This window comes from Candidatus Margulisiibacteriota bacterium (assembly GCA_018822365.1).
In the GTDB taxonomy this organism is placed as follows: Bacteria; Margulisbacteria; WOR-1; order O2-12-FULL-45-9; family XYB2-FULL-48-7; genus XYB2-FULL-45-9.
Genome location: JAHJKL010000073.1, coordinates 1 through 47820 on the forward strand (window position 1 = coordinate 1; position 47820 = coordinate 47820).

The following is a 47820-nucleotide window of genomic DNA, read 5'->3' on the forward strand; positions in this document are numbered from 1 at the left end:
GCTCATCGCAACTTTTCCAGATCGAACTATAGAGTTGTGATTTTTTTATTGCCATGGTTGAATATTGTTATACATTTATTTCTTATTAATGGCAGTAATATATGCCTTTAAATCAATTGCTGATACTGTACCCAATTTCTGAAGCTCTTCAAGTAAATTAAGAAAGAAGAAGATTAACGCCTCTTCTTTTGCGCTCTTCTCAAACACATCTATTCCCTTTTCGTTTTTCTTAAACCAAAAGGCCGCATGATCCAATGAGCAACCGAAATGGATAAATCTTTTAGCGGATAGTTTTGAAAGCTTATTTTTTAATGAGTCACTGCATTTCCCATCAATAGTCAATATCCCCGATAGGATGCCAAATGGCTCTTTAGGCTTATCGATTTTACCACCCGCATGGACAATTGGTGCAGTTGTACGCTTCAAATCACGAACGGACGCTGCTTTTATTGCGGCGTAACTGATATTAGCCATATTTAAGGTTGGCTTAACTTCCACGACCGCATAAACACTTTCAGCGGGGATATAAGTTGAGCCATTCCGCTTAAGAATAAAAGGCGAATAGTGGCGGTCGTAAATTACTATATCAATCTGCTGGCTAACATGACCATCACAATCAATAATAAAAGCTCGATCTGCGCGATAACGACTGGGCAAGTAAGCTGAGAGCATATCAATCCATTCAAGTTCACTTGCGCTCCCCTTTGCAACTGGGTGAGTCAATATTTTTCTGTTTAAAGTTAATTTTGATCGCATTTGCTCTTGCAACCCTAAGAATATATCTCTGATATTAATTCGTCGTTTAGATTTCACCATATTATTCCCCCCCAATTCTGCCCTCTTCTGCTTTGTAAGGCTTGATTAGCAATAGTTTGTTTTTCTGTAGCATTTAACTCGTCCGAAATAATATTATTTGTATTTGCAGGATCAACAAATCGAGCCAAAACAAAAGAATTTGAAAGATAATCTAAAACTTTCAATAGATTATCCCCGAGGCCGGAACGAGAATATTTTAATGATTCGATTACAATAAGCTCAAGATAGATGGAAGGGATATCAATATTATGATTTTTTCTCCATATTTTTGCGAGAACAATTTCGCCTATTCTGCCTGAATTTCTAACCATGCTAATATGGGCATCAACATTCGTTTTCGTCCTTTCTCTATTTGCCCTATTAACATATAGCCAGTGATCTTCCGTATTGCCACCAAGGTGAACTGCTGGGACCAAATCAACCTCAAAACCAGCATGATTAACATGGATTGAAACATTTTGCTTACGTATACCGAGATATCCAGCATTGTTCATTTTGTCATAAAGCATGTTATATATTTGCTGCAATGTCTGTTGCGTATCCGACTTCAATGATATAAATAGATCAATATCCGTTCCGCCATGTATTGCCGTCCCCTTAGCGTAAGACCCCGAATATTTAATTTCCCTTAATTGGCTACCTGCCCAGGCCTTGATAATTGGGGATATGGAATCATAAACAATTGAGGCTGGGTTAATTTGTCCAGCGGTTACATGGTATCTACTAATCAAAGATTGTAGATATTCATCTGGGGTCATATAAACATCCTTTTTTGTTAATTAACATAATTATTTACTCAACGTCGCATATATTCCAACCGCGACAGCCGCGCCGGTAAGAACCTTGTACCAATTATCTTCCCAGAAATCAGGCTTACTCCCCATCGTAATTTTATAAATGTCCGAAGTCGGAAGTCCGACGTCCGAGGTCGAAAAGCCAAGATAAGCTTTAGCCTCATCAATTGAACCGGCCTTCTTAACTTCCCAAGTATCCTTCTTCAAGTCATATTGTACAACATAAATCGGCTTTGGAGTCAGACCAACCACAATCTGCGGCTTATCAAGATAAGCGGAATAATTATTGGTTAGGAACCGCTGAAAGCCTTTTAGCGACTGTCCCTCGACCGAAACAACGCCTAGCAACGGCAACGAGACCTGCCCATCCGGGGCGACAGTCTGCCTGGTCTTTAGCTCCGGGTGATTGACCACCTCGAGCTCCAAAGTATCGTAGGGGCCAAGATGGTATTCGGAAGCAAATGACAGATTTCCAAGAACAATCAAATTAAGAACTATTAACGACACTGATACGATCTTTTTCATATATTCCCTCCTATTATTCAATAACCAATTACCAAGAGACAATAACCAAACAAAATTCAATTACCAAGAAACAAAAACCAAACACTCGCTGCTATTCTGAACGGTTGATAATTGCCGAAAGAATTTTGATCAACTCTTTCGATTCCTTTAACAACGGCGCTATTTCCAGCCGTTTATAATCATTCGCTTCTTCAATCAAACATAGCCAATGATTAATTTCTTTGGCTTCACGCCTTGAGATTTTCATTCGCTGAAGAAAATCTTTTTTGCCGAGAGCATCATTAGCTTCCCGATAATTGGCCCCGACCGATCCAGCCGAGCCTACGGCCTGCCCGGTTAAGCGGTCGTTCATTGGATTTCTGGGCAGACTTTTGCATAGTCTTATTACGGATCGAGCAAAGTTTGTTGTTCTTTCTTCAAGGTCAAAAACCATGTTTCACCCCCTTTTTTAATCCGGCTTGGATGTTTTAACTTTCTGAGCGCTTTTCTTTCAATTTGCCTGATCCTTTCCCGACACACACCAAAAACATCGCCGATCGCCTGCAATGTCATTTTGCGTCCATCTAATAATCCATAGCGCATTTCAATGACTTGTCTTTCCCTTTGGGATAAATAAACAAGAAGCTCCTTTTTAATCAATAAACTGTCAATCATGACTATCTCCTAATATAAACTTCGCCGGAAAAGAGAGGTCGGCCGGAAGCAAGTTTAAGTTTTAGCTCATCGATCCTGACGTTTAGTTCCTCAAGCTGGCTGGTTAATTCAGCTAGCCGCGTCCCCTGCTTCTCTGCCTCGGCCCTATCAACCAAAACTTCTTTTCCAAGAGCGGTCAAGCCACCATCGTCAAGAGCCGCTATCTCGCCCCGAATCCTTCTGGCCTGGGCATTTAACCGGGAAAGTTCCGCCAGATTCCGCCTGTTCTTCATTTCATATTCCTGCGTCAGCGCCAGCTTCTCGATCTGCCTCCGGGAAGCGTAGGTAAGAACTAAGTCGCGGCCTTTTTGTTCTATAGTTTTATAAACGTCCGATGTCCGAAGTCCTAGGTCCGAAGTCGTGGAAAAGTCGATCGTCATATCTTCTGGAAGGTGGATTGTTCCAGAAACCAGGGCATTTTTGGGAATCTGGGCCAAAAGATAATCCCGACTTTTATCCCTAAACTCCCGCCGTTCAATTTTGATCGGTTGGTCTGTCTTTTTAACCCGGACATGCGAAGCGAAGATATCGGCGGCAAGTTCATCGCTTAAGGTATAAATATTCCCTTCAAACAGAATAACCAGCCGCTGGTTGTTGACGTCAAGCACCTCTCCCCGACCAGCGATCGGCTCTTTGGTTTCATTTAAGACCCCTTTGAAATCGAGATAAGCGTGCGTCTTAAGGGTTTTAAACTCCTGGATCGCCGATCCGGGGGTCGCCAGAAGCCACCGCAAAGAGCTGGCTAAACCGAATTTGGATAAAGGGAACGCCAGGACCATCAAAATAACCAGGATGAAAAACACCAAAACTTCCGCTTTCGCCCCTGATTCCAACCTGAATTTTGGGTTTTTAGGGATAACATCCCGTCCGGGATCGGGCCAAAACATCTGGGAACCGCGGGGATTGAACATATCAAGGATCAGATGAGACAAGTAACTAATACTGAACGAAGCAATCCATCTTGGAACTAAATCCCAAGCTCCAAAGCCCAAATCACAAACAAAGCTCAATAACCAAACTATAAATAGAGACAAGAAACTAAATACTACTGAAAAAATAATCCAGCCGATGAGTGAATGCGTGACGGTCCGATGGCCGTATCGCCGCTCAAGCGGGCCGGAAATAAAAGAGAAGATCCGACCGATGGTGGAATTGGGATGGTCGATATCCGGCATGATCGATCCAATGACGGCAAACAAGATAATCGTCCAGTGCAGGCTCCACTGAACGCCAAAAATCGCCAAAACGATCAGCGTCAGGAAGATACCAAAGATTCCATGGGTCGGCGCGAGCATAAAATGTCCGACGTCCGAAGTCCTAAGTCCGAAGCCCTAGGCTAGACGTCTTTCCTCCTTTATTCGTTTTTTGTAAATATCTAATAAAACCATAAATAAGATTCTTGATTTTAACGATGTCATCGGAAAGCTTTCGAAAATATTCCTCCGATAAATACGCCTGATCTAAAGCGACATAGAGATGCGATTGGACTTCGGACGCGGATCGTCTTGAGTAAATTAAAAACTTGATAAATTCTAAGTCCGACTGCGCATCAAATCCTTCGGCAATGTTAGCCATTATGGAAGCGGCCGCGCTTCTAATTTGATCTTTTAAGCGGAAATCTTTGTCAAAATTTCCCTTTGAGGTCAGAGCATAAATGCTTTTTGTTAATTCTCTGGCCTCATGCCAGGCTTTAATATCTTCAAATTTATCGATTTTCATAATTCCCATCCTTTGACTTCGGACATCGGACTTCCCCAACGTCGGACAGTTGCTACTTCATTTTGAACATAAAAACCCGCACCGTCGCGAGCAAAGCAGTGCCGAAACCAGCCAGAATGTACCCCTCAAAGCTGTGCATACCAAGAGCCACAAACCGGAACGCTATCACTATTCCCCAAAGAATGATGATCACGGGGGTCCAGTCGCGGAAATAAACCCCCGCTTCATGGTAAACCTCACGAATAACCTCCTTATTGACCACCGGCCGGTGACTGACCTGATGGATCATGTCGACAATCGCGACCGGCAGATGGTTGGACAAAGAAAGTATCCTGGTCTCGAGCATCTCGTAATCGGTAATGGAGAGATTCTGGGTCAAGTAACGGATCAACTCTTTGGCCGCCTCTTCGCTCAACGGTTTCAGGTCGATCCGTTTGAATTTCCACCAAACCGATTTGAGCTTCGGTTTCGGCTCTTCGACCGCCGCCAGGATAGTAAACTTCTCGAGAAGTGTAAGAAAGTTCTCGATATCCGACGCTTTCAGGCTATCCAGGTTGTCGATAATCAGAATGGTTTTTTGAGCTTCAAGCGCACCGGTAATCTGGCCAACGATCTCCTTTGAAGAGGAACGGCCGAGCTTCTCTCCTGGACAATTTAGCTTTTTATGTAATTGTTTGAGCAAGTCGCGCATCGGTGAAGGAGACGAGAAGTACAAGGCGCTGGGACCAAGCGCGTCGGTAATGTTTTTGAGAAGATGTGTTTTCCCGATCCCCACTTGGCCGGTTAAAAGAACCGACTGGCCTTTCTTAAGATGTCCCTTGATATCTTCAATTACCCCCTCTCGCCCAAAAGCAACTTCCGTTGGGCTGGGCAGGATCACCCCTTTGATGCCGGTTAGTGGTTTAGCGATCTTCGGTTTGGTTGGAAAGAGTTTGGCCAGAAGCTTCACCAGAACCGGGCGAGTATCGACCTCTTCCGGAACGAGGTTAACTTTCGGCGGCTCTTTTGCCGCTTTAATATAGCGGCTGATCGATTCGGAGTCGGTAATCCCAAGAATGGCGGCCGCCCGGTCGATCGAGACCTCTTCCCGGCAGAGCCTGGCCGCGAAAGTGTGTCGGAGCATCTTGGCGTTAACCTTTTTGCCGATCCCGGCTTGGGCGGCATATTTGCGGATAAGGTGATCGACAGTTCGGGCAGAAAGTGCGTTGACCTCTCCTTTGGTGGTCGTAAACAACGCAGTGATTTGAGTATTCACTCTAACCTTGGACCATTTGGCCAAAGCCTCAAAGAGCTGGTCATTTAATTGAATTTCCCTCCCCCTATTACCGGCAACCGCGAGTATCTTCTTTTCCCAATTAATTGAATCGGTTTTTAAGTTAACCAGCTCGTTGAGAAATATCCCGGTATTCAAAAAGAGGAGGATAATCGCCAGATCGCGAGTATCATCGATCGCGGACAATAGCGCGTTAATTTCGTTGGTCGTTAAGTATTCAACATTCCCTGGCATTGCTTATCACCCCTTGTTTAGTCCCGCTAAGGTAGAAAGCAAAATCCTTGCCAAAAGCTATTGGAACCAACTATTTCTTATAATATCAAGCTATTTTTACGGGATTATGCGAACTTTTCGGTCGATATGGCGAAATACCCCCAGGGATATTGCCGACTTTCCGTCACTCTCCCACTCTTCTTGTCTTGTTCCCGGGGCGGGGGGGTTTTCAAAGCGGCTGGGGAGGGAAAGAGCGGGAGGGGAAGGCGACTCACTTAAGCCCGCCAATCCCCGCCAAAGGCGGGATTTAGGAGCGTTAGCTCTGCCGCGATAGCGGTGGCGGGCGGGAGCGGGAACTATAGGGGTTGGTTTGGCTTGTTATTAAATACGAGATACCGACGGTAAAAGATAAGCTGAAGGAAAAGATCGTGGTGTAATTATTATTGGGAAATTTAACAACTAATTGAGCGGCAAGAGTTATTGAGTGAGTGAACAAGGCTTCTTATTAGAGGTGGAATAAATGAGCCAGGAGAGAGTTTTGTTTGGCAACTTGGTGTTTGGCCCTTGTTTGGTAATTGTCTCTTGTTTCTTGCAGGTAGCAGCGCGCAAGGTAAAAATATATAGGGATGTTGCGATGTTAGCCGGTAGCTTGGTAGTTAAAGAATGGTTTAAAGATGAGCTCCTGGGCTGTTTTTAGCATATGGTAGATCTTCAGTTTCAGGTCAGCCGTAGGTTTTAATGAAGTATCGTTTCACGTCTTAATTATAGCAGGTTTTAGGGATCAGGGCTGAAAACGCGCTTCAGGATCTCTTCAGCAAGCTCACTCCTGCCCACGCGCAGGAGACGATAAGAATGACATCAATTATTTCCCAATAGATGCCGTTTCTGACCACAAAGCCACTGATGACGAGAAAAGAGAGGGTGATGAGAAGCCAACCGAGGAATTTATTGTTCACGCTTTCCACCTCATTTTCATATATATTTTGCCGCCTTTGAGCTGACCGGCATGGGGCGTGATCAGGCCCGCTTCCAGTCCCTCTCCTGCTTCTCCGGGACCGGGTTTACCACCCAGGAATCAGAGCTGGTCACCGGCCATCCGCAAAGAAGGAAGATCGCCAGCTACCTGATGATCCTGGGGAACGCCGGCTTAGTCACCCTGATCGCCACTTTTGCCAACACCATCCGTCCGGTCGACGCACGAGGGATTCGGCGTGTCGCAATTTGACGTCCACGCGGACAGCACCCTGGTCGGAAAAAAGCTAAAGGATCTTAAGCTAAAGGAAGCAGAGGTTCAGATCCCGCTCATCGAGCGGACCAAGGGGTCGGTGGTCATCCCCAAAGGACCGGACACTCTGGCATCCGGGGATACCCTGATCTGTTTCGGGCGGCTGGAGACTATCCGCAAACATGCCTAGCCCCGCTTTTTTACCCGGCCGGTGAAACAAAGATCACCGCCAGCCGGACTTTTTCCGCCTGGTCCTTGAGCGGCTGCATCTTGAGACATACCCTGCGGCTGGCATTCTTGATCGGCAGATGGAGATCAACCGTACAGGTCTCGATCACCTTCCCGTTGTCGACCAGCTCCTTGAAGAGGGGGAGAAACTGCTCGTTGTGCTCCTGCTTCTCAATGGCGTCAAAAGTGATCTTGCCCTGCTCAACGCCAAATAATTTCTGCACCGCCGAATTGAGCATCAAGAGCTTTCGTTCAACGTCGATCAGGATGATCCCTTCGGCGACGTTCTCGGAGATCAGGTCGACCAGGCGGTTGAACTGGCCGATCCGGTCGACCCGCAGCTGGTCGTAGGTCCTAAGCTGGCCGATCATTTTATTGGCCAGCACGGCGAGCTCGGTCACCTCGTCCCCCAGCCAGAGCGATTCCTTGAGCCCGGTCTGGTAATCGTTGGCCAGAATCCGGCGCAAAAAGTTGTTCAGCTGCCGGCGAAAATAAACCGCTCTGGCCGTAAGAAAAACTAAAACCAGCAGGCCGGCGGCAAAAATGACGGTGAACAGGACCGCCAGGAACGCCCCGGCCGGCCGAACAAAGATAAAATAGGTCAGGCAATAAACGGAGAGCAAAAAGAACCAGCCGGCTTTTATCAGGTGGCTTTTTAATAAGTTCATTGTTTGGCGAATTTCTGCAGGTCTTCGTCTTTCCCTACCAGCAGAAGGACATCGGACTCTGCCAGCGGCTCTTCCGACGAAGGAACCTCTTCAATATATTCTTCAAAGGTCCTCTCCCCCAAACTGTTGATCTGCGGCCGGCTCTTTTTGATCGCCACGATATTGATCTTGAATTTGCGGCGCGGATGCAGTTCCTGGATGCTCTTGCCGACTATTGGAGCGGGGACCTTGATCTCCATAAAGCTATGTCCCGGCATCAGGGAAATGAACCGGGAAATGTTGGGGGCGATCAGGCTGTTGGCGGTGATCTTCCCCATTTCTTCTTCCAGGTTGATGATATTATCGACCGCCAAGGACTTGATTATTTCATGCTGGAGCGGGCTGATCGCCCTGGCCCAGATCTTTTTGACACCGATCTTTTTGAGCAGGATCGTGGTCAGGAGGTTGGCCTCGACATTCTCGCCGATGCAAACAACCGCGATATCGACGTTCTGCACGCCGATCGCCTTGAGCGCCTTTTCATCGGTCGTGTCGGCCGCCACCGCGGTACTGACGCATTCCTTGATCAGGTCAATGCGCTCTTTCTCCGAATCGATCGCCAGGACCTGGACCCCGCGATCGGTCAATTCCCTGGCCACCGTCGAACCAAAATTACCCAGGCCGATCACCGCGATCTGTCTCATTTTTTTCTCCTCCCCGAACTAGCCGATCATGACGTGTTCTTCGGCATAGACGACTCTTGCCGGTTTCCGTTTTCTGGTGAAAGCGTAACCGATGGTCAAGGGGCCCAGCCGGCCGATGAACATCAGCAATGTTACCACAAGCTTCCCCCCGTTTGAAAGCGTCGGCGTCAGCCCGGTCGAAAGCCCGACCGTCCCAAAAGCGCTGACCGTTTCGAACAACACATCCCTCAAAGGCTTCTCTTCAAAATACAGGAGAAGCAGGGCAAAAAAGACCACCAGCAAAATGGAGACAACAAACAGAATGACCACTTTGTGTACGATCTCGTCCGGCAGGCTTTTTTTAAAGACCTGAACATTTTCTCTCTGCTTCATGGCGCTGGTCAGGATCGACCAGAGGACCGCCACCGTCGTGGTCTTGACCCCGCCCCCCGTAGAACCGGGAGACGCCCCAATGAACATGAGGACGATCATCAGGAAAAGAGTGGCCGAGGATAACCCCCCGATATTGACGGTGTTAAAACCGGCGGTCCGGGCGGAGACCGACTGGAACAGGGAGATCAGCAGTTGATTGTCGTAGCTCAAGCCGGCCAGCAAGCGGCTTTTGTCGAACGCAAAGATCAGCAGGGCGCCAATCACAATAAGGAGCAGACTGACCAGCAAGACCAGCCTGGTCTGGACGCGCAGTTTCATCCCATGGTCTTTTTTCCGGGAAAAGATATTCAGCAGGTTGTGGTAAAAGTCGCGGATGACCGGAAAGCCGACCCCTCCCATAATGATCAGGAACATGATCACCAGGTTGGTGCTCAAGTCATTATTAAAATGGACCAGGCTGTCGCTGAAGGTCGAGAAGCCGGCATTGCAGAAAGCGGAGATGGAATGAAAAAACGCGTGATAGAACGCGGCCAGCGGATCGCTAAAACTGTCGCGCCAGAGGAAAAAGAGCAGAAGAGTGCCGGTCAACTCGAGGACCAAAGTCATTTTGAAAATGAACACGATCAGGCTCTTAACGTTCCCCATCAGGTCCTGGTCCAATACTTCGCGCATTTCCAGGTTTTCTTTGGGGCCAAAGCTCCGCTTCAAGAGCATGACCAGCGAAACGGAAAAGGTCATGATCCCCAGCCCCCCCAGCTGGATCAGGGCTAGGATCACCATTTGGCCGAACGGGCTGAAGTAAGTCGCAGTATCCTTGACGATAAGCCCGGTCACGCAGGTCGCCGAAGTCGCCGTGAACAGCGCGTCGATAAAACCGGTCTTGACCCCGGCCGCGGTCGCCGCCGGTAGAGAGAGGAGAATGGTCCCCACGGCAATGGCAAAAGAGAAGCTGATCAGCATCAGTTGGGCTGGCCGGAAACTGATCATGGCAATCAGGCGCCCCGCCCGCCGGCTCCTGGAGATCAGCATAAAAATAAGTATCGTTTGCCAGAGGATGACGTAGAACGGGAGGTTCTCAACAAAAGGGATGAACCTCAACAACGGGACAAAGACGATCAGGTCGAGCCAGTGGCTCAATAAATACTGTTGCTTGTCCGGCGCGGCCACGGCCCTGGCAACAACATCAATGATAAAAACCAGCAGAATAACAAAATTTATTTTGTGGATCAGCGCTTGATGCGCCTGAATAATTGAGAGGTTCTGGAAAAATAGCAATAGAAACGCGAACAGGGCGACGTAACCGATAAAATAATCGGCCAGGCCCGGTTTTGAAGATTTTTGCATTAATTCCATTAGATCAACAGCCCTTGATGAATGCGGTAATTTTAGAACAAAAACAGCATTAATGGTAGATGATTCTTGCTCATCACCATTCCCTCCCCCGTCATGCTGTATAATATGTGTATTAGTAACAAAAAGGCGGCTTAATAATGACGACTGATATAAACTACAACTTTGGTTTGATCGGCAACTGCGCCAGCGCGGCGCTGGTCTCGCCGGACAGCAGTATCGAATGGCTCTGTCTCCCCTTCTTTGACTCCCCTTCCGTCTTTGCCAGACTGCTGGACAAGGATAAAGGGGGGCACTTTAAGATCTCCGGCGTTGGGACGACCAAGATCGAGCAAAAATATGTCCCCGGCACCCCGATCCTCAAGACCATTGTCGCGACCAAAGACGGAAGCTTTGAGATCAATGATTACATGCCCCGTTATTTTGTCGGGGCCGATAAAGTTTATTCCCCTTCCGAAGTCCAGAGAAACATCATGGTCCTGTCCGGCAAGCCAAAGATCAGGGTCGAGCTCAAGGCGATGCCCAATTACGCCTCAACTGACGCTGAATACACGGTCAACCGCGACCACATCAAGATCGCTTCGGTCAAAGGGGATTACAACAGCTTTTTTCTTTACAGCAACCTCAACCTGAACAAGATCATTGCCGGGGAGCTGATCGAGCTGGAACATTTTTCCTACTTCCTTTTTTCCTACCACGAAAAACTGGAAGAGATCTGCAACGACAAGATCTACGTTGAATACGAAAAGACCAAGACCTACTGGCTTGACTGGTGCCAGAAGACCCGCGCCCCCAGGAACCATCGGCCGGAAGTGCTCCGGTCGGCGATCACCCTCAAACTGTTGACCTTTCAAAAGACCGGCGCCGTCGTCGCCGCCCCCACCACCTCTCTCCCCGAGATCATTGGCGAAGGGAGGAATTGGGATTACCGCTTTTGCTGGGTCAGGGACGCTTCCATGACCATCGAGCTTTACGCTCGACTGGGCCACACCGAATCGGCGACCCGCTTTATGAACTTTATCCTGAACCGCCTACCCCGCAAGGCCGAGAACATCCGGGTCATGTACAGCATCAGCGGCGAAAAAACGCTGGAAGAACAGATCCTCCCCCACTTGAGCGGCTATCAAGACTCCCGTCCCGTCCGGACCGGCAACCAGGCCTATACCCAGGACCAGAATGACCTATACGGAGAGCTGATCGAAGCGATCTACACCTACTTTGTGATCAACATTGACCGGGACATCCAGCTGATCGAAGAGGTCTGGACCGTGGTCCGCTCTCTTATCAACCAGGTGGAGCGCTGCTGGACCAAGCCGGACAGCGGGATCTGGGAGCGCCGCGGGCCGGCCCAGCATTACGTCCACTCCAAAATGATGAACTGGGTGGCGGTCGACCGGGCGGCCAAGATCGCCCGGCTCCTAGAGAAACCGGCTTATGTCGACAAATGGTCGGGCCTGGCCCACCAGATCAAAGAAGATATCCTGACCCATGGCTGGGACGAGCCCCTGGGCTCTTTTGTCATGCATTACGGCTCAAAGATTTATGACGCATCCAATCTCTTGATGCTCCACTATGGTTTTCTGGAGAGGACCGACCCGAAAATGATCAATACGGTCAGGCAAAGCTACGACAACCTGGTCAAGAACGACCTGGCCTTTCGCTATATCGCCGAAGACGACTTTGGCCTCCCCAGGAACGCTTTTATTGTCACGACGTTCTGGATGATCAACGCCCTATACCTGATCGGTGAAAAAGAGAAGGCAAAAAAAATGTTCGAGAAAATCAGCCGGCACCGGAACAAGCTGGGGCTTTATTCGGAAGCGATCGATATCACCAGCGGCCGCCTGACCGGCAACTTCCCGCAGGGGTACTCTCATTTGGCCCATATTCAGACGATCTTTCTGCTGGAAACCGATTATGACTGGAGCGACGTGACCAAGACCAGAAAGACAACCTTTCTTTAATAGTAAACAACCTTTATCCCAAGCTTCTCGGCCAGATCAACATCCTGCGCGCCGGAAACATTTTTGATGCCGTAATCCTCCATCGTTCTAAGCGACGGGAGAAGGAAATCAAAACCCTCGCCTGACGCGACGGAAACCCCTTTTCCCGGCTCCTGTGTCAGGTCAAAAAGTTTTTGGGAGACATTAATTTTGCCGTAAAACTCTTTTTCCAATCCGATCGTCTCTTCCTGCTCCCGCTTGAAAGTTGCAAAATATTCGTCGCTGATCTTGTATCGCGCTTGCATCTCTTTTTTCAGTTTGTCAAAGCCCCCCGCCTGGGCGACCATCGCCCGGGAGTTGCCGTGGAAACCGACAAACCCTTTGGCGATGATCTTTTCATTGCCTCCGAGAAACAGATAATTGGCGGCGCTGGAAGCGGCCGCCCCTTCGATAACAACGGTTAATTTTCGCCTCATGATATCCAGCCCCATCCTGACCCCGCTGTAAGTGTCACCGCCGGGAGAATTGACCACCAAGACCTTGACCCGGTCGTCAATATTTTTCAGGTATTCCGGATAGCTCTCCCGGACAATATACCCTTCAAACTTCAGGGTCTCCGGGCTGACCCGGACAAACTTGCCGGCTTGCTTTGCTTGGCGGATCTCCCCGATCTTTGCGATCAGCTCTTCTCCGGTCAACTTTGATTCGTATGGGACCGCGGCGCGGGCGGCAAACGAGAGGGCAATGGTCAAAACAAATAATAGAGCGGTCAGTTTTTTCATGAATATTCTCCCAAAGATGAAGTATCTAACAAAGGGGCTGTCCCCCTCGCAGGTCTATTAGAAATACTTACTCCCCGATATTCTGATGGTCGTGCCAGCCAGGTCGATGTCGGGAGCGGTGGAGTCTACCCCGCTAAAAATCTTACGCATATTGGCCAGCTTACCCGAAAAAGAGCTGACCCCAACACCAAAACCCCAATCCTGGTAAACCTTCCAGGTCGCGTCGAGCGCCAGGCTGGCGCAAAACCCGGAACCCCAACGATTGGTCCCGTAAGAAGCCCTGGTATTATCATCTGTCCTGGAATAGTTGAAGCCCCCCAGCATCACGCCAACACCCGGAGTTAAGCTAAGAACGAAATTCTCGGTCTTTAACAACCTAAAGTCCATCACGACCTGCGCGTTGCCATAAACAAGGAACAGATCTTCATAGACTTTTGGAGCGCTTTCGCCATAGGTATAATTTCCCGCGCCGCTGAAGGTGCCGCCAATCAAAACCTTGTCGGTGATCGGCGCGCGCAGGTCGTAAGCACAGCCATACAAATTGCCGATGTTGCGCACCCCGGGATAGGCGCTCATAAGCGCGGCCGGGTTGACCAATTGGACAAACCCGCTGATCCGGCTGTTCTCCGGTGTTGCCGCCTCAAATCTTTTTTGTTCAAGCTTTTTCTCCAGTTCGACCGCTTGCTGCGGGGTCAGGGAATCGACATCTTCGAGCAAACCGGCGGAAACCGGCACCGCCAGCAGACTAACGACGAAGAGTGCGGCACAAATACTTATTAAAACATTACCCGAAACTCTATTATTGTCCATGATCGTTACTTCCTCCCTTTGATTACAACAGAGTATTATACTTACTTAAACCGCCAATTCAATCCAGTATTTAAAACATTGCTTTTTCGCCGGATAAATATTAACATTACGCCATGGCAGGAGAGAAAAAAACACCTTTCGGCAAAAACGCCGAGGTTTTGATCGCCAACAAGCATCTGGGGAAGCCAGCCCTCCATGATCCTGTCGTTATTTCCCGTATGTTCAAGCGGATCACCAACAAAACCCTGAAAAATATCCAGCCGGACAAGCGGCTGGTCATTACCCGCCCTTTCCGCCCCGGCCGGGAAAGCCACACCATCAATATCATCAACCGGCTTCTGGCCCTCTCCGAAGCCGAAGCCAAAAACCTGCTCAAGCAAACCCTCAAAGAGTTTGCTCACCGCCATAAGGATATCAAAACCATCCTGCTGAATAATTTCCGCCATATTGAAAGATACGTCAAAGAGCCGGCCTCCCTGTCCGAAGAGCGAAAGCTCCTGCTCGGCTCATGTTTTACTATGGAATACTCGATCGAATCGGCCGCCCTCTTTAACCCCTCGATCGTCATCTATCCCAAGCAGAACCAGCTGAAGAAGGGACAGACCCGCGTTATTTTCAGTTTCCGCGCCACCGGCGAAGGGCATATTTCGTCGATCGTTTTCCGCAGCGCCATTATCGACCAGGACAATTCGATCTTTATGGAGCCGGTCAGCCAGTTTTTGGGCACCCCAGAAGTCGTCCTGAACGCCGCTTACGACCGGGAACTGTTCAAGGCCAAGCTGGAAGAGATGGGGCAGTTTAGCGAAGCGGTCAGCGCGATCTACCAGCAACTGCCGGCCAGTTTCACCCTGGATGGATTGGGCCAGGCGATCGCCAGGGTCGGTGACAGCCAGGTTTTTACCCCGGCCGACCTGGACGTCGCGATCAACAACGTCCGGTGGCTGGCCGAATCCAATTACGAGGTGTTTTTCCCTCCGGAGCATTTGATCTCGGAGCGGGTCATCTTCCCCATCTCCCAGAACGAGAGCAACGGGGTGGAAGACGCGCGGTTCGTCCGTTTTATCGACGACGACGGCACCGCGGTTTATTACGCGACCTATACCGCATACAACGGCCGGGAAATACTCCCCCAGCTGATCGAGACCAGGGACTTTCATCATTTTAAGATCTCGACACTTAACGGCCCGATGGCGCGCAACAAGGGGATGGCCCTCTTCCCCCGCAAGATCAACGGGCGGTACGCCATGATCACCCGCAACGACGGGGAAAACCTATTCTTATGCTATTCGGACAACATCCATTTCTGGTTCGAAGGGATCAAAATTGAAGCGCCGGAAAAAACCTGGGAACTTCTCCAGATCGGCAATTGCGGCTCACCGCTCGAGACAAAAAAAGGGTGGCTCCTGCTGACGCACGGCGTGGGCCCGATGCGCAAATACTGCATCGGCGTTTCGCTGTTGGACACCAAAGACCCATCCAAGATCATCGGGCGGCTGGACGAGCCTTTGCTGGCGCCAAAAGAAGAAGAGCGTGAAGGCTACGTGCCGAACGTGGTTTACAGCTGCGGCTCGATCATCCTCAACGGCGAACTGATCATCCCCTACGCCATCTCCGACTCGGAATCGCACGTGGCGAGCATCCCGGTCGACGAACTGCTGGAGAAACTGCTAAAAAAGTAGCTGGTTAGGTCGAACCTTCGAGTTCGTATTCTTCGATCATCGCCAAAAGCGCCATGAGAAAAGAGACGGTACTCTCGCCCCCCTGGTTCAAACTTACTCCTTCAGGGAGCAGGCCGTCGGCACACCCTTTGGTCTCGTGATCGTACAAAGACATCCCCATGTCGTTCTCTCCCAGGAACCAGCCAAAAGCCCAGCGCATCTTTTTGAGGTACGCCGTCTCCCGGGTCACCCGGTAAGCCGACTGGTAGGCCAGGACCATGGCGGTCGCGTCGATCGGCTGTTGGTCGTACTGCCCCCTCTCCCCCCCTTTTTTGTACCAGCCCCGGCTGCCGACCAGCGACAGGCGGCCGTTGTTGCTGGTCACTTTCTCCAAAAAGTCGAGCGTCTCCCTGGCGACCCGCAGATATTTTTCTTCGTGAAGAATGGAATAGGTTTGAAAAAGTGCCATCGGCATGATCCCATTGTCGTAGCAGATGATATCTTCGAACCAGCGCCAGTTATCGTCTGAAACATCCTGGTGCACCGCCAGAAGATGGTCGGCGCATTCGCGCAGGAGAGCGGTGACGCTCTCGTCCCCCTGGTAACAGCGCAAATATGAGGTCATCCCGAGCATTGCCAGCGCCTTCCCCCGCAGGTTCAGGCCGCGCACCTGGGGGAGAGCCTTGTGAAAACATTCGCAGGCAAGAGAGCGGTAGGCGTTGCGCGGCGGCCGCCAGATGATGAACCCGAGCGCCCAAAGGGCCCGCCCAAAGGCATCGTCCGAGCCGGTCTCGTCCAAAAAGCGGCGCTGGTAATCGATAAAATTATGGAAGTTTCCGTCGGGGTTTTGCAGGAAATGGGTAAAGCTGAAGTAAGTGGGAATAAGGGCGCGCGCGTCTTCGCTCTGTAAAAGAAAGAACGCCCAGGCGCACAACATCAGGGCGCGGGAATTATCGTCGAGACAGTAACCGGTATGCCGGTCGGGAACAATATATTTGGCATGCTGGATCAACCCGGTCCCGTCGGTCAGGCGCTTTAAATGGGCCAGGTCAAAGGCCGGTTCGCGCATCAGCAGGGCGGGTGTTTTCAGTACCAGGGACCTTTTTACCCCTCCTGACTTGGCCTGCCGGAATACCTCCAGGTACTTTTCCGAAACTTTTTCCCAGCGCATCTGCCGGCCGAATTTATAGGACTTGTCGCGCATTGATTTGAGCTTCTTTTTGTCCCCCAAAAGATCGCGGAGCGAGGAAGAGAGAGCCTCGGAATCGCCGAAGTTTATCAATTGGCCCCGGTTCTCGGAGAGCATCTCCTTGGCATACCAGTACGGGGTCGAAATAATGGCATTCCCCGCACCGATCGCGTAAGAAAGGGTCCCGCTGACGATCTGCGCCTCGTTCAGGTAAGGGGTGATGTAAATATCGGCCGCCATCAGCCAGGCGTAGAGCTCTTCCAGGCTGACAAAGCGGTCGTCAAAGATCACGTGCTCATTGAGGCCGAGTTCGTCGACCAGGGCGACCAGGCCGGCCCGGTATTTTTCGCCGTACTCTTTCAGGACATTGGGATGGGTCTTCCCCAGCACAATATAGATCAGCCGGGGAAAATCCTTCACCAGTTTGGGAAGAGCTTTGATGACCGTTTCGATCCCCTTGTTCGGGCTAAGCAGGCCAAAGGTCAGCAGGGTCTGGTTCCCTTCGACCCGAAAACGTTTCTTGTAATGGCTGTTATCGAGAGATGTAAAATCGGGGGTGCCGTGATAGACCATTTTTATCTTCTCGGCCGGGACCGCGTAGACCTCTTGGAGCAAGGTCACCGCCAGCTCGCTCATGACGACCAGCTTGTTGGCCCGCTGGGCCATCTCCTGAATGATCTTTTTCTGGTTGGGGGTCGGGTTCTTGAGGACCGTGTGCAAAACCACGACCACCGGCACGCTCAAGCTGGAGATCAGGGAGAGGATATAAACGCCGTCCCAGCCGCCGTAGATCCCGTATTCGTGCTGGACGCAGACCACATCGGCATTGCTGGAGTTGATAAAATTGGCCGCTTCGTAATAATCGCTCTGCTGGTTCCTTTGCAGGGTAAATTCAACCCGGCGCGGATAAGGGTACCCCTGGTCGGTGTCGTTGACGGCGACCGTAAAGACGTTGGACTTGCGTCCCAGCTGTTTGGCGGTCGCTTCGCAAAGGTCGGTGGTAAAAGTGGCGATCCCGCAAATGCGCGGTGAATAATTGCCGACAAAAGCGATGTTAAGGTTCGGTTTCAGCATATCTATTAACTTTAACCGATATCGCCAAGAGTTACAACCCGGTCCGCCCCGCAGAGGATAAAGGATCAGCGCGCCAGCGCCATGACATGGACGATGATCGTCCCCCAGACGGTCAAGATGACATTGCCGATCGCGTAAGGGACCGCGAAGCCAAGGGCCGGGACCGCGCTCTCGCTTTCGTCTTTGAGGGCATTGAGCGATGGAGTGGCGGTCCCCGCTCCGGTCAACGCCCCAAAAAGGACCAACTGGTCCATTTTCAACACCAAACGGCCAAAGATAATGCTGACGATATGCGGGACCAGGGTCAGAATCGCACCCGCGATAAAGACCGTCACTCCCATGGTCTTGATCGCCTGCAGAGCGAGCGGCCCGGCGCTAAGCCCGACGCAGGCGACAAAAAGATTAAGCCCCAGGTCGGTCAATATCCATTGTCCCCCTCCGGGGATCATGCCAAAAGTAGGATGGACAGACCGCAGCCAGCCGCTGACCAGCCCGGCGACCAGAATACCGCCGCCGATCCCGAGCGAGACCGGGATCCCCAATACAGTAATGGAAAGCAGTCCGGCCAGGGTCCCCAAAAAACAGCCGATCCCCACCATCACCAGGTCGGTCATAGCGGTAGGTCGTTCCACGTAACCCAGATAGGCGATATATTTTTCCAGGTCGTCGCGGGAACCGGCCAGGGTCAGAATATCGCAATTGTTGATCATCGTCCCCGGGATGAGCGGCAGGTCATGCTCTTCCCTCCTGATCCGCTTCAGGAAACAGCCATGCCCAATGCTTTTGCTCAATTCCTCAAGGCTCTTCCCCACCACCGCTTTATTCAGGACCACCACATCCAGGACCTCTCCTTCCAGGCCAAGTAAAAGTTGATCGTCAATTTCCGGCCCGATCAGCTCCGGAGCGGAACACAATCCCTTATAACCGCCGGTCAACACAAGCTCGTCCCCAAGCCGGACAACCGTCTCCGGATCATAAGAGATCAGTTCTCCCCCGCGTTTGATCTTTTCCAGCGCGACCTTGTCCGGAAAAACTGCTTCAAGCTCTTTGACCGTTTTTCCGGCCATTTGACGATCGGTTAATTTATATGCCCGCAGGTTGACCTGCTTGTACCAGGAAAATATTTCCGGCCGCTCTTCTTCCCCGGAGCCCCCCATTTTCGCTTCCAGCGTCCGGGCTTCTTTTTTTAGATCAAGTCCCATGATCTTTGGCACGAGCCGGTAAAAAATGATCAACCCTGCCACCCCGAATATATATGTAATCGCATAGGCGACGGCAACGTTGCTCTGCATCAAGGTTTTAGCCTGGTCGGTAATGGGAAGGGCCTTGATCGCCCCATCGGCCGTCCCTATAATGGTCGACTGGGTCATTGCCCCGGCCAGTAGACCGGCGGTAGTGCCGGGATCAAAAGCAAAGATCTTCCCCAGGGCCAGAGCGGTGATCAAACCGGAGACCGCCAGGACCAGAGAGACCCAAATGTAGCTCAAGCCGTCTTTTTTTAGCGCGCTGAAGAACGAAGGCCCGACCTTGTAGCCGATGGCAAAAATAAAAAGGGCAAAGGCGACTTCCCGCAGCAGCTCGTGGACCTCGATGTTCATCTGCCCCAGGACCAGCGCGGCCAGCAGGACCCCGACGGTCGAACCCGGAGTAAAGCCAAAGATCTTGATCCTGCCGACAAAATAACCGACCGCGATCGCCAGAAAAACCGTCAGCTGGGGATAGGCGCGGCATAAACCGGAAAATAATTCGAACATATTTTACTTCCCCCCCCACTCTTGATGGTACTGCGCCAGCAGATCACTGACCCCACGGCCGATCTTTTCGTACGCGTCAAGCTGCAGGTTGGCCAGGGAGACCCGGATCGACATGTTGGGGGCGTCAAACCCTCCCCCGTCCAGCAAAACTACCCCTTTTTCTTCCGCCAGCCGCCAGATAAAGTCGATCGGCTCATGCTGTTCCACCAGCCAGGCCGAGAACTCTTTCCCGTAACGCTGCTCCGCCAGGGCGGGGATATCGATGGTGGAATAGTAATGGGCGTCGGCTTCGTGCCGGGGGGCCGGGATCCCAAGGTTCTTATACAGCGCTTCAAACCGTTCGCGGACAATGGATTGCGCCTCCTGTTTATAAACCCCCTTGCCATCGCACAAACAATAAAGGGAGAAAAATACCATCATCACCTGCTGGGGGGTCGAAAGCCCGGCGGTGTGATGCAGCGCCACCGAGCGGCTGTCGGCCACCATCCGGTCGATCAGCCGCATATTGTCCGGATCAAACTCCACGTGGCAATAGCGCTGACGCAGTTCTTTTAATTCTTTGCCCGGGAGCTGTTTGATCAGGCCATCCAGTACATTGTCAGACCGGAGGCCGATCACCCCCAACCGCCAGCCGGTCGCCCCAAAGTATTTGGAGAACGAATAGACCAGGATAGTGTTCCGGGGAGCGGCCGCCGCCAGGGAGCGGAAGCCGTTGACAAAGGTCCCGTAGACGTCGTCGGTCAGGATAATAAGGTCTTTTCTTTTGGTGTCGACCAGCTTCGCGATCTTGTCCAGGGACTTTTGATGCACGGCGACCGAAGTGGGGTTGGAAGGATTGACCAGGAAAAAAGCTTTTATTTTGGGATCTTCAAGCTTTTTGAGCTCGGCGTCCGGATACTGCCAGTCGTTGTTCTCATCCTGCTCAATATTGACCTCGACAAACCGGTAGTCGTTCAGCCGCGGGATCTCGATATACGGGGTAAAGATCGGGGTCCCCAGGGCGATCCTGTCCCTGACCTTGAAAAGCTTGTTCGCCTTGAGGGAATAAAAAATATAATCCATCGCCGCAGTCCCCCCTTCGGTCGCGAAGAGGTCCCATTGGCCGCCAAGCCCCATTTCCCGCGTCAAATATTGGTGGACGATCCGTTCAGAGAGAGTAAGCATCCGGTCCGGCGTCGGATAGTGGTCCCCCAATATGGCGTCGCACATCTCCAGCGTAAATTCATCGGGGTCGATCTTCATTTCGTGTTCAACATAGTCCAGGGCGGCCCGCAAAAACTTTGTTCCGTCCAGGCCCGGCCGGCTTTGCAGGAATTCCCGCAGCCGCCCGGCAATGCCGTGCTTTTCCGGAACATTCCCGATCCTGGGGCGATGGGGCCGCCGCTCCGATTCCGCCACCGCAAAAAGCAGGAACTCCGCGAACCCCTTGCGCGGGACCATTGCGACCCAGTTGGGATTCCCCCGGCCGGCGTTAAGCATGGTCTTTTCTCCCCGCTCTTTGGCCATGGCGATCAGTTTGTTCTTCAGTTCAAAGGGGCTCAACGACTCATATTTTTTTTCTTCTTTTCCGCTCATTACAACACTTCCTTTTGTTATATCCTAGAAATACAGGTCCCTTGCTCCCTGTTCCAATTGGCTTAACTTCTCTTTTGTTTTTCCGAGGGCTGGCTCATTCTTCATTTCCGCCAAATGTTCCGTTAAAACCCGCTCGCCGATCTCCCTGGTGGCAGACGATGCGTGATCCAAAAGATATTCTTTAAAGGTCAACAGGGCGTTGGGGGTGCAAAATTCGCGGATGAACCCGGTCTTGGCAAAACCCATAAAATGCTCGCCGGTCCTGCCGAGACGATAACAGGCGGTGCAAAAGCTGGGAATATGTCCGATCACGCATAGGTCGTTAATTACCTGATCAAGCGTCCGATCATCCTCGATCTGGAATTGCTCTTCGACCGCCACATGCGCCGACTGGTCCTTGTATCCTCCCGGATAGGTCCTGGAACCGGCGGAGAGTTGGGAAATGCCTAACCCAATCAGCTCGTTTCTCAATGCGGCGGATTCCCGGGTTGAGAGGATCATCCCGGTATAAGGGACGGCCAGGCGGATAATCGCCACGAGCTTCTTGAATTCATAATCAGAAACAGGGTGCGGCGGCTGATTGGCCGCGGGAGCGTTGAGTGCCGGCTCAAGCCGGGGAACCGAAATGGTATGTGGGCCTGATCTATATTCCTTTTCCAAGTGCATTGAATGAAAAAGCAAAGCCAGGACCTCAAATTTATAATCGTACAGGCCGAACAACACGCCGGCACCAAGATCGTCAATTCCGGCCTGTTGGGCCCGATCAAAAGCGGAGAGACGCCAATCATAATCGGCTTTTTTCCCCGAAGGGTGCATCTTTTTATATGTTTCCCGATGATACGTCTCCTGAAAAGCCTGGTACGTGCCGATCTTCGCCGCTTTAAGTCGTTTAAAGTCTTCTAGGGAAAGTGGGGCCAAATTAACGTTAATTCTCCGAATCTCGCCTTTTTCGGTCTTGACGGAATAAGCCCGATCGATCGCTTGCTCAATAAAATCAATGTTCGCGTATTTGGGATGCTCCCCGAAAACCATCAATATTCTTTTATGTCCCGTGTTTTCGAGGATTGTAACTTCTTCCGCCAGTTCCGGCAGGGAGAGGGTTTTGCGGATCAACCCGGTATTATCTTTGCGAAAACCGCAATAAAGACAATTGTTGACGCATTCATTCGTCACGTATAGCGGGGCAAAGAGGACCATCCGTTTACCGTATATTTGTTCTTTCACTCTACTGGCGGTCTGGAATATTTGCCCAACCAGATCTTTATCGTCGCACTGCAAAAGGGGGGCGGTCTCTTGCGGGGTCAACCCCTTCCCCTCCCCGGCCTTGGCCAGGATCTCCCTAACCAACCCCTGGTCAGGACTTTTGGCCGCGGTTAATAGCGATCCAATTCCCCGCTCATCGATCATTTACTGAAATCGCTCCGGACTCCCAAAGTTTGATTTGACAAATTCACGGGCAAGAAAAACGGCCAGGACCGAACCGGTCACAATGACCAGGCCGAGGACATAAGGCCAGTGGATCGTCAACAACCCTGGCGCTCCCTGGCCGGGACCGGTACTGCCCGAAGTGGAAAAGAACGCCACCCCGGCCGCCTTGTCATAAACCGCATGGAACAGAACACAGGGGAGAAGATTGCCGTTCAAATAAAACAGATAAGTGTAAGGGAAAGCGCCGACCGTCACAAAGATCACGGCGATCGCGGTCAACAGGATCGGATTCCCCAATCCGGCCTGGCTGTAGGTTATATAATATGAAGGGATATGCCAGAGCCCCCAAACCAGACCGGTGATCACGGTCGCCCAAACCCGGCCGTGCTTTTTGTCCAACTCCGGCAGGAGATAACCCCGCCAGCCGTACTCTTCGCCAAAAACGACCGGCGCCATAATAAGCACCATAGTGATAAAGCTGGTCAGGAATGGCCAGCTGGCGACAACCGCGAGAGCGTCGGCGTTGAATTTCCCCAAACCGGCGGCCAGGGCGATCGCGATAATTATGCCGAACCAGATCAAAGGATAGATCAGGGCAAAGATCCATGACCAGAGGCTGGTCCGGCGGGTAAAGAGGGCCGCCTGTCTTTTCCATGGGTCATTGCCGAACAGGAAAAAAACAAAAGCGAGCGCCGCCGGAACGAACATGTAAAGAGAAAGATATTTTTCCGGCAGCATTCCCGAAAACAGGACGTATTGCACGATCCAGCTCAAGACCAAAACCGCGACAATATAAGCATAAGAACGATTTTTTTTCATATTATTTCCCTCCGGATGCCCAAAAGTATAACACCAGATCAGGGGGGAAACAAACCAGCAATTGACACAATTTGCCAATAATGGGAAAATCAGGACAATGCATATGAAGCGCTTTCTAATTCTTGGCTTCTTCTGCCTTCTGATCAGCGTTATCGTCGTTAGCTGCGCCAACCCATTTGCCTCGCCGGGTGAAAAGCTTTTCACCCAAGCCAAAGAGATTGAAATGAAAACCGAATACTTCGGCGCTTTTGACCACTACCTTTCGGCAATTACCAAACTGCGCGCGGAGGGAAAAATCGGACAGGTCAATGAATGCCGCGATGCTCTGACCCGGGTCGAGAAGATCACCTCCACCTATAGCTTGAGCGAAGAAGCGGCCCGGGGAATGATCAAACAGGCTCTCCCGGATATCCCCGAAAGTACGATCGATCAGGTGATCAAAGAAGGACGCCTTCCCAGTTTAAAGATCGGAGGGACGGTCTATTATTTTGTTGATTTCCTGAACACCCTGGCCCATATCTACCCCAAGCTTCGCGGCGAGCAGTCGGCCTCGGCGCTGGGCAAAAGCACCAATTTTTTCCAGATCATGAGCCGTTATATCTACGCCAAGGATGATCTCCTTCCCGGACAAACCCTGACCAACCCGATCAGCTACCGGGCCAAAGGGGAGATCTCTATTCCCAGAAAGTCTCTTCCCGATAAAGGGCTGTATAAAGTCTGGCTCCCCCTCCCGCTGGTCACAGCGGCCCAGCAGGATATCAAACTGATCTCAATTTATCCGCGAGAATATCTGAAGTACCCGCTCAAACAGGACGGCGACCTGGGGGTCGCCTATTTTGAGATCCCGCTCGAAGAGATCAAAGACGACCTGTCGATCGGCCTGGAAATATTGTTCACCCACTACGAAGAGCGCTTCAAGGTCGACCCGGATAAGATCGGCCAATACGACCGCCAGAGCCCGTTATACAAACAATACACCGCCTCCGGTAAAAATATCGCCCTGACCCCGGCTATCAGGGCCAAGGCCCGCCAGCTCGCCGGACGGGAAAAAAATCCATATAAGATCGCCAAGATATTTTATGACCACATTGTCTGGGATCTGGACTATAGCTTCACTCCGCACCTCGCCCTTGAGGCGTTAAAAATACCGGAATCGGTTTTCGTGCAGGAACAAAGATATGGGGATTGCGGGGCACAGAGCATGTACTTCGCGGCTTTATGCCGTTCGGTCGGGATCCCGGCGCGGGCCTCCGGCGGGCTCCAGCTTTTCCCGGTCAATGATGCGGGCTGCGGCGATCACTTCTGGGCCCAGATCTACCTGCCAAACTACGGCTGGGTCCCGGTCGATACTTCGGCCGGCCAGATCGCGAAATATATGCCTCAATTGACCAGTGAGGAGCAGCATGATTTTGCCAATTACTATTTTGGGAAAATGGACCCGTTCCGTTACCTGATCCAGCACGATGTCGATCTCCCCTTGACCCCGCCTCCCGACCGGACCCTCGCCTTCGGCATGGTCCTGCAATCCCCCACCGCCCTCTGCTCCGAAATGGACCGTAATCCCGGACTGACCATAATGGACGGCTGGCAAATGACCGTCACCCCGATCCGCTAGACAAAAAAAAGGCGCCTGATGGTCTCAGGCGCCTTACAAAGTCAACTACGCAGAACTAGAAGCGTTTAAAGTCTCTGCGGCCGCCGCTGTCGCGGTTTTCGGTCCGTGGCTTGGCTTCGTTAACTGTTAGTTCACGATCGCCCCACTTGTAACCGCTCATAGCCGTTACGGCTTTCGCCATATCGTTGTCGTCCATGTCAACAAAACCAAATCCGCGGGATTTGTTCGTCATTTTATCGATCATGATCCTGGCGGAAATGACATTGCCGAATTCAGCAAACTTACTTCTGAGTTCGTCGTCAGTCGCCGACCATGGCAAATTTCCTACAAATATGCTTTTCATATTATTGAGCTCCTTATATCAGATTAAATACCATTAATAGAAACTATTAATTTCGACCTTGGTACCAGTATGACACGCTTTCCGGGAAAAGCCCAGCGAAAGATCGCCGGAGTTATGATATCTCCAAAATTTGATATTTGATCAGCCCCCGGGGAACCTCTACTTCGACCTTGTCCCCCACTTTGCATCCAAAGACCGCTTCACCGATCGGGGAATCGGTTGAGATCTTATTCTCCAGAGGATCGCTTTCCATTTCCGTCACCAGGGTGAACTCTAGTTCGCTCCCGTTATCGAGCGCTTTGACCTTTACCGTTGACCCAAGAGAGATCCCGTCCCCTTTAGGCATCTGCCCTTTCTCAACGATCGTCGCATTGGCGAGCTTGGCTTCCAGATCGCGGATCCGCATTTCGTTAAGCCCCTGTTCATCTTTGGCGGTATGATAAGCGGAATTCTCCCGAAGGTCACCATGCTCCCGCGCTTCGCCGATCACCTTTGATATCTTAACCCGGCGCTTTTTGAGCTCTTCCAGTTTCTGCCGCAATTTCTCAAAGTTCTCTTTAGTTATTAATTCTCCCATATCAAGCTCCCTTTAAAAGTAATTATCTATTATAGCAAACAAGTCAAAAGAGGTTTAAAATAAAATTCAACAGGCCGCCGACGGTCAAAGAAGTAACCAGCATGATCGCCGTCCCCTTGAGCATGTCCTTCCAGCCGAGCTCCCTGATAAAAATAATAAAGGTGGCAATGCACGGAAAAAATGTCGCCAGAACGACCGACGCGACAATCAGCTGTTTCACCGTCAGGGCCAGCGGCACCAGCATGCCGACCGCGACATCTTTTCGTAAAAAGCCGATCACGATCGCCACGATCGCCCCTTTGGGCAAACCGAGCAGGCCGCTGACGACAGGCGCGGTCACCGCGGCGATCGCGTCAAAAATATTCAAATAATAGAGCAGGTTGACGACCAGCACGCCAAGCATGATCAGGGGGAGAGCCTCGGTTATAAACTCCCTGACCCGCCACCAGGTCTTGCGGAACAAGACCCTGGGGGGAGGCCAGCGGTATGGCGGGATCTCCAGCAGAAGCTCCGGGCTGAACCCGGGGGTCAACCGGTTCATGATCATCCCTAACACCAGCCAGGTCAAACCGAGCGTTCCGTAGACGACCAAAACCGGTAAAAGCCCGTGCCGGCCCAGCAGTCCAATGATCATTGCCTGCAGGGCGGCGCAGGGGATGCCGATCGAGATCAGGGTTGAAGCGATAAAACGCTCCCGCTTGCTTTCCAGGACCCTGGTCGCCAGGATCCCCGGGACATTACAGCCAAACGAAAGGAGGGTCGGGACAATGGCAAACCCGTGCAGGCCAATGTGGTGCATCAGGTTGTCCATCAAAACCGCCAGGCGCGGCAGGTAGCCCGAATCCTCCAGCAAGCCAAGGATCAGATAAAAGGAAACTATATATGGAAGGACCATGGCAAATTCAACATAAAGCGCAGTGCTCAAGACCCCGAACGATTGGATGTAATCGATCTGGCCGGCGATCAGTTTGCCGACCAGAATGTCATGAAACAGCCCTCCCCCGCCAAGCCAGGCACTTAATTTCAGCAAGATCGGGGTCCACAAATTATTGAACACCGGGTCGGAGATATAGTTGATGATCCCCTCGCCAATAAAACGGATAACGAAAAAAGAGAAAAAGGCAATGACCAGAGCGAACGGCAAGCCGGTCTCCGGTTTGATCGTCATATCCTGGATCCGTTCCCAGATCGTATGGTGCCGGTGCTCCAGCCGCTGGGCCAGGGCGATGATCCGGCCGATATCTTCCCAGCGCTCGTCGCGGGTGTGCTTTCTTACCTTTGGCGGCCTGGCTTTATAGACCTGGCCGATCAGTCGGGCAAACCCTTCGCCGGTCACCGCCACGGTCGGCACGACCGGTACGTCAAGCCAGTCGGACAATTGCTTCAGGTCGATATGGATCCCCCGGTGCTTGGTGTCGTCCCACATGTTCATGGCGACAATGACCGGGATCTTGAGCTCCATCAGTTCCAGGGTCAGATAGAGGTTCCGCTCCAGGTTGGTCGCGTCAACCACATTGATGACCACATCCCCGGTTTTGAGCGCCGCTTTGGTCGCTTCTTTGAGGATATCGCAGGTTACCTCTTCCGCTTTGCAGTTCGGCTCCAGAGTATAGGTCCCGGGAACGTCAACCACTTCGACTTTTTCTTCCCCCAGGAGCATGTACCCCTTGCGGAATTCAACGGTTGTCCCCGGATAGTTTGAGGTAATAACTTCCAACCCGGTCAACCGGGCAAAAACCGCACTCTTGCCGACGTTGGGATTGCCGATCAGCAGGATCTTTCTCATCTCTCAACCTCAAGGATCACTTTCCCAGCCATGCCGTGTCCCAGGGCGATCTGGGTATGGCCGACTTTCACTGTGATCGGGCCAAGGAAGATCATCCCGCTGACCCTGGTCACATTCAAAGCAACGCGCAATCCCAGGGCGGCCAGCCGGTTCTTTAACTCTCCGCCCCCCCTGATCTCCTGGACAACGCCTGATTCGCCGTTGCGCATTTTTGATAATGGAATAAGCATAATATTATTATACTCCAAAACGCGACAAAAGGTTGAAATTGTTCCGCGGCGGTCACGATAGATAAGTGATCATCGTCTATCTGCTATAATGAGGAAGTCATGAAAAAGATAATCAATATCGCGATCATTGCCCACGTCGACCACGGCAAAACGACGTTGACCGACCATCTCCTCCGCCAGGGGGGAGCGTTCGGCGAGCGGGACGAAGTCGTGGAACTGGTCATGGACAGCAACGACCTGGAAAAAGAGCGCGGGATCACCATTTTTTCCAAGAACTGCTCGATCAAATACAAGGATTACAAGATCAACATCGTAGACACCCCCGGCCACGCCGATTTCGGCTCCGAGGTCGAACGGGTCCTGAAAATGGTCGACAGCGTCCTCCTGCTGGTCGACGCCCGCGAAGGGCCGATGCCGCAGACCAAGTTCGTCCTCTCCAAGTCGCTCAAGCTGGGTCTCAAGCCGATCGTCGTTATCAATAAGATCGACAAGAAAGGGCACCGGGCCCACAACGTCGTCGACGAAGTTTTTGACCTGTTCGTCAAGCTCGACGCGACCGATGAACAGCTTGATTTCCCAATCGTCTATACCATTTCCCGCGAAGGGGTCGCCAAGCACGCGCTGGAAGATACCAGTACCGACCTGACCCCCCTTTTTGAAACGATCCTTAAACATGTCCCGCCCTATCCGGACAAAAGCGCCGACCCTCTTCAGATGCAGGTGACCAACCTAGCCTATGATGATTATGTCGGAAGAATAGCGATCGGCCGGGTCAACAGCGGCCGGCTGAACAAAGGAGCCAACATCGTCGTTTGCAAGCGGGACGGCTCGGTCAAACCGGGAAAGATCACCAAGCTCCATATTTTTGACGGGTTAAAGCAGGTCGAGGTCAACGAAGCCGACTGCGGCGACATTGTCTCGGTCGCCGGAATGCCCGACATCACCATTGGCGAAACGATCACCGTTGCCGAAGATCCGCGGCCGCTCCCCCTGCTGGTCATTGACGAACCGACCCTGACGATGGAATTTATCGTCAACAATTCCCCTTTCGCCGGACGCGAAGGAAAATTTGTCACCACCCGCCAGATCAAAGAACGGCTGGAAAGAGAGCTGGAGACTAACGTCGGCTTGCGCCTGGAACCGCTCGAGAACGGCGAGGGGTTTACCGTCTCCGGCCGCGGCGAGCTCCATCTTTCAATTCTTTTAGAAGAGATGCGCCGGGAAAATTACGAGGTCCAGGTCTCCCAGCCCAAAGTAATTTTCAAGACGATCAACAATGAAAAAATGGAACCAATGGAACAGACGATCATCCAGGTCCCCGAACAGTTTGCCGGCACGGTGATCGAAAAGCTCGGTCAGCGTCGGGGAGAAATGCTCGACATGTCGAACAAGAACGGGACCATCACTCTCACCTACATGATCCCAACCCGCGGCCTGCTCGGTTTCCGGGCGGAATTTATTATGGACACCAAAGGGGAAGGGATACTGAACCACGCTTTTGCCAAATACGAACGCTTTAAAGGGGAGATCGCCCAGCGGCAGAACGGGGTCTTGATCTCCGGCAACACCGGCAAGACCGCCTCTTACGCCCTCGACAACCTTCAGCAGAGGGCCCGCCTCTTTGTTAAACCGGGAATTGAAGTGTACGAGGGGATGATCGTGGGAGAAAACTCCCGCGCCATGGACATGACGGTCAATCCGTGCAAAGAAAAAAAGCAGACCAACATCCGGGCGGCGAGCGCCGATGAAGCGATCCGGCTGACCCCGCCGATCATTTTAACCCTGGAACAGGCGCTCGAATTCATCGACGACGACGAACTGGTGGAGATCACCCCGAAAAATATCCGCCTGCGGAAAAAATTCCTCACCGAGAACGAGCGGGATCGGAATCGCTAATTAACAACTTACAATTCCACTGTTTACTCAAAAAGGAAACCAGCGACATTATCGTCGCGGTTTCCTTACTCTTCAATAAAATAGTCAGAATCTATCTTTTTAACATCATAGCTGATTACTTTTGAAACACCTATGTCGTTCTCTATCATAAGTCGCGCAAGATTTACGCCTTCAATCAAAATAACTTTATGCGTTATCGTTTTTACATACTCCAAAGCATCTTTTGTAAATCCAGAGGTAGTGATAAAAACCCCTTTATTCGCTTTTTGCCCAACCAAGCTACCAACAAAATTTCTAATTTCTTTGGAACCAACGACCCCCTCCCAACGCTTTGCTTGGATATAAATAACATCAAGCCCAAGTTTATCCTCCTTGATAATCCCATCTATTCCGCCATCACCACTTTGCCCAATTGCTTGGCCAGCATCTTTTCGAGATCCTCCATAGCCCATAGCAAGCATAAGCTCAACAACCAATTTTTCAAAAAAGCGAGGTGAGCTTTGTTTCACAAATCCCAACAATTCCTCCGACAAATCTCTCTTGATTTTTTGGTAGCCATATTCCAAAAGTTCTTGGGGTGTTTGTGTTGCGCTGAATGCCATCTCTTGTTCTTCATCTTGGTCTTTTTCCTTTTTGATATTTCTAAATCTCATGAATAAAGGAAATTGCTCAAGGAATCCCACATTGATTTCCGAAGGATTTTTTTTAAGAGTATTAAGTCCAAGATCAGTTATTCTAAAATATGCTCGCTTTGTTGATTCAAGTAGTCCAGCCTTTTTAAGGTATGTTCTTGCCCAACCAACACGATTATCAATAATATACTGTGACCCACTCGGCAAAACCTCTTTTCTATCCTGTTCGGTCAAGCTAAAATAATCGGCAATATATTCAATAGCCTCCCTTATCCCATGCTCTTTATTATCACTCGCGTATTTTAAGAGTGGAAGCATTATTGATTGATAGTCAGGTATTTTCATATTTTAATCACCCAATTAATAAATTAAACTCTTACCGACTTAACCCAAAGTTTATGGAGCCGAGGGGGATCTCCCGATGAAATCGGGATCCCGACGATTCCATCATTATTACAAATTATTGACCGTCGGGAGAACCCCTGACTGACCTTTCAACAAGCAGGCATTTCTTCAATTAGATGGTGGAGCCGAGGGGGATTGAACCCCTGACCTCTAGAATGCAAATCTAGCGCTCTCCCAGCTGAGCTACGGCCCCACAACCCGCCTGCGGCGGGTAATGACCAATTTCCAATGAACAAATGACAAATGGATTATTTTTCGGTTTCCATCTAACCGCGCAATTAATTGCGCGGTTAAACCAAACCCAGGATACCATCCCATGACATTAAACTTTAGGAACTTTTTTCAAAGCTTCTTTTATCTTCTCCATCGGGTATTCATAATCCTCGAGCTTCCCGGAAAGATAGGTGTCATATGCGGCCAGGTCAAAATGCCCGTGCCCGCTTAAATTGAAAATGATCACTTCCCCCTCTTTCGCTTTTTTCGCTTCTTCGATCGCGCAATGGATGGCGTGCGAGCTCTCCGGCGCGGGGATGATCCCTTCGGTCCGGGCGAAAAGGACCGCGTCAGCAAAACACTCGGTCTGATGATACGCCTTGGCCTCAATAACTTTATCTTTGGCCAGGTTGCTGACGATCGGGGCCATGCCGTGATAGCGCAACCCGCCGGCATGGATTCCCGGCGGCATAAAGTCATGCCCCAGGGTGAACATCTTGACCAATGGGGTCAGCCCGGCGGTATCGCCAAAATCATATTCATATAGCCCTTTGGTCAGGGTCGGGCAAGACATCGGCTCAACGGCGATAACTTTTGGATTGGTCTTTCCTTTCAACTTATCTTTCAGGAACGGAAAAGCAAGGCCGGCAAAATTGCTCCCGCCGCCGACACAGCCGATGACGACATCCGGGCTCTTTTCACCGATTGACTTAAGTTGTTCAATGGCCTCCAACCCGATAATTGTTTGATGCAAAAGAACATGGTTCAAGACCGAACCGAGAGAATATTTGGTATCTTCCCGTTTGACCGCGTCTTCCACCGCTTCGGAAATCGCCATCCCCAGACTCCCTTTGTTGTTCGGATCGCTCTTTAAGACCGCCCGGCCGTATTCGGTCAGCTCACTCGGCGAAGCGACAACGTTCCCCCCCCAGGTTTGCATCATCAGCTTCCGGTATGGTTTCTGATCAAAGCTGACCCGGACCATATAGACCTGGCATTCTAATTTAAACAAGGCACAGGCAAAGGAAAGAGCCGATCCCCACTGCCCCGCCCCGGTCTCGGTCGCGATCCTTTTGACCCCTTCTTTTTTATTATAGTAAACCTGCGCCACGGCGGTGTTCGGCTTGTGCGACCCGGCCGGGGAGACGCTTTCGTTTTTATAGTAAATTCTGGCTTTTGTTCCCAGCGCTTTTTCCAGGCTCAAAGCCCGGACCAGCGGCGTTGGCCGCCAAAGCTTGAGAATGTCGATGACTTCCTGGGGGATATCGATCCACGGGTCGATCGAAACCTCCTGCTTGATGATCTCCATCGGAAAAAGAGGGGCCAGGTCGGCCGGACCAAGTGGCTTATGGGTCGCCGGATGGAGCGGCGGCGCCAAGGGAGTTTTCAAGTCCGGAGCAATGTTGTACCAGCGGGTCGGCATCTCTTTTTCACTTAGCAGGATCTTTCTGTCGGTCATATTTATTCCCCCTAAATCCCGCGAATTCATTCACGGTTAAAGGCTATTTTAGCAAAATATTACCGGGAATGCTATTTTAACCCCAGGAAACCTGCGAATAAACTTCGCGGTTTCCTGGCACTCAAACACTACCTCCGCAGCTGCTTTTTTGCTATAATAATAGTAATGGCGACACAAGAACAGTGCCAAGTCCTCGACCATAAACAAGTTGGCCCTCGATATTTCAAGCTGACCCTCAAATCCCATTATATCTCTACCAACGGCGAACCGGGGCAATTCGTCAACGTCAGGGTAGATAACGGGACCGAGCCCCTTTTGCGGCGGCCGATCAGCCTCCATCGGATCAACAAGGAACATCAGACTTTTGAACTCCTCTACGAGGTTGTCGGCGAAGGGACCACTCTCCTGACCAAAGCGACCATCGGGAGCAAGGTTGACGTTCTCGGACCGCTCGGGAGCGGCTTCAAGCTTGACCCGGCCAAAAAGATCGCCATTCTGGTCGGCGGCGGCATGGGGATCGCCCCGCTGGCGGCACTGGCGGAAAAACTCAAAACGCTCGGCGGACGGGCGGTCTACGCTCTGGCCGGGGCTCGCGACAAAAGTTGTCTGGTTTGCGAGGATGAGCTCGCTTCCCTGGCCAACCAATCGGTTGTCGCCACCGACGACGGCAGCCAGGGCAGAAAAGGGTATGTTTCTGATCTCCTGATCGACCTGTTGAACAATACCGTGACCCAGATCCATTACCCGGAAACCGCTATTTACGCCTGCGGCCCCAAGGGGATGCTCAAGGCGGTCGCCGAGATCGCCGGCCAAAAGAAGATCGCCTGCCAACTTTCCCTGGAAGAAAAAATGGCCTGCGGGATCGGCGCCTGCCTTGGCTGTTCGGTAATGACCATCAACGGCTATAAAACCGTCTGCAAAGACGGCCCGGTCTTCGACGCGAAGGAGATATCGTGGTAGAACTTGCCGGTCTCAAATTAAAGAACCCAGTTTTAGTCGCTTCCGGAACCTTTGGCTACGGCAAAGAGTTTGCCGATTATCTCGACCTCAACAAACTTGGCGGGCTGATCACTAAAAGCGTCTCCCTGAAAGCTAAAGAAGGGAATCCACCGCCGAGGATCGTTGAAACCCCTTCAGGGATGATCAATTCGATCGGCCTGCAGAACGAAGGATTGGAAGCCTTTATAAAAAACGCCATCCCTTTCCTGGCTAAACTTGAGATCCCGGTCATCGTTAACATCGCCGGCGATACCATAGAGGAATACGCCGAACTGGCCAAACAGCTCGGCAAAGAGAAAACGGTCAAGGGGCTGGAAGTTAACATCTCTTGCCCTAACGTCAAAAAAGGGGGAATGGCTTTTGGGATCGACCCGACCGCGACCAAAGAAGTAATCAGTGCGGTCCGTAAAGCAACCACTTTGCCGATCATCGCCAAACTCTCCCCCAACGTCACCGATATTACCCTGACCGCCAAAGCGGCGGAAAACGCGGGAGCCAACGCCATTTCCCTGATCAACACCGTGGTCGGGATGGCGATCGATATCGAGACCCGGCGCTCCCGGATCGGCCGTCCGACCGGCGGGCTCTCGGGCCCGGCGATCAGACCGATCGCGGTCCGGATGGTTTATGAAGCGTCTAAAGCGGTCAAGATCCCGGTCATCGGGATCGGCGGGATCATGACCGGCTCCGACGCGATCGAATTCTTTATCGCGGGGGCTTCGGCGGTTGAAGTCGGGACCGCCAACTTTGTAGACACCGCCGCTCCTTTGCGGATCTTAAAAGAGATCAACGACTATCTCGCTAAACACGAGATCGGTGATCATCACGAACTGATCGGCACCTTCAAAGAATAATGTTCATCGACACCCACGCCCATCTGACTTACCCGGAATTCGATCTTGATCTAAACGGCGTGATCGCCCGGGCAAAAGAAGCCCGGCTGGAGGCGATCGTTAACATCGCGCTTGACGAAGAGGCCAGGCGGAAAGCCCGCTCAATTGCCGCCAAATACCCGGGCTATATTTTTACCGCGGTCGGGATCCATCCGCACGAAGCTTCGACCTGGACCAAACAGACCGAAGCCGATCTCCGCTTATATATGAAAGAAAACAAGGTGGTTGGCCTGGGCGAAATGGGACTGGACTGTCACTACAAGCTCTCCCCGCTCGAGAAACAACAGGAGGTTTTCCGCCGCCAGCTCCAGATGGCGCAAGAGCTCGATCTGCCGGCGATCATCCACTCCCGGGAAGCGGCGGAAGATACGATCAACATTATCCGCGAAGAGAACAGGAACTTAAAAGGGGTTCTGCACTGTTTCGCCGGCGACCCGGAGCTGGAACAAGCCGCTCTTGAAGCCGGTCTTTACATATCTTATACGGCCAATATCACCTATCCAAAAGCAATAATCATAAGAGAGTCGGCTTCTCGTGTCCCGCTCGAGCGGATTCTGATCGAAACCGATTGCCCCTTTCTGGCGCCGCAAATTTTCCGCGGCCAGAGGAACGAACCAAGCTACGTCATTAAGGTCGCCGAAAAGATCGCCGAGCTCAAAGGGCTTACACCGGAAGAGGTCGCGATCTCCACCACCAGGAGCGCCAAACAACTCTTTAGCGTTTGACCGCCGCCTCTCTTACGTCAACCATTATTGACATATAAACCGACCCAGGCTATACTTATTAACATGAAGAAGCGCTGTCCCTGCGTCAAAAAGGAATTAAAGGCAGTCGCGGCCACCTTAAAAACGGTCGCGGAAGATAATCGCCTCCGCATCATCTGCCTTCTGTTAAAGCACGAACTTTGCGTCTGCGAGCTGACCGAAGAGCTCGACCTGCCGCACAACCTCCTACTCCATCATTTAAAGGCGCTGACCGCGCGCGGGCTGATAAAAAAAAGGACCGCCGGAAAATATTCGTACTATTGCCTGGACCAGTCAGCCTTTTCTAAATTCAAAAAACAATTGGCGGCCTTATTTAATGGCAACCCGTGAACAGGGGACTAAGATGAATGACGGTAGAACGATAGCCCACGAAGAGAGACGTTTAAGTTTTTTCGAAAAATACCTGACGATTTGGGTTTTTCTCTGCATCGGCCTGGGAATCCTGCTGGGGAAGCTTTTTCCGCAAGCGGCGATCACCCTTGATTCGATCGCCGTCTATCAAGTATCTGTTCCGATCGCGGTCTGTCTCTTTTTTATGATGTACCCGATCATGGTCAAGATCGATTTTCACGAAGTGGTCAAGGCGGGCAAAACTCCCAAGCCGGTCCTCCTGACCCTGTTCATCAACTGGTGCGTCAAACCTTTCACCATGCTGGCGATCGCTTCTTTTTTCCTTGGTTTTCTTTTTAAAGGAGCCCTCCCCGGCACCGAACTCCTCAAGAGCGGAGAGACCGTCGAACTGTTCCGTTCATACATTGCCGGGTGTATCCTGCTGGGGATCGCGCCCTGTACTGCCATGGTCCTGATCTGGGGACATCTGGCCAGGGGGAACAACGGACACACGCTGGTCATGGTGGCGATCAATTCGCTGGCGATGCTCTTTTTATACGCGCCGCTTGGCGGCTGGCTGTTGGGAGTCAACCAGATGCCGATCCCCTGGGAGACGATCGTCCTCTCGGTCCTGATCTACGTCGGCCTGCCGCTTTTACTTGGGTATTATTCCCGGAAATGGGTGATCGCCCGGAAAGGGTTCAAATGGTTCGAAGAAGAGTTTGTTCACTATCTGACCCCGGTCTCAATTGGCGCGCTTCTGTTGACGCTCGTCCTGCTCTTTTCTTTTAAGGGCGAGTTGATCATCAACCAACCGCAGATCATCTTTTTGATCGCCATTCCGCTCTTTATCCAGACCTGCCTGATCTTTGGCCTGACTTACGCTTTGGCCAAATGGTTAAAGCTCTCCTACCAGGACGCGGCCCCTTCGGCCCTGGTCGGAGCAAGCAATCATTTTGAGGTCGCCATTGCCACGTCGACCATTTTATTCGGACTATCGTCCGGAGCATCGCTGGCAACGGTCGTCGGAGTTCTGATCGAGGTCCCGGTCATGCTCGGTTTAGTCTGGTTCGCTAAAGCTACTCGGCCAACATTATTCAGGGAGGCACACCATCATGACTGAAAAAGTAAAAATGCTGTTTGTTTGTGTCGAAAACTCCTGCCGTTCACAGATCGCGGAAGGGTTTGCAAAAAAGTTCGGCGGAGAGAAGATTGAAGCCTATTCCGCCGGGTCAAAGCCGTCGGGAGTGGTCAATCCTGACGCGATCAAGGTCATGAGCGAGATCGGGATTGATCTGTCCGGGCAAAAATCCAAGGGATTTATGGAGCTCCCCTATCAGGCTTTTGACTACATCGTCACCATGGGGTGCAAGGACACCTGTCCCTATTTCCCCGCCAGGGAAAAGATCGACTGGCAGATCGAGGACCCGAAAGAAAAAGGTCCGGATTTCTTTAGGAAAGTCAGGGACGAGATCGGGGAGAAGGTAAAAACAATAATTGATAAGCTGGAGGAGAAATAGGTGGGCAAATGTTCTTCTTAATATCGGCGGCAATTTTATGCTTCTTCCTCTCCCTGGCAGTTGACCAAAGAAAAACTATTGAGGGATTCAAGCGAGGCGTAAAGATGTTCTTGGGCCTCCTCCCTTCCCTGCTGACCGTCCTGGCCCTGGTCAGTGTTTTTCTTTACCTGGTCCCGGACGAAACGATCCTTGTCCTCCTGGGGAGCAAAAGCGGCGTGATGGGGATAGCTATCGCCGCGGTGGTTGGGTCAATCGCTCTTATCCCGGGGTTCATCGCTTTCCCAATAGCCAAGATCCTTATGGTCAAGGGAGTTTCATACCCGGTAGTGGCAGTCTTTATCACCACTTTGATCATGGTCGGAGTTTTAACCCTCCCCATCGAAATAAAGTACTTCGGCAAAAAAGCGGCGGTCATGAGGAATCTTTTAAGCTTCTTTGGCGCCTTATTTGTCGGACTGCTGATCGGAATATTTTTATGACCGGCAAAAATCATCTAAAAGCATATTTCTGGGCTGTATTGTTTGCCATTTTCATTATCGGCTCTCTGGCCCTTAGCTTTGACCCGGGCCTCAAGATCTACGCCAATTTCAGCGAGTTCTTTCTGGAAATGATCACCTTCCTGCCGCTCATGTTTTTGCTGGTCGGCCTCTTTGACGTCTGGATCCCCAAGGAAAAAATTGAAAAGCATATCGGCCATGGATCGGGGATCGGCGGAACTTTGTGGGTCATTCTTTTAGCCACGCTTCAGGCCGGGCCGCTCTACGGCGCTTTCCCTGTGGCTTATATCCTTTCCCAAAAAGGGGCGAGCGTCAGGAACATTTTTATCTATCTTGGCGTTTTCAGCGCCATGAAGCTCCCGATGCTCACCTTTGAGATCGGCTTCCTCGGCCTCAAGTTCTCCATCCTCCGCACCCTATTTTCCCTGCCGGTCTTTATCGCTATCGGTTTTATAATGGAAAGGTACCTGGACAAAGATTATAAGGTTACGGCTTGATTTTTTTCCCTCCCCTTTGCATAATATCTAAACATGGCGGAAGCGCGGCAAAAATGGGGATCAAAGCTCGGAATAATTTTGGCGGTCGCCGGGTCGGCGGTCGGGCTGGGGAACTTTCTTCGCTTCCCGGTCCAGGCGGCGCAGAACGGCGGCGGCGCGTTCCTGATCCCCTACTTCATCTCTTTTGTACTGCTCGGCATTCCGCTGATGTGGATCGAATGGGCAATTGGCCGTCATGGTGGGCTTTTTGGCCACGGCAGCGCGCCTCTCATCCTCAATCGGCTTTGGAAACACCGGCTGGCCAAATATCTTGGCGTGGTCGGGGTCTTTGGTCCGGTCGTAATTTTCCTCTATTACACCTATATTGAATCGTGGCTTCTGGGCTACGCTTTCTTCTCACTGACCGGCCAACTCTTTGCAGTCGTTACCCCGGAAGCCATGAAAGGATTTTTAAGTACTTATCAGGGGCTGGCTCCGGGAAGCAATCTCACGACCGCTTACATCTTTTTTCTTCTTACTTTTCTGATCAACTTTTATTTTATTTATCGCGGTCTGCAGGGAGGGATCGAATTATTCTGCAAGATCGCCATGCCGATCCTTTTTCTCTTTGGCTTGATCCTGGCGATCAGGGTCCTGATGCTGCCCAACATTATTGGTGGTTTCGGATTTCTCTGGAACCCCGACTTCTCGGTCCTGACCAGCGCCAAAGTCTGGATGGCGGCGGCCGGACAGATCTTTTTTACCCTAAGTGTCGGCATAGGGGTGATCTTAACTTATGCCAGCTATCTGAAAAAAGGGGATGACATCGCTCTCTCCGGGCTGACCGCCGCGTCGACCAATGAAATGGCTGAAGTCGTCCTGGGAGGCTCGATCGTTATTCCGGCCGCTTTTGTCTTTTTCGGCGCGGCCGGGGCAACCGCCGCGGCCAACAGCGGCGCCTTTAACCTTGGTTTTGTCACCATGCCGCTGATCTTCGGGCAAATTGAGTTGGGTGGCTTTTTTGCCCTCCTTTGGTTCACCCTCCTTTTTCTGGCCGGCATCACCTCTTCGGTCTCTTTATTGGCGCCGGCCGTCGCTTTTTTTTCCGATGATTTTGGCGTGACCAGAAAAAAAGCGGTCATTTGGCTGGGAGGGATCCTGTTCTTCCTCTGCCAGTTCCCGGTCTTCTTTCTGGGACAAGGCGTGGTCGATGAACTTGATTTTTGGGGCGGGACCTTCTCACTGGTCCTCTTCGGCACGATCGAGACGATCATTTTTGTCTGGTTCTTTGGGATCGAAAAAGCATGGGACGAGATCCACAGCGGGGCGGAGATGAGTATCCCCTGGTTTTACAAGCCGATCATTCGCTACGTTACCCCTGTTTTCCTGCTCTTTATTCTCGGCTTTTGGTTTTTTCAACAGGGACTTCCAGTCATCCTGATGCAAGGTGTTCCGGCGGCCAACCAACCTTATGTCCTGGCAACCCGGCTTGGCTTGATCCTGCTATTCATCGCCATCGCCTTGGCGGTCAGGATCGCTTATTATCGTAAAAAGCGGGCGGGAGAAATGGAATGAACCTTTACGGCTGGATCTTTATGATCGGTTCGTGGGGAGCGATCATTTCCCTTTGCGTCTACTGCTTCTGGCGGGTCTTCACGACCCCTGATAAAGACCTGTAGATCTCTAGCTCTTTATACTTTTCCAATCTTTCTCATGAATAAATATTAATACTTCTTTCGTTGCAATTAGTTTAATTTATTATCGATAATATTGGGGAGGAATCTTTAATAATGAGAATAGAAAAACATTTGCCAATAGGAACAATCCATTCAATAAAACCAATAAATGGTTGCAAATTCACACCGCTAGTAATTCCAGACAGATCAGTTATTACTGGATGTATCAGTGTCTGTGGTGAACAATCCGTAAAGATACTATTTCCTGAATTAGGGCTTGAAGGTTTAGTCACTAAATTAAAGAAAATGTCGCCAGAATCAGTTATTCAAGAAGCAGCAAAACTAAATGTCATTAGCACCCCTAATCCCACAAGAAGCCTAGAAAAATGGCATCAAGCAATAGATGAAGATCGCATATATTCATTAGGAGAAGCGATTGCCGAACAAATGTGCACTTGTTTTCATCGAAGCATACATTTTAATCTTCTAATGGCAAGGATGTCGATCCCTTCAACAATATTATCTGGCCTCGTAGTTGAATCTCCAGACTGCATTGATTTAGAACGAATACGTGGAGACAGACCTTCTCACTGGGGCCTGTCCAAGATCGATAAAAGAGATTATCATGGCACTAATCTTGTTTATTATAATGGTCAACATATATTTGTGGATACGGCCATGCTCATTGATGAGAAACCACTGACCAAGCCGTTTGATCATCCAGATACAAGGAACTTTCCCTTAAGCGAACCTTTACCGGACAACAGATACAGATATTACAATTTAAAAGGAAGTAGTATAGAAGTAACGGCTGACGCCTCCTGTTCGGTTTAAGGAAAGATGCACAGGCTCTGCCTCTACTGCTTTTGACGGGTCTTCACAACCCCTGATAAAGATCTGTAAACTATCAGCCGCCCTTCGATCGCCAACGAAGAAAAATCAAACTTTACCTTGATCCACTCCAACGCCTGGCGGCTATAAAAGAAGCGGTGGGTCGGGTCATTCTTGTAAAACCAGGCTGAGAAATCGATCTCCTCCTCGTACAATCTGGTCAGGCAAAAAAGGGCGCCGCCCGGTTTGATCATTTTACGAAGGTTCGCGAATTCTTTAGCCGGGGAGCGAAAATGCTCGATCACTTCGGAGCAGGCGATATAGTCGTAGTTTCGGCTCAAAAGTTCCCGGTTATCGTCATAAAATGGGTCATACGAAGCCGCATCATACCCTTTTTCCCGCAAAAGAGTTGAAACGATCGCGCCGGGACCAGAGCCAAAATCAAGTCCCCGGTCTCCCGGCTTAAAGCGCTCGGTTATTGCCGTTATTATCGGGGAGACATACTCCCGATAATCTGGATCGGTCGGGTCGTTACAGTGCAAATCATAGCGTTTTTTCTCTTCGGCTGGCGTGAGGTCATTCTCCGAATCACGAAAGACTGACCGACAACCACCGCATTTATAGAATACAGTTCCTTGGTGTTCTTGAAAAAAAACGGCAATTGAAGCACAAAGGGGGCAGGAAGAAGTTTTCATACATTATTCTACTACTTTGCGGTAGCCGCTCTTAACACTGGGACAAACCACTCATTAAGCCAGGAAACCGTCCCGATCCGATCGGGACAGGTTTTCGTTTTAGTCCACAGTTGTTAGTTGTAAGTTATCCTAAAAGTTTATACACTAACATCGCTGGCCAGACGATCGCCTTCAATATGCCAAGTACCCCGTTCCAAAAAGAGGTGGAGTGCTGAATATAATAAACTAAAGCGCCAATGAAACCGACACCATAAATACCGCCGCAATCTTTCATAACAATCCCTCCCGTTATTTAACGATACACTTGGTCGGACACTTAGCGATCGCCGGGGCCGGGTCGACCCCCTTGATATTATAATCAATAATCGCCAGATTATCGACAACCTTGTATACTTCGGGGACCGCTTTTTCGCAGATCTTACAGCCAATACAGCCGACCGGACAGACCTTGCGGACCACCGCTCCCCCATCTTTTGAAGAACAGGCGATCACCGCCCCAAAGTCGTGCGGCACAAGAGTTATGATCTTGCGCGGACAGGCAGAGACGCACTGGCCGCAAGCGGTGCATTTGTCCGGATCGATCTTTGGCAGGCCGTCGACCATTGTGATCGCGCCAAAAGGACAGACGCAAAAGCAGTCGCCATAACCCAAACAGCCATAGCCGCAGGCTGTTCCCCCGCCGCGAAGCTGCTGAGCGGCCGAGCATTTGGCAACCCCCTGGTAGCGGGCGATCATCTTTCGCGCATTGGCCTTGGCGCCGCAATGGACCGCGGCGACTTGTTTGTGCAGATCGCTCGGGACTTCGATCCCCATGATCGCGCCGATCTTCTCCACTACCTCTTTCCCCCCGACCACACAACCGCTAATGGCGATCTCCCCTTTAGCAACCCTTTCGGCAAAGTTGTGGCAACCGGCCGCGCCGCAGGCGCCGCAATTGGCCCCCGGCAAAATAGCGATGATCGCGTCAACTTTTGGGTCGGTCTCTACCTTAAAGTAGTCGGCTGCCAGGCCGAGCAGGCCGGCAAAAGCAAAACCCAAGATCCCCAATATTATTATCGAGATGACAAATATTTCCATTATTACCCTCTACAATCCAAACATATGGGAAAAGCCAAAGAAAGCGAGCGACATGAGCGCCGCGGTAATAAAGGCGATCGGATACCCCTGAAACCATTTGGGGATCGGCGCCAGGACTATCCGCTCCCTGATGTACGCGAACAAGATGATCGCCAGCGAGTAGCCGGCCGAAACGCCGATCGAATAGATCATCGCCTCAATAAAATTATACCGATAATCGATCGCCAGAAAAGCGACCGCCAGGATCGCGCAATTAGTGGTAATCAGCGGCAGGTAGATCCCCATCGCCCGGTACAGGGTCGGGACCATCTTTTTAAGATATAGTTCGACCAGCTGGACGAACGAGGCGATGGTTAAGATAAAAACCGCCGTCCGGAGAAATTCCAGGTGGAACGGCCCCAGAACAAAATGATAAACGATCCAGGAAATGGCCGAAGAGATGGTCATGACAAAGATGACCGCCGAGCTCATCCCGATCGAAGTATCGAGCTTGGTCGAAACCCCAAAGAACGAACAAAGGGCCAAAAATCGCATCAACAAAATATTATTGATCAGGAAGGCGGCAAAAAATATCCCCAATAATCCGATCATTGGACCTTGTTCTCCACTTTATTTAAAATAGCCATTAAAAAACCGATGGTAATAAAAGCCCCCGGCGGCAGGATCATGATAGTGGCCGCCAACGCCGGGCTGTAAAAGGCGAACCCGAACAACGCGCCGGCCCCCAAAAGCTCCCTGATTGAGCCGATCGCCAGCAAAGCAATAGTAAAGCCAAGGCTCATCCCGATCCCGTCAAAGAGGGAACTTAGCACCGGGTTCTTGTAAGCAAAGGCTTCGGCCCGCCCCAGGATAATGCAATTGACGACAATAAGCGGAATAAAAACGCCAAGGGCGCTGTGGAGCTCCGGCGTAAAGGCCTGCATGACATAGTCGATAATCGTCACAAAAGTCGAGATGATAATAATAAAGATCGGGATCCTGACCTGGTCGGGAACGAACTTGCGGATCGCCGCTATAACAAAATTAGAAAAGATCAGGACAAACGAGGTTGCCGCCCCCATCCCAAGGGCGTTGATGGCGTTGGTCGAGACCGCCAGCGCGGGACAGAGCCCGATCATCAGCCGGAGGACCGGGTTCTCGCCAACCAGGCCGCGGTTTAAAGCTCCCCAGAGGTTCATTGTTTCACCTTGCCCAACAGGCCGATCGCCTGGCGGACCCCTTTACAGACCGCGTTGCTGGAGATGGTTGCCCCGGTAATGGCGTCGATATCGTCTTTGGCGATAATTTTATCGGCGGACGACTTGCCGGAGAATTGTTTCAGGAATTTCGGGTTAACGATATTCGTCCCCAACCCCGGGGTTTCCTTGTTGCTTAAGATCTTGACCGCCATGACCTTCCCTTCTTTATCAATGCTAACCAGCATTTCGATCGGTCCGCCGTACCCCTGCGGAGCGACCGGGAAAGCGTAACCGACCACCTCTTTCCCTTTGCGGCCAACGTAGCACCCCTGATCTGCCGGGGCAAAAGAGTCGGCCGGAATAACTTCCCTCAATGAACGATTAAAGGAGGCGGCGGAGTTTTTCTCTATAATTGGTTTGGTCAGATTGTAGACATACGCGAGCGCTCCGGCCGAGATCACGCAGAAGACCGTCAGGACCACGGCTAATTTAAGGTTTTTTGGCATTTTTTGCTCCATATATCCGGGGCCGGCTGTACTTATCAATAACCGGGGTCGCGATATTCATCAGCAAGATCGAGTAGTTGACCCCTTCAGGAAACCCGCCGTAAAAACGGATCAGGATGGTGATCAACCCGCAGCCAAAACCAAAGATCAATCTCCCTTTGGTAGTGACCGGGACGGTAACGTAGTCGGTGACCATAAAGACCGCCCCAAAAACCACGCCGCCGGTCAGCAAGTGAAACAGCGGATCGTGCCCCAAAGTAAAAGAGAGAAGAAAAACCGTCCCGATAAAAGCGACCGGCGCCGGCCAATCGATCACTTTTTTCCAAATAAGAAACGCGGCCGCGATTAAGATCATTAGAATAGAAGTCTCGCCAAGCGAACCGGCCCGGTTGCCAAGAAAAAGGTCAAGATAACCGGGAACACTCTGCCCGATCTTGGAGAGGTAAAGCGGGCTGGCGGTCGTCACCGCGTCAAAAGGCCTGGTCCACAAGGTCATAGCGACCGGCCAGGAAGCCATAAGAAAGGCCCGACCGGCTAACGCCGGGTTGAAAATATTAAAGCCAAGCCCGCCGAACAAAAGTTTTACAACAACAATAGAAAAGACCGCGCCAATGGCCGCCATCCAAAGGGGAAAGGTCGGCGGCAAGACCAGAGCCAAAAGGACCCCGGTAATCAGAGCGCTTCCGTCGTTGATCGTATTTTCTTGTTTAGCCAGCCGCTGGAAAGCGGCTTCAGCGGCAACCGCGGCAGCAGCTGTTACGATCACCAGCAAAAGAGCCTGCCAGCCAAAAAAGAAGGTCCCCGCCACGGTTGGAAATATTAGCGAGATAGCGAACCAGCGCATCAGGCTCTTGGCATCTGTTTTGTCAATAAAGTGCGGTCCGTTCTGGATGATTAAATTATTTTCGTCTATCGGCATACTGATTTTTTCTCCGCTAATTTTAGCTCTCGGACCGCGCCCTTGGCCAGCTTGAAATACTGGACCAGTGGGATGCGGCTCGGGCAGACATAGCTGCAACAGCCGCATTCAATACAATCAATTACATTATAGTCAAAGGCGCCGTTCCAGTTGCCTGTCTTGGCGTATTCAGCCAGGAAATTGGGGGTTAAACCAATGGGGCATGATTTGACGCACCGGCCACAGCGGATGCAATTCCCTTCGGGCTCGAGTTTAACTTCCTGGTCGGTCAACAGGAGAATAGCGCTGGTCGCTTTGACGACTGGGACCTGCAGGGTTGGGACCGTTATCCCCATCATCGGCCCCCCCATGATCACTTTGACAACATTCCCTTCGGTCCCGCCGCATTGTTCGATCAGCTCGGCAAAGGTCGTCCCGATCCTGACCAACAAATTCTGCGGCTCCCTGACCCCCGGCCCGGTCACCGTCACCACTCGTTTGGTGAGCGGAGTCCCCAGGGTTACCGCTTCGGCCACCGCCGCGGCAGTCGCCACGTTGCAAACTACCGCGCCAACGTCGGACGGCAGTCCACCTGACGGGACCTCCCGGTCGAGCAGGGCTTTGATCAGCATCTTTTCCCCGCCTTGCGGATATTTGGTTTTTACTTGAACGGTCGAGACCGGGAAAAGATTTTTGGCCTTGAGCCCTTCAAAGTTGACCTCTTTAAAGGCGTCCGGCTTGTTGCTTTCAATCCCGATCACAATTTTTTGCGCCCCAACCGCTTTGGCCATCGCTCTGGCGCCAAGAATGATCGAAGTCGCTTTTTCGACCATCAGGCGATGGTCGGAGGTAATGAACGGTTCGCATTCACAGCCGTTAACCACAATGGTATCAACGCTTTTGCCTTTGGGGACGGCGAGTTTAACATGGGTCGGGAAAGCGGCCCCGCCTAAGCCAACGATCCCCGCCTCCCTGACGATCTTTTTGATCTGCTCGGGAGAGAGCTCTTCGAGCGACCAGCGGCTGCCGGGACGGGTAACTTTATCAACCGTATCGGTCGCTTCAATGACGATTGAGGAGAGAGAATAGTCGCAGGCGTTCGGATAGTATTTGATCTCGGCAACCCGGCCGGAGATGGGGGCGTGGATCGGGGCGGAAACAAAAGCCGAGGCATCGGCTATTTTTTGGCCTTCGCTGACTTCGTCCCCCGCCTTGACCAGCGGCTCACAGGGGCATCCCAGGTTTTGCTGGAGGGGTAAAATTACCCGTCTGGGGGCAAGGGCTTCTTTGATCGATTTGGCAACAGACCGTTCCTTGCTATCTTTTGGATGGATCCCGCGACTGAAAGATTTCATTCCGGTCATATTATCATTTTATTTTTTAACTTGTCAATTGCCGCGCCAACCAGGCGATTAAGGGGTCGACCCCGCTATTTGTTTTGCAGGATAAGGGAAAGAGCGGGGCGAGTTCGTTTAGAACCCTGACCCGGGAGGTAAACGTATCGAGGTCAAAATCGGATCGATCCAAAAGATCGGCCTTATTAATGACAATGGCGTCGGCGCTTTGGAAGACCGCCGGATATTTAATTGGTTTATCGTCCCCTTCCGGGACGCTCGCCACAACCAGCCGGAGGCCCTCTCCCAGATCATACTCAACCGGGCAGATCAGGTTGCCAATGTTCTCGATAAAAACGATCCCCGGTCCTTGGAGGCCGAGCTTATCGACAGCCGGGCCAATCATCGAGGCGGTCAGGTGGCATCCCCCGTCGGTATTGATCTGGACCGCGGGAAATCCGGCCGCCTGGATCTTTTCAGTATCGATTGTTGAGGCGACATCTCCTTCGATCACCCCAACGGATAATTTTTTTGAGAGTTCCTTAAGGAGCCGGAGGATAAGAGAAGTTTTTCCCGCCCCGGGAGAAGCAAGGATATTGACCGCCGCTAACTGCAAGCCGGCCAGTTTTTTTCTGACCGCTGCCGCTTCCCTATCATTCGTCGCGAAGATCGATTTTTTTATGTTTATTTTCATTTACCACTTGCCGCTTAATGATATTCGATGGACGTTGTTCTTTGAGAGCTCGCGCTGGGAAACAAAGCCGTAATCGACAATGGCGTGACCAATGGCAAACCCAACCCCGGCGGTCAAACCACTTGTATTATACCCGACCCGGAAAGAAAGGCCCCGTTCAGACCATTCATAGCCGGTCGCGACTTCCGGACAATACCCCGATTTGACCGTCTGGCTGATATCGATCGCCCCTCTCCCTCCTATCCTTGGCAATTGCGCCCAGGCCAGACCCAATATCGCCCGAGCCGGAACCTGCTCAACCGTATCGGTCCCCCACTTTTGGTAATTGACCAGCTCATCGATCTTGAAGCCAATTGTTATAGGGGGAGGGATCGAGGGATCAAGGGATCGAGCCAGGCGAAGCATAATTCCAGGAGTCAAAGAGTAGCCCCAACCACTCCCGCCGCTGATCCCGAACATCTCGGAGCTTAAATATTTCGCTGTTAAACCAAAGGCAATGTGTTCATTAAACTTTTTCCCGTAGGAAAGCAGATACGCGCTCGAAAAGTAGCTGAACAGACTGATGTCCTCCCATCGAATGGGCTATTACTATATATTTCGAAGGAATTTCTGAAACCAATGGTTCTCTGTCTTCTGCCTTACCTGGGCCATCCTTCTTAAACCATATTTTAAAATCTTCTTTCGCTTGTTCTAACCAACTCTTAC

General features: G+C 51.3%; 50 protein-coding genes and 1 tRNA gene. 16 read left to right on the top strand and 35 right to left on the bottom strand.

Features of this window, described 5'->3' with window-relative positions; genetic code table 11:
- Nucleotides 1–75 precede the first annotated feature (75 nt).
- The 8 genes from KKF06_07045 to KKF06_07080 all read right to left on the bottom strand — a co-directional run bounded on the left by KKF06_07045 (nucleotide 76) and on the right by KKF06_07080 (nucleotide 6054).
- A complete protein-coding gene (locus tag KKF06_07045) occupies nucleotides 76–816 on the bottom strand; it encodes a hypothetical protein (GenBank protein ID MBU1617510.1) in 741 nt (246 codons plus the stop codon).
- On the bottom strand, nucleotides 810–1574 hold the full coding sequence (locus tag KKF06_07050) for a nucleotidyltransferase domain-containing protein (protein MBU1617511.1): 765 nt from the start codon (nucleotides 1572–1574) through the stop codon (nucleotides 810–812). Before KKF06_07050 ends, KKF06_07045 begins: the two co-directional genes overlap by 7 nt.
- 30 nt (nucleotides 1575–1604) lie before the next feature.
- Entirely contained in the window at nucleotides 1605–2135 is a 531-nt protein-coding gene (locus tag KKF06_07055; protein ID MBU1617512.1) for a polysaccharide biosynthesis/export family protein, read from the bottom strand.
- 91 nt (nucleotides 2136–2226) lie between these two features.
- The gene (locus KKF06_07060; GenBank protein MBU1617513.1) at nucleotides 2227–2568 is read right to left on the bottom strand and encodes a four helix bundle protein; all 342 of its coding nucleotides are present in this window, start codon (nucleotides 2566–2568) and stop codon (nucleotides 2227–2229) included.
- Nucleotides 2520–2789: a hypothetical protein gene (locus tag KKF06_07065; GenBank protein MBU1617514.1), complete on the bottom strand. Its 270-nt coding sequence runs from the start codon at nucleotides 2787–2789 to the stop codon at nucleotides 2520–2522. Before KKF06_07065 ends, KKF06_07060 begins: the two co-directional genes overlap by 49 nt.
- 2 nt (nucleotides 2790–2791) lie before the next feature.
- Nucleotides 2792–4123: a metal-dependent hydrolase gene (locus KKF06_07070; GenBank protein ID MBU1617515.1), complete on the bottom strand. Its 1332-nt coding sequence runs from the start codon at nucleotides 4121–4123 to the stop codon at nucleotides 2792–2794.
- Between the two features lie 22 nt (nucleotides 4124–4145).
- Nucleotides 4146–4547: a four helix bundle protein gene (locus KKF06_07075; GenBank protein MBU1617516.1), complete on the bottom strand. Its 402-nt coding sequence runs from the start codon at nucleotides 4545–4547 to the stop codon at nucleotides 4146–4148.
- Nucleotides 4548–4599: 52 nt separating this feature from the next.
- Complete coding sequence (locus KKF06_07080) at nucleotides 4600–6054, bottom strand: tyrosine-type recombinase/integrase (protein ID MBU1617517.1); 1455 nt, start codon at nucleotides 6052–6054, stop codon at nucleotides 4600–4602.
- A gap of 985 nt (nucleotides 6055–7039) precedes the next feature.
- Here KKF06_07080 and KKF06_07085 point away from each other — a divergent pair.
- On the top strand, nucleotides 7040–7258 hold the full coding sequence (locus KKF06_07085; GenBank protein ID MBU1617518.1) for a hypothetical protein: 219 nt from the start codon (nucleotides 7040–7042) through the stop codon (nucleotides 7256–7258).
- Nucleotides 7245–7448 carry a hypothetical protein gene (locus KKF06_07090; GenBank protein MBU1617519.1) on the top strand — a complete coding sequence of 68 codons (204 nt, stop codon included), beginning with the start codon at nucleotides 7245–7247 and terminating at the stop codon, nucleotides 7446–7448. The genes KKF06_07085 and KKF06_07090 overlap by 14 nt, the downstream gene beginning before the upstream one ends.
- A gap of 10 nt (nucleotides 7449–7458) precedes the next feature.
- On the opposite strand, the gene KKF06_07095 is transcribed toward KKF06_07090, so the two are convergent.
- Genes KKF06_07095 through KKF06_07105 form a run of 3 tightly spaced genes read right to left on the bottom strand, consistent with a single transcriptional unit; the run spans nucleotide 7459 to nucleotide 10562 of the window.
- Nucleotides 7459–8154: a hypothetical protein gene (locus tag KKF06_07095; GenBank protein ID MBU1617520.1), complete on the bottom strand. Its 696-nt coding sequence runs from the start codon at nucleotides 8152–8154 to the stop codon at nucleotides 7459–7461.
- A complete protein-coding gene (locus KKF06_07100) occupies nucleotides 8151–8837 on the bottom strand; it encodes a TrkA family potassium uptake protein (GenBank protein ID MBU1617521.1) in 687 nt (228 codons plus the stop codon). The genes KKF06_07095 and KKF06_07100 overlap by 4 nt, the downstream gene beginning before the upstream one ends.
- An 18-nt stretch (nucleotides 8838–8855) precedes the next feature.
- Nucleotides 8856–10562 (bottom strand): TrkH family potassium uptake protein, encoded by a 1707-nt coding sequence (locus KKF06_07105; protein ID MBU1617522.1) that lies wholly within the window; start codon nucleotides 10560–10562, stop codon nucleotides 8856–8858.
- 137 nt (nucleotides 10563–10699) lie between these two features.
- Here KKF06_07105 and KKF06_07110 point away from each other — a divergent pair, with 137 nt between their 5' ends.
- Entirely contained in the window at nucleotides 10700–12523 is a 1824-nt protein-coding gene (locus tag KKF06_07110; GenBank protein MBU1617523.1) for a glycoside hydrolase family 15 protein, read from the top strand.
- Here KKF06_07110 and KKF06_07115 read toward each other — a convergent pair.
- Complete coding sequence (locus KKF06_07115; GenBank protein ID MBU1617524.1) at nucleotides 12520–13284, bottom strand: hypothetical protein; 765 nt, start codon at nucleotides 13282–13284, stop codon at nucleotides 12520–12522. The two genes, KKF06_07110 and KKF06_07115, sit on opposite strands and share 4 nt — an antisense overlap.
- A gap of 57 nt (nucleotides 13285–13341) precedes the next feature.
- Nucleotides 13342–14094 (bottom strand): hypothetical protein, encoded by a 753-nt coding sequence (locus KKF06_07120; GenBank protein ID MBU1617525.1) that lies wholly within the window; start codon nucleotides 14092–14094, stop codon nucleotides 13342–13344.
- A 218-nt stretch (nucleotides 14095–14312) separates the two neighbouring features.
- Here KKF06_07120 and KKF06_07125 point away from each other — a divergent pair, with 218 nt between their 5' ends.
- Nucleotides 14313–15773, top strand: a complete 1461-nt coding sequence (locus KKF06_07125) for a glycoside hydrolase family 130 protein (GenBank protein MBU1617526.1) — start codon at nucleotides 14313–14315, stop codon at nucleotides 15771–15773.
- A gap of 4 nt (nucleotides 15774–15777) precedes the next feature.
- On the opposite strand, the gene KKF06_07130 is transcribed toward KKF06_07125, so the two are convergent.
- The 5 genes from KKF06_07130 to KKF06_07150 all read right to left on the bottom strand — a co-directional run bounded on the left by KKF06_07130 (nucleotide 15778) and on the right by KKF06_07150 (nucleotide 23591).
- Nucleotides 15778–18015: a glycosyltransferase gene (locus KKF06_07130; GenBank protein ID MBU1617527.1), complete on the bottom strand. Its 2238-nt coding sequence runs from the start codon at nucleotides 18013–18015 to the stop codon at nucleotides 15778–15780.
- Nucleotides 18016–18080: 65 nt separating this feature from the next.
- The gene (aspT, locus tag KKF06_07135; GenBank protein MBU1617528.1) at nucleotides 18081–19769 is read right to left on the bottom strand and encodes an aspartate-alanine antiporter; all 1689 of its coding nucleotides are present in this window, start codon (nucleotides 19767–19769) and stop codon (nucleotides 18081–18083) included.
- A gap of 3 nt (nucleotides 19770–19772) precedes the next feature.
- Entirely contained in the window at nucleotides 19773–21344 is a 1572-nt protein-coding gene (locus KKF06_07140; protein ID MBU1617529.1) for a bifunctional aspartate transaminase/aspartate 4-decarboxylase, read from the bottom strand.
- A 24-nt stretch (nucleotides 21345–21368) separates the two neighbouring features.
- Complete coding sequence (gene hydG, locus KKF06_07145) at nucleotides 21369–22751, bottom strand: [FeFe] hydrogenase H-cluster radical SAM maturase HydG (protein MBU1617530.1); 1383 nt, start codon at nucleotides 22749–22751, stop codon at nucleotides 21369–21371.
- A complete protein-coding gene (locus KKF06_07150; protein MBU1617531.1) occupies nucleotides 22752–23591 on the bottom strand; it encodes a CPBP family intramembrane metalloprotease in 840 nt (279 codons plus the stop codon).
- Nucleotides 23592–23694: 103 nt separating this feature from the next.
- Between KKF06_07150 and KKF06_07155 the strand changes: the two genes are divergently transcribed.
- Complete coding sequence (locus KKF06_07155) at nucleotides 23695–25206, top strand: transglutaminase-like domain-containing protein (GenBank protein ID MBU1617532.1); 1512 nt, start codon at nucleotides 23695–23697, stop codon at nucleotides 25204–25206.
- Nucleotides 25207–25261: 55 nt separating this feature from the next.
- Here the strand turns inward: KKF06_07155 and KKF06_07160 are convergent, their stop codons facing one another.
- The 4 genes from KKF06_07160 to KKF06_07175 form a co-directional block, all read right to left on the bottom strand.
- On the bottom strand, nucleotides 25262–25549 hold the full coding sequence (locus tag KKF06_07160) for an RNA-binding protein (protein MBU1617533.1): 288 nt from the start codon (nucleotides 25547–25549) through the stop codon (nucleotides 25262–25264).
- Between the two features lie 112 nt (nucleotides 25550–25661).
- Nucleotides 25662–26126 carry a transcription elongation factor GreA gene (gene greA, locus KKF06_07165; GenBank protein MBU1617534.1) on the bottom strand — a complete coding sequence of 155 codons (465 nt, stop codon included), beginning with the start codon at nucleotides 26124–26126 and terminating at the stop codon, nucleotides 25662–25664.
- 43 nt (nucleotides 26127–26169) lie between these two features.
- On the bottom strand, nucleotides 26170–27912 hold the full coding sequence (locus KKF06_07170; GenBank protein MBU1617535.1) for a ferrous iron transporter B: 1743 nt from the start codon (nucleotides 27910–27912) through the stop codon (nucleotides 26170–26172).
- Nucleotides 27909–28142, bottom strand: coding sequence for a ferrous iron transport protein A (locus KKF06_07175; protein ID MBU1617536.1), 234 nt, complete (start codon nucleotides 28140–28142; stop codon nucleotides 27909–27911). Before KKF06_07175 ends, KKF06_07170 begins: the two co-directional genes overlap by 4 nt.
- A 99-nt stretch (nucleotides 28143–28241) precedes the next feature.
- Here KKF06_07175 and typA point away from each other — a divergent pair, with 99 nt between their 5' ends.
- Nucleotides 28242–30038, top strand: a complete 1797-nt coding sequence (gene typA, locus KKF06_07180) for a translational GTPase TypA (protein MBU1617537.1) — start codon at nucleotides 28242–28244, stop codon at nucleotides 30036–30038.
- A 65-nt stretch (nucleotides 30039–30103) separates the two neighbouring features.
- Here typA and KKF06_07185 read toward each other — a convergent pair whose 3' ends face one another.
- From KKF06_07185 to KKF06_07195, 3 genes are all read right to left on the bottom strand, one after another.
- Nucleotides 30104–31015, bottom strand: coding sequence for a restriction endonuclease (locus KKF06_07185; GenBank protein ID MBU1617538.1), 912 nt, complete (start codon nucleotides 31013–31015; stop codon nucleotides 30104–30106).
- 177 nt (nucleotides 31016–31192) lie between these two features.
- Nucleotides 31193–31268: transfer RNA gene (locus KKF06_07190), tRNA-Ala, on the bottom strand.
- A gap of 129 nt (nucleotides 31269–31397) precedes the next feature.
- A complete protein-coding gene (locus KKF06_07195; GenBank protein ID MBU1617539.1) occupies nucleotides 31398–32747 on the bottom strand; it encodes a TrpB-like pyridoxal phosphate-dependent enzyme in 1350 nt (449 codons plus the stop codon).
- Between the two features lie 165 nt (nucleotides 32748–32912).
- On the opposite strand from KKF06_07195, the gene KKF06_07200 reads away from it, so the two are divergent.
- The 10 genes from KKF06_07200 (at nucleotide 32913) to KKF06_07245 (ending at nucleotide 40736) form a co-directional block, all read left to right on the top strand.
- Nucleotides 32913–33707, top strand: a complete 795-nt coding sequence (locus KKF06_07200) for a dihydroorotate dehydrogenase electron transfer subunit (protein ID MBU1617540.1) — start codon at nucleotides 32913–32915, stop codon at nucleotides 33705–33707.
- Nucleotides 33662–34600 (top strand): dihydroorotate dehydrogenase, encoded by a 939-nt coding sequence (locus KKF06_07205; GenBank protein MBU1617541.1) that lies wholly within the window; start codon nucleotides 33662–33664, stop codon nucleotides 34598–34600. Before KKF06_07200 ends, KKF06_07205 begins: the two co-directional genes overlap by 46 nt.
- On the top strand, nucleotides 34600–35364 hold the full coding sequence (locus KKF06_07210; GenBank protein MBU1617542.1) for a TatD family hydrolase: 765 nt from the start codon (nucleotides 34600–34602) through the stop codon (nucleotides 35362–35364). The genes KKF06_07205 and KKF06_07210 overlap by 1 nt, the downstream gene beginning before the upstream one ends.
- A 63-nt stretch (nucleotides 35365–35427) precedes the next feature.
- Nucleotides 35428–35733, top strand: coding sequence for a metalloregulator ArsR/SmtB family transcription factor (locus KKF06_07215; protein MBU1617543.1), 306 nt, complete (start codon nucleotides 35428–35430; stop codon nucleotides 35731–35733).
- A gap of 13 nt (nucleotides 35734–35746) precedes the next feature.
- Nucleotides 35747–36856, top strand: a complete 1110-nt coding sequence (arsB, locus tag KKF06_07220) for an ACR3 family arsenite efflux transporter (GenBank protein MBU1617544.1) — start codon at nucleotides 35747–35749, stop codon at nucleotides 36854–36856.
- A complete protein-coding gene (locus KKF06_07225; GenBank protein ID MBU1617545.1) occupies nucleotides 36849–37253 on the top strand; it encodes an arsenate reductase ArsC in 405 nt (134 codons plus the stop codon). Before arsB ends, KKF06_07225 begins: the two co-directional genes overlap by 8 nt.
- 8 nt (nucleotides 37254–37261) lie before the next feature.
- Nucleotides 37262–37732, top strand: coding sequence for a hypothetical protein (locus KKF06_07230; GenBank protein MBU1617546.1), 471 nt, complete (start codon nucleotides 37262–37264; stop codon nucleotides 37730–37732).
- A complete protein-coding gene (locus tag KKF06_07235; protein MBU1617547.1) occupies nucleotides 37729–38247 on the top strand; it encodes a permease in 519 nt (172 codons plus the stop codon). Before KKF06_07230 ends, KKF06_07235 begins: the two co-directional genes overlap by 4 nt.
- A 33-nt stretch (nucleotides 38248–38280) precedes the next feature.
- Nucleotides 38281–39801: a sodium-dependent transporter gene (locus KKF06_07240; protein ID MBU1617548.1), complete on the top strand. Its 1521-nt coding sequence runs from the start codon at nucleotides 38281–38283 to the stop codon at nucleotides 39799–39801.
- A 215-nt stretch (nucleotides 39802–40016) separates the two neighbouring features.
- Complete coding sequence (locus KKF06_07245; protein MBU1617549.1) at nucleotides 40017–40736, top strand: hypothetical protein; 720 nt, start codon at nucleotides 40017–40019, stop codon at nucleotides 40734–40736.
- 23 nt (nucleotides 40737–40759) lie between these two features.
- Here the strand turns inward: KKF06_07245 and KKF06_07250 are convergent, their stop codons facing one another.
- The 10 genes from KKF06_07250 to KKF06_07295 form a co-directional block, all read right to left on the bottom strand.
- Nucleotides 40760–41428 (bottom strand): class I SAM-dependent methyltransferase, encoded by a 669-nt coding sequence (locus KKF06_07250; protein MBU1617550.1) that lies wholly within the window; start codon nucleotides 41426–41428, stop codon nucleotides 40760–40762.
- A 288-nt stretch (nucleotides 41429–41716) separates the two neighbouring features.
- Nucleotides 41717–42505, bottom strand: a complete 789-nt coding sequence (locus KKF06_07255) for an RnfABCDGE type electron transport complex subunit B (protein MBU1617551.1) — start codon at nucleotides 42503–42505, stop codon at nucleotides 41717–41719.
- A 9-nt stretch (nucleotides 42506–42514) separates the two neighbouring features.
- Nucleotides 42515–43096 carry an RnfABCDGE type electron transport complex subunit A gene (locus KKF06_07260; GenBank protein MBU1617552.1) on the bottom strand — a complete coding sequence of 194 codons (582 nt, stop codon included), beginning with the start codon at nucleotides 43094–43096 and terminating at the stop codon, nucleotides 42515–42517.
- On the bottom strand, nucleotides 43093–43683 hold the full coding sequence (locus KKF06_07265) for an electron transport complex subunit E (protein ID MBU1617553.1): 591 nt from the start codon (nucleotides 43681–43683) through the stop codon (nucleotides 43093–43095). Before KKF06_07265 ends, KKF06_07260 begins: the two co-directional genes overlap by 4 nt.
- The gene (locus KKF06_07270; protein ID MBU1617554.1) at nucleotides 43680–44189 is read right to left on the bottom strand and encodes an RnfABCDGE type electron transport complex subunit G; all 510 of its coding nucleotides are present in this window, start codon (nucleotides 44187–44189) and stop codon (nucleotides 43680–43682) included. Before KKF06_07270 ends, KKF06_07265 begins: the two co-directional genes overlap by 4 nt.
- Nucleotides 44173–45108: an RnfABCDGE type electron transport complex subunit D gene (locus tag KKF06_07275; GenBank protein ID MBU1617555.1), complete on the bottom strand. Its 936-nt coding sequence runs from the start codon at nucleotides 45106–45108 to the stop codon at nucleotides 44173–44175. The genes KKF06_07270 and KKF06_07275 overlap by 17 nt, the downstream gene beginning before the upstream one ends.
- Nucleotides 45099–46442, bottom strand: coding sequence for an electron transport complex subunit RsxC (rsxC, locus tag KKF06_07280; GenBank protein MBU1617556.1), 1344 nt, complete (start codon nucleotides 46440–46442; stop codon nucleotides 45099–45101). Before rsxC ends, KKF06_07275 begins: the two co-directional genes overlap by 10 nt.
- A gap of 25 nt (nucleotides 46443–46467) precedes the next feature.
- Nucleotides 46468–47115, bottom strand: a complete 648-nt coding sequence (gene hypB, locus KKF06_07285) for a hydrogenase nickel incorporation protein HypB (protein ID MBU1617557.1) — start codon at nucleotides 47113–47115, stop codon at nucleotides 46468–46470.
- Nucleotides 47116–47574 (bottom strand): hypothetical protein, encoded by a 459-nt coding sequence (locus KKF06_07290; GenBank protein MBU1617558.1) that lies wholly within the window; start codon nucleotides 47572–47574, stop codon nucleotides 47116–47118.
- Nucleotides 47575–47620: 46 nt separating this feature from the next.
- A partial coding sequence (locus KKF06_07295) for a hypothetical protein (GenBank protein ID MBU1617559.1) occupies nucleotides 47621–47820 on the bottom strand: 200 nt, incomplete at its 5' end.

Coding starts and splice junctions, on each gene's coding strand:
- KKF06_07045 (MBU1617510.1), bottom strand. CDS start 816: ATGGTGAAATCTAAACGACGAATTAATATCAGAGATATATTCTTAGGG.
- KKF06_07050 (MBU1617511.1), bottom strand. CDS start 1,574: ATGACCCCAGATGAATATCTACAATCTTTGATTAGTAGATACCATGTA.
- KKF06_07055 (MBU1617512.1), bottom strand. CDS start 2,135: ATGAAAAAGATCGTATCAGTGTCGTTAATAGTTCTTAATTTGATTGTT.
- KKF06_07060 (MBU1617513.1), bottom strand. CDS start 2,568: ATGGTTTTTGACCTTGAAGAAAGAACAACAAACTTTGCTCGATCCGTA.
- KKF06_07065 (MBU1617514.1), bottom strand. CDS start 2,789: ATGATTGACAGTTTATTGATTAAAAAGGAGCTTCTTGTTTATTTATCC.
- KKF06_07070 (MBU1617515.1), bottom strand. CDS start 4,123: ATGCTCGCGCCGACCCATGGAATCTTTGGTATCTTCCTGACGCTGATC.
- KKF06_07075 (MBU1617516.1), bottom strand. CDS start 4,547: ATGAAAATCGATAAATTTGAAGATATTAAAGCCTGGCATGAGGCCAGA.
- KKF06_07080 (MBU1617517.1), bottom strand. CDS start 6,054: ATGCCAGGGAATGTTGAATACTTAACGACCAACGAAATTAACGCGCTA.
- KKF06_07085 (MBU1617518.1), top strand. CDS start 7,040: ATGGGGCGTGATCAGGCCCGCTTCCAGTCCCTCTCCTGCTTCTCCGGG.
- KKF06_07095 (MBU1617520.1), bottom strand. CDS start 8,154: ATGAACTTATTAAAAAGCCACCTGATAAAAGCCGGCTGGTTCTTTTTG.
- KKF06_07100 (MBU1617521.1), bottom strand. CDS start 8,837: ATGAGACAGATCGCGGTGATCGGCCTGGGTAATTTTGGTTCGACGGTG.
- KKF06_07105 (MBU1617522.1), bottom strand. CDS start 10,562: ATGGAATTAATGCAAAAATCTTCAAAACCGGGCCTGGCCGATTATTTT.
- KKF06_07110 (MBU1617523.1), top strand. CDS start 10,700: ATGACGACTGATATAAACTACAACTTTGGTTTGATCGGCAACTGCGCC.
- KKF06_07115 (MBU1617524.1), bottom strand. CDS start 13,284: ATGAAAAAACTGACCGCTCTATTATTTGTTTTGACCATTGCCCTCTCG.
- KKF06_07120 (MBU1617525.1), bottom strand. CDS start 14,094: ATGGACAATAATAGAGTTTCGGGTAATGTTTTAATAAGTATTTGTGCC.
- KKF06_07125 (MBU1617526.1), top strand. CDS start 14,313: ATGTTCAAGCGGATCACCAACAAAACCCTGAAAAATATCCAGCCGGAC.
- KKF06_07130 (MBU1617527.1), bottom strand. CDS start 18,015: ATGCTGAAACCGAACCTTAACATCGCTTTTGTCGGCAATTATTCACCG.
- aspT (MBU1617528.1), bottom strand. CDS start 19,769: ATGTTCGAATTATTTTCCGGTTTATGCCGCGCCTATCCCCAGCTGACG.
- KKF06_07140 (MBU1617529.1), bottom strand. CDS start 21,344: ATGAGCGGAAAAGAAGAAAAAAAATATGAGTCGTTGAGCCCCTTTGAA.
- hydG (MBU1617530.1), bottom strand. CDS start 22,751: ATGATCGATGAGCGGGGAATTGGATCGCTATTAACCGCGGCCAAAAGT.
- KKF06_07150 (MBU1617531.1), bottom strand. CDS start 23,591: ATGAAAAAAAATCGTTCTTATGCTTATATTGTCGCGGTTTTGGTCTTG.
- KKF06_07155 (MBU1617532.1), top strand. CDS start 23,695: ATGAAGCGCTTTCTAATTCTTGGCTTCTTCTGCCTTCTGATCAGCGTT.
- KKF06_07160 (MBU1617533.1), bottom strand. CDS start 25,549: ATGAAAAGCATATTTGTAGGAAATTTGCCATGGTCGGCGACTGACGAC.
- greA (MBU1617534.1), bottom strand. CDS start 26,126: ATGGGAGAATTAATAACTAAAGAGAACTTTGAGAAATTGCGGCAGAAA.
- KKF06_07170 (MBU1617535.1), bottom strand. CDS start 27,912: ATGAGAAAGATCCTGCTGATCGGCAATCCCAACGTCGGCAAGAGTGCG.
- KKF06_07175 (MBU1617536.1), bottom strand. CDS start 28,142: ATGCTTATTCCATTATCAAAAATGCGCAACGGCGAATCAGGCGTTGTC.
- typA (MBU1617537.1), top strand. CDS start 28,242: ATGAAAAAGATAATCAATATCGCGATCATTGCCCACGTCGACCACGGC.
- KKF06_07185 (MBU1617538.1), bottom strand. CDS start 31,015: ATGAAAATACCTGACTATCAATCAATAATGCTTCCACTCTTAAAATAC.
- KKF06_07195 (MBU1617539.1), bottom strand. CDS start 32,747: ATGACCGACAGAAAGATCCTGCTAAGTGAAAAAGAGATGCCGACCCGC.
- KKF06_07200 (MBU1617540.1), top strand. CDS start 32,913: ATGGCGACACAAGAACAGTGCCAAGTCCTCGACCATAAACAAGTTGGC.
- KKF06_07210 (MBU1617542.1), top strand. CDS start 34,600: ATGTTCATCGACACCCACGCCCATCTGACTTACCCGGAATTCGATCTT.
- KKF06_07215 (MBU1617543.1), top strand. CDS start 35,428: ATGAAGAAGCGCTGTCCCTGCGTCAAAAAGGAATTAAAGGCAGTCGCG.
- arsB (MBU1617544.1), top strand. CDS start 35,747: ATGAATGACGGTAGAACGATAGCCCACGAAGAGAGACGTTTAAGTTTT.
- KKF06_07225 (MBU1617545.1), top strand. CDS start 36,849: ATGACTGAAAAAGTAAAAATGCTGTTTGTTTGTGTCGAAAACTCCTGC.
- KKF06_07230 (MBU1617546.1), top strand. CDS start 37,262: ATGTTCTTCTTAATATCGGCGGCAATTTTATGCTTCTTCCTCTCCCTG.
- KKF06_07235 (MBU1617547.1), top strand. CDS start 37,729: ATGACCGGCAAAAATCATCTAAAAGCATATTTCTGGGCTGTATTGTTT.
- KKF06_07240 (MBU1617548.1), top strand. CDS start 38,281: ATGGCGGAAGCGCGGCAAAAATGGGGATCAAAGCTCGGAATAATTTTG.
- KKF06_07245 (MBU1617549.1), top strand. CDS start 40,017: ATGAGAATAGAAAAACATTTGCCAATAGGAACAATCCATTCAATAAAA.
- KKF06_07250 (MBU1617550.1), bottom strand. CDS start 41,428: ATGAAAACTTCTTCCTGCCCCCTTTGTGCTTCAATTGCCGTTTTTTTT.
- KKF06_07255 (MBU1617551.1), bottom strand. CDS start 42,505: ATGGAAATATTTGTCATCTCGATAATAATATTGGGGATCTTGGGTTTT.
- KKF06_07260 (MBU1617552.1), bottom strand. CDS start 43,096: ATGATCGGATTATTGGGGATATTTTTTGCCGCCTTCCTGATCAATAAT.
- KKF06_07265 (MBU1617553.1), bottom strand. CDS start 43,683: ATGAACCTCTGGGGAGCTTTAAACCGCGGCCTGGTTGGCGAGAACCCG.
- KKF06_07270 (MBU1617554.1), bottom strand. CDS start 44,189: ATGCCAAAAAACCTTAAATTAGCCGTGGTCCTGACGGTCTTCTGCGTG.
- KKF06_07275 (MBU1617555.1), bottom strand. CDS start 45,108: ATGCCGATAGACGAAAATAATTTAATCATCCAGAACGGACCGCACTTT.
- rsxC (MBU1617556.1), bottom strand. CDS start 46,442: ATGAAATCTTTCAGTCGCGGGATCCATCCAAAAGATAGCAAGGAACGG.
- hypB (MBU1617557.1), bottom strand. CDS start 47,115: ATGAAAATAAACATAAAAAAATCGATCTTCGCGACGAATGATAGGGAA.
- KKF06_07290 (MBU1617558.1), bottom strand. CDS start 47,574: ATGTTCGGGATCAGCGGCGGGAGTGGTTGGGGCTACTCTTTGACTCCT.